Annotated in this window: 49 protein-coding genes; 33 read left to right on the top strand and 16 right to left on the bottom strand. The window is 46.6% G+C overall.

Annotated elements, in window-relative coordinates; translation table 11 throughout:
• The first annotated feature begins 61 nt into the window (after window positions 1-61).
• Window positions 62-1,630 carry a DEAD/DEAH box helicase gene (locus FR741_RS17250; RefSeq protein ID WP_085343252.1) on the top strand — a complete coding sequence of 523 codons (1,569 nt, stop codon included), beginning with the start codon at window positions 62-64 and terminating at the stop codon, window positions 1,628-1,630.
• A 105-nt stretch (window positions 1,631-1,735) separates the two neighbouring features.
• Here FR741_RS17250 and FR741_RS17245 read toward each other — a convergent pair whose 3' ends face one another.
• Complete coding sequence (locus tag FR741_RS17245) at window positions 1,736-4,615, bottom strand: MGH1-like glycoside hydrolase domain-containing protein (protein WP_167427294.1); 2,880 nt, start codon at window positions 4,613-4,615, stop codon at window positions 1,736-1,738.
• Window positions 4,616-4,835: 220 nt separating this feature from the next.
• Between FR741_RS17245 and FR741_RS17240 the strand changes: the two genes are divergently transcribed.
• Window positions 4,836-5,747, top strand: coding sequence for a LysR family transcriptional regulator (locus FR741_RS17240; RefSeq protein ID WP_005392753.1), 912 nt, complete (start codon window positions 4,836-4,838; stop codon window positions 5,745-5,747).
• On the opposite strand, the gene FR741_RS17235 is transcribed toward FR741_RS17240, so the two are convergent.
• Window positions 5,700-6,635 (bottom strand): LysR family transcriptional regulator, encoded by a 936-nt coding sequence (locus FR741_RS17235; RefSeq protein WP_085343254.1) that lies wholly within the window; start codon window positions 6,633-6,635, stop codon window positions 5,700-5,702. The two genes, FR741_RS17240 and FR741_RS17235, sit on opposite strands and share 48 nt — an antisense overlap.
• 198 nt (window positions 6,636-6,833) lie before the next feature.
• Between FR741_RS17235 and grxB the strand changes: the two genes are divergently transcribed.
• Together grxB and FR741_RS17225 are read left to right on the top strand one after the other, a co-directional pair.
• Window positions 6,834-7,463, top strand: coding sequence for a glutaredoxin 2 (grxB, locus tag FR741_RS17230; protein WP_085343255.1), 630 nt, complete (start codon window positions 6,834-6,836; stop codon window positions 7,461-7,463).
• A 10-nt stretch (window positions 7,464-7,473) separates the two neighbouring features.
• The gene (locus FR741_RS17225; RefSeq protein ID WP_167427293.1) at window positions 7,474-8,598 is read left to right on the top strand and encodes an alkene reductase; all 1,125 of its coding nucleotides are present in this window, start codon (window positions 7,474-7,476) and stop codon (window positions 8,596-8,598) included.
• 83 nt (window positions 8,599-8,681) lie between these two features.
• On the opposite strand, the gene FR741_RS17220 is transcribed toward FR741_RS17225, so the two are convergent.
• The 3 genes from FR741_RS17220 to FR741_RS17210 are packed head-to-tail and all read right to left on the bottom strand — an operon-like array spanning window position 8,682 to window position 11,068.
• Window positions 8,682-9,740 (bottom strand): zinc-binding dehydrogenase, encoded by a 1,059-nt coding sequence (locus FR741_RS17220; protein ID WP_085343256.1) that lies wholly within the window; start codon window positions 9,738-9,740, stop codon window positions 8,682-8,684.
• A gap of 4 nt (window positions 9,741-9,744) precedes the next feature.
• Window positions 9,745-10,257, bottom strand: coding sequence for a 2,4'-dihydroxyacetophenone dioxygenase family protein (locus FR741_RS17215; protein ID WP_085343257.1), 513 nt, complete (start codon window positions 10,255-10,257; stop codon window positions 9,745-9,747).
• 49 nt (window positions 10,258-10,306) lie between these two features.
• A complete protein-coding gene (locus FR741_RS17210) occupies window positions 10,307-11,068 on the bottom strand; it encodes an SDR family NAD(P)-dependent oxidoreductase (protein WP_047008061.1) in 762 nt (253 codons plus the stop codon).
• 131 nt (window positions 11,069-11,199) lie between these two features.
• Between FR741_RS17210 and FR741_RS17205 the strand changes: the two genes are divergently transcribed.
• Window positions 11,200-12,201, top strand: a complete 1,002-nt coding sequence (locus FR741_RS17205; RefSeq protein ID WP_167427292.1) for an AraC family transcriptional regulator — start codon at window positions 11,200-11,202, stop codon at window positions 12,199-12,201.
• 64 nt (window positions 12,202-12,265) lie between these two features.
• Here FR741_RS17205 and FR741_RS17200 read toward each other — a convergent pair whose 3' ends face one another.
• The 3 genes from FR741_RS17200 to ehuR form a co-directional block, all read right to left on the bottom strand.
• Window positions 12,266-13,543 (bottom strand): TRAP transporter large permease, encoded by a 1,278-nt coding sequence (locus tag FR741_RS17200; protein ID WP_005392736.1) that lies wholly within the window; start codon window positions 13,541-13,543, stop codon window positions 12,266-12,268.
• Window positions 13,540-14,097, bottom strand: a complete 558-nt coding sequence (locus tag FR741_RS17195; RefSeq protein ID WP_167427291.1) for a TRAP transporter small permease — start codon at window positions 14,095-14,097, stop codon at window positions 13,540-13,542. The genes FR741_RS17200 and FR741_RS17195 overlap by 4 nt, the downstream gene beginning before the upstream one ends.
• A gap of 132 nt (window positions 14,098-14,229) precedes the next feature.
• Window positions 14,230-15,663 carry a MocR-like ectoine utilization transcription factor EhuR gene (gene ehuR, locus FR741_RS17190; protein ID WP_085343259.1) on the bottom strand — a complete coding sequence of 478 codons (1,434 nt, stop codon included), beginning with the start codon at window positions 15,661-15,663 and terminating at the stop codon, window positions 14,230-14,232.
• Window positions 15,664-15,936: 273 nt separating this feature from the next.
• Between ehuR and doeA the strand changes: the two genes are divergently transcribed.
• The 10 genes from doeA to FR741_RS17140 all read left to right on the top strand — a co-directional run bounded on the left by doeA (window position 15,937) and on the right by FR741_RS17140 (window position 26,676).
• Window positions 15,937-17,124, top strand: a complete 1,188-nt coding sequence (gene doeA / locus FR741_RS17185) for an ectoine hydrolase DoeA (RefSeq protein ID WP_005392731.1) — start codon at window positions 15,937-15,939, stop codon at window positions 17,122-17,124.
• A 54-nt stretch (window positions 17,125-17,178) separates the two neighbouring features.
• On the top strand, window positions 17,179-18,186 hold the full coding sequence (gene doeB / locus FR741_RS17180; protein ID WP_167427290.1) for a N(2)-acetyl-L-2,4-diaminobutanoate deacetylase DoeB: 1,008 nt from the start codon (window positions 17,179-17,181) through the stop codon (window positions 18,184-18,186).
• A 332-nt stretch (window positions 18,187-18,518) separates the two neighbouring features.
• The gene (locus tag FR741_RS17175; RefSeq protein ID WP_005392727.1) at window positions 18,519-19,532 is read left to right on the top strand and encodes a TRAP transporter substrate-binding protein; all 1,014 of its coding nucleotides are present in this window, start codon (window positions 18,519-18,521) and stop codon (window positions 19,530-19,532) included.
• Between the two features lie 103 nt (window positions 19,533-19,635).
• On the top strand, window positions 19,636-20,115 hold the full coding sequence (locus tag FR741_RS17170) for an Lrp/AsnC family transcriptional regulator (RefSeq protein WP_006741393.1): 480 nt from the start codon (window positions 19,636-19,638) through the stop codon (window positions 20,113-20,115).
• A 155-nt stretch (window positions 20,116-20,270) separates the two neighbouring features.
• A complete protein-coding gene (locus FR741_RS17165) occupies window positions 20,271-21,791 on the top strand; it encodes an NAD-dependent succinate-semialdehyde dehydrogenase (RefSeq protein WP_167427289.1) in 1,521 nt (506 codons plus the stop codon).
• Between the two features lie 41 nt (window positions 21,792-21,832).
• A complete protein-coding gene (locus FR741_RS17160) occupies window positions 21,833-23,239 on the top strand; it encodes an aspartate aminotransferase family protein (protein ID WP_167427288.1) in 1,407 nt (468 codons plus the stop codon).
• 86 nt (window positions 23,240-23,325) lie between these two features.
• Entirely contained in the window at window positions 23,326-24,300 is a 975-nt protein-coding gene (gene eutB, locus FR741_RS17155) for a hydroxyectoine utilization dehydratase EutB (RefSeq protein WP_006741390.1), read from the top strand.
• A 14-nt stretch (window positions 24,301-24,314) separates the two neighbouring features.
• Entirely contained in the window at window positions 24,315-25,274 is a 960-nt protein-coding gene (locus FR741_RS17150; protein ID WP_006741389.1) for a cyclodeaminase, read from the top strand.
• Between the two features lie 56 nt (window positions 25,275-25,330).
• Complete coding sequence (locus FR741_RS17145) at window positions 25,331-26,107, top strand: maleate cis-trans isomerase family protein (RefSeq protein WP_167427287.1); 777 nt, start codon at window positions 25,331-25,333, stop codon at window positions 26,105-26,107.
• 47 nt (window positions 26,108-26,154) lie between these two features.
• Entirely contained in the window at window positions 26,155-26,676 is a 522-nt protein-coding gene (locus tag FR741_RS17140) for a DUF2058 domain-containing protein (RefSeq protein WP_006741387.1), read from the top strand.
• Window positions 26,677-26,769: 93 nt separating this feature from the next.
• Here FR741_RS17140 and FR741_RS17135 read toward each other — a convergent pair whose 3' ends face one another.
• The 3 genes from FR741_RS17135 to FR741_RS17125 form a co-directional block, all read right to left on the bottom strand.
• Entirely contained in the window at window positions 26,770-27,384 is a 615-nt protein-coding gene (locus FR741_RS17135) for a LysE family translocator (protein WP_167427286.1), read from the bottom strand.
• A gap of 79 nt (window positions 27,385-27,463) precedes the next feature.
• Window positions 27,464-27,856, bottom strand: coding sequence for a ribosome recycling factor family protein (locus FR741_RS17130; protein WP_167427285.1), 393 nt, complete (start codon window positions 27,854-27,856; stop codon window positions 27,464-27,466).
• A 3-nt stretch (window positions 27,857-27,859) separates the two neighbouring features.
• A complete protein-coding gene (locus FR741_RS17125) occupies window positions 27,860-28,729 on the bottom strand; it encodes a LysR family transcriptional regulator (RefSeq protein WP_006741384.1) in 870 nt (289 codons plus the stop codon).
• Between the two features lie 105 nt (window positions 28,730-28,834).
• Between FR741_RS17125 and FR741_RS17120 the strand changes: the two genes are divergently transcribed.
• Together FR741_RS17120 and ansB are read left to right on the top strand one after the other, a co-directional pair.
• Window positions 28,835-30,091: an adenylosuccinate synthase gene (locus FR741_RS17120; RefSeq protein ID WP_167427284.1), complete on the top strand. Its 1,257-nt coding sequence runs from the start codon at window positions 28,835-28,837 to the stop codon at window positions 30,089-30,091.
• 370 nt (window positions 30,092-30,461) lie between these two features.
• Entirely contained in the window at window positions 30,462-31,526 is a 1,065-nt protein-coding gene (gene ansB / locus FR741_RS17115) for an L-asparaginase 2 (protein ID WP_167427283.1), read from the top strand.
• 80 nt (window positions 31,527-31,606) lie between these two features.
• On the opposite strand, the gene ppsR is transcribed toward ansB, so the two are convergent.
• The gene (gene ppsR / locus FR741_RS17110; RefSeq protein ID WP_005392709.1) at window positions 31,607-32,443 is read right to left on the bottom strand and encodes a posphoenolpyruvate synthetase regulatory kinase/phosphorylase PpsR; all 837 of its coding nucleotides are present in this window, start codon (window positions 32,441-32,443) and stop codon (window positions 31,607-31,609) included.
• Window positions 32,444-32,694: 251 nt separating this feature from the next.
• Here ppsR and ppsA point away from each other — a divergent pair, with 251 nt between their 5' ends.
• From ppsA to tyrS, 4 genes are all read left to right on the top strand, one after another.
• On the top strand, window positions 32,695-35,067 hold the full coding sequence (gene ppsA / locus FR741_RS17105; RefSeq protein WP_006741382.1) for a phosphoenolpyruvate synthase: 2,373 nt from the start codon (window positions 32,695-32,697) through the stop codon (window positions 35,065-35,067).
• Between the two features lie 170 nt (window positions 35,068-35,237).
• On the top strand, window positions 35,238-36,017 hold the full coding sequence (locus tag FR741_RS17100; RefSeq protein WP_167427282.1) for a lipid-binding SYLF domain-containing protein: 780 nt from the start codon (window positions 35,238-35,240) through the stop codon (window positions 36,015-36,017).
• Window positions 36,018-36,210: 193 nt separating this feature from the next.
• Window positions 36,211-37,017, top strand: coding sequence for a response regulator transcription factor (locus FR741_RS17095; RefSeq protein WP_046876144.1), 807 nt, complete (start codon window positions 36,211-36,213; stop codon window positions 37,015-37,017).
• A gap of 82 nt (window positions 37,018-37,099) precedes the next feature.
• Window positions 37,100-38,359 (top strand): tyrosine--tRNA ligase, encoded by a 1,260-nt coding sequence (gene tyrS, locus FR741_RS17090; protein WP_167427281.1) that lies wholly within the window; start codon window positions 37,100-37,102, stop codon window positions 38,357-38,359.
• Window positions 38,360-38,437: 78 nt separating this feature from the next.
• On the opposite strand, the gene FR741_RS17085 is transcribed toward tyrS, so the two are convergent.
• The gene (locus tag FR741_RS17085) at window positions 38,438-38,797 is read right to left on the bottom strand and encodes a DUF6559 family protein (protein ID WP_012842376.1); all 360 of its coding nucleotides are present in this window, start codon (window positions 38,795-38,797) and stop codon (window positions 38,438-38,440) included.
• Between the two features lie 112 nt (window positions 38,798-38,909).
• Here FR741_RS17085 and FR741_RS17080 point away from each other — a divergent pair, with 112 nt between their 5' ends.
• The 5 genes from FR741_RS17080 (at window position 38,910) to FR741_RS17060 (ending at window position 45,990) form a co-directional block, all read left to right on the top strand.
• Window positions 38,910-39,791, top strand: a complete 882-nt coding sequence (locus tag FR741_RS17080) for a LysR family transcriptional regulator (RefSeq protein ID WP_167427280.1) — start codon at window positions 38,910-38,912, stop codon at window positions 39,789-39,791.
• Between the two features lie 104 nt (window positions 39,792-39,895).
• The gene (locus FR741_RS17075; RefSeq protein WP_167427279.1) at window positions 39,896-40,978 is read left to right on the top strand and encodes an efflux RND transporter periplasmic adaptor subunit; all 1,083 of its coding nucleotides are present in this window, start codon (window positions 39,896-39,898) and stop codon (window positions 40,976-40,978) included.
• A gap of 10 nt (window positions 40,979-40,988) precedes the next feature.
• Window positions 40,989-44,051, top strand: a complete 3,063-nt coding sequence (locus FR741_RS17070) for an efflux RND transporter permease subunit (RefSeq protein WP_167427278.1) — start codon at window positions 40,989-40,991, stop codon at window positions 44,049-44,051.
• A complete protein-coding gene (locus FR741_RS17065; RefSeq protein ID WP_134645439.1) occupies window positions 44,048-45,550 on the top strand; it encodes an efflux transporter outer membrane subunit in 1,503 nt (500 codons plus the stop codon). The genes FR741_RS17070 and FR741_RS17065 overlap by 4 nt, the downstream gene beginning before the upstream one ends.
• A 185-nt stretch (window positions 45,551-45,735) precedes the next feature.
• Entirely contained in the window at window positions 45,736-45,990 is a 255-nt protein-coding gene (locus tag FR741_RS17060; protein ID WP_046875806.1) for a hypothetical protein, read from the top strand.
• 101 nt (window positions 45,991-46,091) lie between these two features.
• On the opposite strand, the gene FR741_RS17055 is transcribed toward FR741_RS17060, so the two are convergent.
• Window positions 46,092-48,500, bottom strand: coding sequence for a beta-mannosidase (locus FR741_RS17055; protein ID WP_167427277.1), 2,409 nt, complete (start codon window positions 48,498-48,500; stop codon window positions 46,092-46,094).
• A gap of 304 nt (window positions 48,501-48,804) precedes the next feature.
• Here FR741_RS17055 and FR741_RS17050 point away from each other — a divergent pair, with 304 nt between their 5' ends.
• Window positions 48,805-50,391 carry a BCCT family transporter gene (locus FR741_RS17050; RefSeq protein WP_005392697.1) on the top strand — a complete coding sequence of 529 codons (1,587 nt, stop codon included), beginning with the start codon at window positions 48,805-48,807 and terminating at the stop codon, window positions 50,389-50,391.
• 62 nt (window positions 50,392-50,453) lie between these two features.
• On the opposite strand, the gene FR741_RS17045 is transcribed toward FR741_RS17050, so the two are convergent.
• Window positions 50,454-51,182 carry a UTRA domain-containing protein gene (locus FR741_RS17045; RefSeq protein ID WP_167427276.1) on the bottom strand — a complete coding sequence of 243 codons (729 nt, stop codon included), beginning with the start codon at window positions 51,180-51,182 and terminating at the stop codon, window positions 50,454-50,456.
• A 210-nt stretch (window positions 51,183-51,392) separates the two neighbouring features.
• Here FR741_RS17045 and FR741_RS17040 point away from each other — a divergent pair, with 210 nt between their 5' ends.
• From FR741_RS17040 to FR741_RS17015, 6 genes are read left to right on the top strand one after another with little or no spacing between them, the layout of a single operon-like run.
• Complete coding sequence (locus FR741_RS17040) at window positions 51,393-52,460, top strand: ABC transporter substrate-binding protein (protein ID WP_005392695.1); 1,068 nt, start codon at window positions 51,393-51,395, stop codon at window positions 52,458-52,460.
• A gap of 12 nt (window positions 52,461-52,472) precedes the next feature.
• Entirely contained in the window at window positions 52,473-53,297 is an 825-nt protein-coding gene (locus tag FR741_RS17035; protein ID WP_114323426.1) for an alkaline phosphatase family protein, read from the top strand.
• Window positions 53,294-54,184 (top strand): ABC transporter permease, encoded by an 891-nt coding sequence (locus tag FR741_RS17030; protein WP_114323427.1) that lies wholly within the window; start codon window positions 53,294-53,296, stop codon window positions 54,182-54,184. The genes FR741_RS17035 and FR741_RS17030 overlap by 4 nt, the downstream gene beginning before the upstream one ends.
• 2 nt (window positions 54,185-54,186) lie before the next feature.
• Complete coding sequence (locus tag FR741_RS17025) at window positions 54,187-54,975, top strand: ABC transporter permease (RefSeq protein ID WP_115386500.1); 789 nt, start codon at window positions 54,187-54,189, stop codon at window positions 54,973-54,975.
• Window positions 54,972-55,991, top strand: coding sequence for an ABC transporter ATP-binding protein (locus FR741_RS17020; protein ID WP_167427275.1), 1,020 nt, complete (start codon window positions 54,972-54,974; stop codon window positions 55,989-55,991). Before FR741_RS17025 ends, FR741_RS17020 begins: the two co-directional genes overlap by 4 nt.
• A 2-nt stretch (window positions 55,992-55,993) precedes the next feature.
• Window positions 55,994-56,653, top strand: coding sequence for an HAD family hydrolase (locus FR741_RS17015; RefSeq protein ID WP_167427274.1), 660 nt, complete (start codon window positions 55,994-55,996; stop codon window positions 56,651-56,653).
• A gap of 643 nt (window positions 56,654-57,296) precedes the next feature.
• On the opposite strand, the gene FR741_RS17010 is transcribed toward FR741_RS17015, so the two are convergent.
• A complete protein-coding gene (locus FR741_RS17010; protein WP_046873807.1) occupies window positions 57,297-57,563 on the bottom strand; it encodes a hypothetical protein in 267 nt (88 codons plus the stop codon).
• Window positions 57,564-57,671 lie beyond the last annotated feature (108 nt).

Here is a 57,671-nt window from a genome sequence, read left to right as displayed (position 1 = left end):
CTTTTCGTACCGATTTGTTTCGGCGCGTTGTTATCTAACTCTACAATTGAGAATCATACATATGGGTTTTACCTCTTTAGGTCTATCTGCTCCAATCCTTAAAGCTATTCAAGAAAAAGGCTACGACACCCCTTCGCCAATTCAGGCAAAAGCAATTCCTGCTATTTTGGAAGGGAAAGACGTAATGGCAGCAGCGCAGACTGGTACAGGTAAAACTGCAGGCTTTACGCTACCGATTCTTGAGCGTTTATCGAACGGCCCTCGCGTTCGTGCTAACCAAGTTCGTGCACTGATCCTAACGCCAACACGTGAGCTTGCAGCTCAGGTACAAGAAAACGTATTTATGTACGGCCGTCATCTTCCACTAAGCAGTGCGGTTGTTTTTGGTGGTGTGAAGATCAACCCGCAAATGCAGCGTCTTCGCAAAGGTGCGGATGTGTTGGTCGCGACACCAGGCCGCCTGATGGATTTGTACAACCAAAATGCAGTGAAGTTCGACCAACTGGAAGTGCTAGTACTGGACGAAGCAGACCGCATGCTGGATATGGGCTTTATCCGTGACATTCGTAAGATCCTAGCTCTGCTACCAAAACAGCGTCAGAACCTACTTTTCTCTGCAACTTTCTCGGATGAAATCCGCGACCTTGCGAAAGGCTTGGTGAACAACCCGGTTGAGATTTCCGTAAACCCGGCAAACTCGACGGCGAGAACGGTTGAGCAAAGCATCTACCCAGCAGACGTGAAGAAGAAAGCACCGATGTTGGTTAAATTGATCAAAGACGGTGATTGGAAGCAAGTGCTGGTGTTTACGAAAACGAAACACGGCGCAAACCGTCTGGCGAAGTTCCTTATCGAACAAAACCTACCGGCTGCTGCCATCCACGGCAACAAGAGCCAAGGCGCGCGTACCAAAGCACTGGCGGATTTTAAATCGGGTGAAATTCGTGTATTGGTCGCGACGGATATTGCTGCGCGCGGTATCGATATTCCTCAATTACCACAAGTGGTGAACTTTGAGCTACCTAAAGTGGCAGAAGACTACGTTCACCGTATTGGTCGTACTGGCCGCGCGGGCGAAGTAGGTAAAGCGATTTCACTTGTATGTGCGCTAGAAGCATCTGAGTTGTTTGCGATTGAACGTTTGATTCAAGAAGTGCTACCACGTAAAGAGTTGGAAGGTTTTGCGCCAACCAATGTGGTACCAGAATCTAAACTGGATACTCGTCCAATCAAACCGAAAAAACCTAAGAAGCCGAAGAAACCAAAAGCGCCAAATGCTGCGGGTGAAAACGCTCCAGCAACCGAAAAGAAAGCAGGCAATGGTGCAAACAAACCTAAACGTCGCTTCAACAGTGGTAACAACGGCAACAAAAACAGCACCAACCAAGGCGGTGAGGGCAAGCCTAAAGGCAACCGTGAAGGCCAAGGTCGTGCAAACAGTAAACCAGATGACCGTAAACCTAACGGCAACAAGCCAAATGGCAATAAACCGAATGGAAATAAACCAAACGGTAATAAGAGTGGCAACGCTGGTAAACCGTCTGGTAACCGCAAGCCAAACAATGCTAAGCCTGCAGGAAACAAACCATCAGGTCAGCGCCGTAAACCTCGTCCGCAGGCTGCAAACTAATCTGTAAACGGCCACTGATAGCAAATACAACAAAGCCGCTGATAATCTCAGCGGCTTTGTCTTTCTTAGAACACAATTTTTAGAACAAAGCTTTGTTAAAACAGCCTACATTAAAGGTGTGATTCGAATATCTGCGATTTGCGCTTCGTTCTTTTCACCCTCAATACCACCAGCGTAGATGTAGGTTTCATTCGATGTGAGGTAACTCATATTGAAGTGGTCCTTCAGCGCGATCTGATAGGTTTTCCCCTGCTCCAACGTCACTTCAATTGGCGTTGAGTAACGCATACCTTGGTTTTCACCAATATGGCCCATCTGCAAGTAACCTTGACCAACCACTTTACCTGCATCATCCAATACCTCTAACAGTTTCACGGTGTTCGTGATACCGGTATTAAGTTGTCCTAGGTTATTGTTGTACCAAGCATCGAACTGGTAAGTGCCCGTTACAGGAGCTGTAAACGACTCTACACCTTTTACGATGCCGCTGTCTTTGCTCACCGTAACCACTGAGACATTGTCTTTGAGTGGCTGATATTCGCCAGCAAGTTTGATGCGGCTCTCTTCACCGACACAAACTGGTTGGCTTGGGTTAGAACGGAAGCCTTTATCGTTAATGCTTTCAGCCAAATAACAAGCAAAACCTGTTGGCGTATCGGAATAAGATTGAGCAATCACGTTCTTTTGAATCAGCTCGCCATTGCGATACAAGTTCACGTTGTACTTGCTCGTCACGTCAATCGAAACCGAATTATCAACGCTTTTTACTACCAGTTTTGGCTCTTGCGGAGAATAAACGCGGCTGTCTTCACTCACATACGGTTTCACACCAGAAACTAAAGTAATGCTGCTATCTACATTCACAAGCGCGCCCAGTGTCACGTGGAAATGCCCCTCTTCGTCCATCGTGACATTTTCAACTGGGTAGTAGCCTGTTTCATCTTTGCTTACTTCAGGCAAGTCAATCGTTACCGAGTAGTTCTTTCCTTTGAAGGCAAAGTTTTCCAACGTGATTTGTTCAGACTTAGCCAACAAGTTATTGCGCACCCAACTTGTGATAAATGGCTTCACTTCCAACTTACCTGTTTCGGTATGGATGCCAAATAGGGTCTCTACCACCATGTTCAAGTAGCCACCCACAGACCAAAGCTGACGCTGAGAGTTAATCACTGGGCCATCCAAGCTCGGATCTTCGCCATGATCACTATGGATGATGAATGACTTACCAGAAAGCCACTCTAAGTTTTCCATGTTGGATAAATTGGTCGCTGTACCACGAACCAACGATTGAATGGCATTGTTCGCCGCAGCCACGTTTTGTGTTTGATGCGCGGCGCGCAAGCTGTACGCGGTAACAAATGGCCAAATTGCGCGGTTATGGTACACAGGCACATCCGGTTGTTGAGGGAAATAAACCGGCACGCCAAACTCACTGTGTGGGTAATTGGCCATGATTTGTTTCGCCTGCGCATCACTTGCCACGCCACTGATGATCGCAAGTGCTTCGCCCAACATGTCGTATTTGTCGACCGCGATGTCTTTGCCATTATCAAACAAATAGCTTACGTACATACCGCGTTCGGCATTCCAAAACTGCTCGTTGATAGCGGTTTTTAACTGCTCAGCCCAATCGGTGTATTTGACCGCGTTGGTTGAATCGTACTTCTCTGCCAACTTAGCCGCGAGCTGAATCGCGCGGTAGTGAACCACGTTTGTCGATAACGCTTTGCTGCTACCAATCGCATTGACATCGTTTGGCGTCCACGTTGAATACGTTTGCTCACGCCAATCGAGGAATGATTGCTCACCAGTGTATAAACCAGATTTCGCATCAAAAGCCGCCAGGCGATCGGCTTCAAGTGTATTACTGATGGCTTTATATGCGCGCTCAGCAAACTGGTTGTACTCTTCTCCATCCAATGCCGAAAGTAAGCGTTCTGCACCAAGCGCCCAAGTCGTGCGGTCGGTACTGATTGGCCAGCTGCCGCCAGTGCCCGTGTCTTGCACAATCTGCTCGCCATCATATTGCTGATCAGTCGTGTCGCGGAAACCAGACAATTTAAAGTTAAGACCATTTTGCACGCGAGTTGGATTCATCAAAGCAAGCGAAAGGTCTGCTGCGTACGCCAAATCACGCGTCCACACGTAATGCCATTTCGCGCCCGTCTCAAAAACTTCCGCTTTGATTGGGTTGTTGTAGTTGTAATTGCCATCTTTGATTTCAGAAACAGCAAGCTGGTCTAGCTCTTTCATCGTCAACGCAAACAACGCGTCAAACGCGACATCACCCGACACCACTCGCGGCCCTGTTTGTTCATTAATCACTAAGCCTTGGTCGAGCGCATCACGCAATTCTGTCGTCGTTGAAATACCAAATTCACGCTGCTTGGCTTTTGGGTCTTTCACCGAGAAAATCACGGTATCACTCGAGTCATCGTAATTGGCGAACAGTTTCACTTCTTTACTCTGATGCCCTTCATGCACCATTGCAGGGTCGAGAATCGCATCAGAGTAGTATTTTTCCGCTTCTTCTTGCGTTGCTTTTGTCACAGTCATTGTCGCGCGACTTTCATCGGCAAAGCTCACAGAAAACTTGTAATACCCTTTGTCTTCAAACGTGATCTCAGAGTTGCAATCATCGTTCATACACGCTTCATTTGTGTCTGGTTTTGGCAGGTACTCCTGAGCTTTATCGAACGCCGCGGGCTCCTCAAAATAGGTGTATTGGATCTGCCAACCCGGATCAGCAATCTTGAACTGATTGCTACCTCGAGCGACGCGCAGTACGGTTTCGTACTCGTTATTACCCAAATAGTTTAGCTTGGCATGCTCTGCCGTGCCCCAATCCCCATTTAAACCACGTAAATATAAGTCGGCTGAAATAATTGGTTTGTCGACCTGCACAGGCGCATCAGAGGAATCTGACCCACACCCAGCAAGACCAATACAAGACGCGACAGCAAGCGCAATAAAACTCGGTTTCATGTTCATCCCTTAGATTGTTGTTTTAGCGACAGTCTAAAGAACACCCTTTTGAGGGGAAAATAGGAAGTCAGGAGCGAGCTATAGATAACATCTATACGTCAAACCCCAACAGTGATGTAGATCTATGAAATGTGCATAATTTCAATCAAATGAGATTACAGATTTGTGATTTATAAATGAAATTGTGCAAAATACCCCTCGTTATTAGAGGGGAAAGAAAATGGACAAATCTCTGCAGCAATTTTTACTGGTTGCACGCTGCCAAAGCATCAGTGCTGCGGCAAGAATGGCAGGGTTAAGCCAGCCAACGGTAACAAGCAATTTAAAGAAGCTAGAAGAGAATCTCGGCGTGACGCTGTTTGAACGTCATCCTAATGGCATGGTGTTGACCGAATACGGACGCATCCTCTATCGCCATAGCAACGCGATGCAGCATGAATACAACCAAATGATGCAAAGCATTGATGAACGGAAACAGTACCAAGTCGGAAAAATTAAAATGGGTACTGGCGATGCGTGGTGGCCGCTGTTCGTCAAACAAGCTCTCAATGAACATCTGACCAAGCAGCCATCGGCATCTACGCACGTCGAATTTGGTAACCACTTAGGCTTGATGGATTCATTAATCAACGAACAGATTGAATTCTTCATCGGCCACGAGATTGTCGGCTTGTCGTCTAAATGCGATGTTACGTTTATTCCGCTATTTCAAACGGTTGATGCCTATTTTGTTTCCCCAAACCACCCACTTCTAGGGAAAACCGTCACCGAAGAGATGCTGCACGAATACCCCGCTCTTTCGGTCACTTATGACGCTAAGAAATTCGCTCACGTCATCGATAACCCAATCCCGAAACAAAATGAACGCGAAAGGCAGCAACTGGATGACAGACCGACTTACGAAGTGGATTCTCTGCTCGCCAGTATTGATGTACTGAAAGAAAGCGTCGCGGTGATGTCTTATACCGGCCACCTGAAACCATATTTGGAATCTTTTGGCTTACGATGCTTAACCATGGAAAACGAACCAAACCCTGGCACCGTCGGGATTTATCGCCACCGCCGAGAAACCTCGGAATCGCATCTAGATCTGATTGCTGGCATCACTCAGCGCGCTAAATTGCTCAACTAGAAAGTCCAAAAACAGGCGAACTCTTTTCGGTTGATATTGACGGCTTTGATAAATGACATGCAGATCCGCTTCAGCGCCTTGCGAAAAGGCGCTGAAGTTTTTCATATACCCATCCAAAACCGTTACTAAACGTTGTTGTTTTAGGTCTTGCTGAATATCTAAAATCGATTTCAACGCAATCCCCGCACCGTCCAACGCCCATTGTCGAATCACTTCACCATCATCAGAAAAGCGCTTTGGCGTGACCGTGATCGTTTGGTGAGACTCTTCATCTTTAAAGTGCCACGTTTTTAATTCTTCATTGCTGCGCACCATGGCTAAGCAGCGATGATCCGCGAGATCTTGAGGACAGTTGGGGATACCTTGCTTCAACAAATAATCAGGTGACGCGCACAGTACGCGTTGACTCGATGCCAGCTTGCGCGAAATGAGATTGCTGTCCGCTAACTCGCCGTAACGAATCACTAAATCGAGCCCCGATTCAGCCAAGTTCGACAAATTGTCATTAAGATAAAGATAAGGCGTCACATCCGGATATTGCTCAGAAAAAGCCGACACCATCGGCGAAATAATTTGTTTGCCAATATCTCGTGGAGCTGAAATTTTCAACGTTCCGCGCACTTCCGAAATACCCGTTTGCAGTAAGTTTTCCGTCTCTTTCACGCTATCAATGATGTTCAGACAAGCTTGATGGTACATTGCCCCTGCGTCCGTAAGTGATACGTGGCGTGTGCTTCGGTTGAGCAGCTTTACGCCATAGCGTTCTTCTATCGCTTGCAGCCTTGCCGTTACCGACGCCGGAGACAAACCTAACTCCCTTCCCGCCGCTGCCAGACCTTGATGTTTAACGATGCTGACAAACAACGTCATATCCGAAAACTTATCCATCTTCGCGCCCTTATTATTTGGAAAAACTGAATAATCAATTCAGATATTACCCAATTATCAAATTAAATCGAATCCATATACTGACCCTATCGACATTGTTTAGACCCAGAACGTTATGTGACAGGGCAAAGTTAAACGCCGTAACGCTGTTCAACGCACAACAACACGCCCTGCCCAGCCAAGAGATAGGAAACAAAAATGAAACTGTACATTTATGAACATTGCCCCTTTAGCGCCCGCGTCCGTTTTGTTGCAGGCATGCTGAATATTCAGCTCGACGTCATCAACATTGCTTATGACGACGAGAGCACCACCACAAACATCATCGGCGCAAAACAAGTTCCTCTTTTGATCAAAGACAATGGTGAAGCCATGGCGGAAAGCTTAGACATCATCAACTACTTCCTTGAATTGGCATCTTCCAACGAAAGCAGCCAACCCTCAACACCGGTTTTAGACTGGCAAAAACAAGCGTTTTTACCGCTACAAAAAGTCGGGTATCCGCGTTGGTCAAACATGACATTACCGGAATTTGCAACAGAAACCGCTAAACAAGCATGGCGTGAAAAAAAAGAAACCGAAGCGTTAAATTTTGAAGCTTTGATTAACGATACACCTGCGATTGCGAAAGAAGTCGCCGCTTTGATAGAACAAACCAAACCCTTGCTCAACCTAAGTTCAGAAAAGCAAACATCACTGGTTGATCAGGCCATTATGTTCTCCATTCTACGCGGTTTTTTCAGTGCGCCCGAAGTGCAATGGGATCCAGCCGTACTTCACTGGATGGCAACCGCTCGTAAAGCGACCAACGTGCCAGTACTTATCTGAGGAGCGCAACATGAAACAAAGAACAAGTAAGCTGTTTGAACCAGCTCAACTGAAAGCGTTGTCACTACAAAACCGTATTGTCATGGCACCAATGACTCGCGCACGCACCACTCAGCCGGGCAACATCCCGAATGAGATGATGGCAACGTATTATCAACAGCGCGCTTCTGCCGGGCTGATCATTTCCGAAGCCACACAAATTTCGGACGATTCTCAAGGTTATTCGTTCACCCCTGGCGTTTACACCGATGCGCAAGTGGCGGGCTGGCAGGGTGTGACCCAAGCGGTCAAATCACAAGGCGCAGCGATGTTTTGTCAGCTATGGCATGTGGGCAGAGTGTCTCATCCAACATTCCAAAATGGTGAACAGCCTATCGCGCCATCTGCGCTCGCTCCGGTAGAGACGCAAGTTTGGATTGCGGACGAACAAGGCAACGGCAATATGGTCGATTGTGTTGAGCCACGCGCAATGACACAAGCGGATATCAACCGAGTTGTCGGTGATTTCGCGAACGCAGCCAAACGCGCCATTGAATCGGGTTTTGATGGTGTAGAAATCCACGGCGGGAATGGGTATCTGATCGATCAGTTCTTAAGAACCAACTCAAACCATCGAACAGACAACTACGGCGGTTCACGAGAAAATCGTATTCGTTTTCTTATCGAAGTAGTGGATGCAGTTATCGCCGCTGTTGGTGCGCATCGAGTTGGAGTGAGATTGGCACCATTCATTACGTTTAAAGATATGGACTGCCCAGATATCGTGCCAACAATCTTAGAGGCATCAAAACAGCTACAGGAGCGCGACATTGCCTACTTGCACTTGTCCGAGGCCGATTGGGCCGATGCACCAACGATTCCCGAGACGTTTCGAATCGAACTTAGAAAGCGCTTTCGCAACGCTATTATTGTTGCAGGTCGCTACGATCCTCAACGAGCAAACGAAGTGTTAGAGAAAGGCTACGCGGATCTTGTCGCATTCGGACGGCCATTCGTAGCAAACCCAGACTTAGTCTCTCGCTTGCAACATCACCATCCGTTGGCAGAACTCGATGGCTCAACGTTGTTCGGTGGAAACGAACGAGGCTACACCGATTACCCTGCTCTGCAACAGGAATACGCAGAACAGGCCTAACAAAAAAAGCCCCAACCTAGCTGCTACGGTTGGGGCTGTCACCAAACTAGAATTGGTTTTAGCTAGCTTAATCTGGCTAAGAGTTAAATCACTTCTAACGCGCCGCTGCGCCAAGGTTCGATAACGACTTTGATGTGATCATTTGGCGTCATTAACTGTCTAAACGCATCTTCCACACCATCGATTCCCACTTTGGCGGTAAGCATTTTCTGCCAAGGCAACTTGTGTTCGGCAATCGCTTGTAGGCATTGCTCAAACTCGTGCGGTTGATAGTAGTAAGAGAATCTCAAATCGAGCTCTTTTACCGTCGCGTACGCGTAGTTAATGGTCGCTGGAGCCGTATGAATGCCTGATACAACGATTCGAGATCGGGCAGGAGCACGGCGCATGAAGTCATCAATTAAAGTATGTTTGCCCACACACTCATAAATGACCAGACGTGAGTTCATCGCGTACCGCTCAGCAACGGCGATCTCGTCTTCCTTGTTCGGGTTGATCAACCGATCTGCGCCAAACTCGCTGGCAAGTTGCAGCTTCTCTTCCTGAAGATCAACCGCAAGAATGTTACTCACGCCGCGTTGTTTGAGCGCTGCAATCACCGCCAGCCCTATAGGGCCACAACCGACAACCAGCGCTGTTTCTTCCGTTTCGATTTCACTGCGATTGACCGCATGCAAACCGACCGCCAGCGGCTCGGTTAACGCTGCCGCTTCAGACGGCATTTCGTCGGGCACTGGCAGTAGGAGCGCTTCATCAAGTAGGAAATACTCAGAGTAAGCGCCGTAAGTACCCGGAGTGACACCAACGCCTGCGCCATTTTGGCTGAGCAACATCGGCACAGAGGTGACTCGGCTACCGACAGGCAACGTTTGCTGCGTATCGGCACCGTATTCGACAATTTCCGCACAGAATTCATGTCCCAACATCACTTGAGCGTGCTCACCTACTTCATCAGGCATCAACCCGAGCTGGTGGAATACATCAAACACCTCATCCGCGTGTCGAGTAATGTGTAGGTCGGAGCCACAAATCCCACAGGCGAGACTACGAACCAAGACTTGTCCCGCTGCGGGTTTGGGGATTTCGACTTGCTTCAGGCGGACACTACCATCCTGCATTACGATACTGTTCATCTGTTGCATGGGGTTACTCCGCTAGCTCATCACTCAGGGCAGCAATCGCACCCGGTTTGATATAGCGCGCAGTGAAGCCTTGCGCTTTGGCAGCGGCAACCACCACTTGCTCAATCCAACCTGCATCCATGATGTTGATAAAGTTACCCTCTTCGTCAAAGTTAATGTTCGCACCTTGGATCACCATAAAGCCATCTGCGCCACCCGACTCTTCTGGACAGTGAAAGGTATGAATCGAACCGCCCGGCTCATATAAGTAGCTACCAGCGGTTTGGACTTGGTCTGGATACTCGATGTAGTGCCACGCGCCACTCAGTGTATAGAAATGCACCACACCAGTATGGAAGTGCTTAGGCAGAGTGATACCCGGTTTGAACTTGGCGCGAATCACCCACGTACCATTTTCTGGGTCAAGAAACAGCGGGTAAACATCAACGCCCGGTAGCGCGTCTTTGATGATCGACTCTTCATTCGTATTAAAAGTTAATAGGAAATCTTGATGCTGAATAACTTCTGGTAATGACATAACTTACATCCTCACTATTGCTGTAATTTGGCGTGCTCGCCTATTCCATCTACCCCATGAGTGGGTACTTAAAATTCTCGAAACCGTCAGATGCGCTAATGGTGCAGCCGTTGATACAGTTTGCTTTTTCGCTGACAAGAAACGCCACCACGTTGGCAATCTCTTCTGGTTGCGTGAAGTTTTGACGCATCTGTTCTTTGCGGATGTGGTTCCACAAGCCAATCTCTTCGTATTGCCTTAACATCGGAGTATCAACGCGTCCCGGAGCGACCGCGCACACACGAATATCCAGAGGCGCTAACTCTAAAGCGGCGCATTTGGTCATCATATCGACTGCGGCTTTACTGACGTTGTAGGTAAACGTCATCTCGGAGGCCATTTGGGCGTAAACGGAAGAGGTATTGAGGATCACGCCCGGTGTCCCTTGCGCTTGGAATTGTCGTCCAGCGGCGAGAATGCCATAGTAAACGCCGTTTTGGTTGACTTTAGAGATAGGCTCAAAGTCGGCGATAGGATCATGTTCAAGCAGAGGTTTCGGTGCGCCGATACCTGCATTGTTGACCATGATGTCAAGTGAGCCAAATTGTTCGACCGCGTACCTCACCATGGCTTCGACTTGTTGGTAATCGGTGACGTCCGCAACAAAGGTTTCCAACTGCTTAGAGCCAAAACTTGCGTACATTTGCAGTGATTGCTCTGAAATATCGACAGCAAGCACTTTGGCTCCTTGCTCTCTTAGCTTTGCAATAATAGCTTGCCCAATTCCACCCGCAGCGCCAGTCACGATGGCAGTTTTATTGATAAGTTCCATACAGCTTCTCATCCATGCGTTGTTGTTATCGAAATGTAACTTAGATCAACTCACTGGCACTCACTTGACCTTTTACGAAGTAAATTTGATATATTACGATTTACAACCTGTTAACATTTTAAAATCGAGACATGTATATCGTACGAAGTGGCGCTGCCGATAAATTTGATAGCTTGGTTTCAGAATTAGGTCAGAATCCGCAAAAGATAATGGCCGCTGTTGGCCTGTCTGCCGCGCAGTTTCGCGATCCCGATACCTATCTCGCCTACCCTAGGTTGGCTGAATTACTGGAAGAAGCGGCTGCTCGTTGTAAGCAACCGTTGTTTGGTGCGTTACTCGCCGAGCGCCAAAACCTGCAAAGTTTAGGCGATTTGCCGATGCTGGTTTCTCGTGCTGAAACGGTCGGTGATGCATTGGCGCGGGTGAATGATTATCTCTATCTGCATTCGTCAGGCGTTACTCTCAACATGACGCCACAAGATGATTGGGTACGATTGTCGCTCAATATTGATGTGAATAGTGACCGCGGTATTGCGCAGTTGATGCAGCTCAGTGTGTCACACTTAGCCATGTTTATCGCCAGTTTGCTCGATATTGAAGCAAGCCACTTCGCGCTACATTTGACTCAACACGCAACATTGGAAGTAGAGCAAAGCAAGTTTGCCCAACAGAACAAACTGCGTTTTGGTGATAAGTTTGACGGTGTATTGCTCAAAGCCAACCTGCTCAACGCTAAGAATCACCAAGACGAAGACGCACTGGATCGCCACTTTCAACAGCACCTCAAGTATTTGCAAACCCGCTATCCTAACAATCTCAGTGACCAAGCGGCCAATATGATTGGTCGTTTGCTATCGACTGGAGAATGCAGCGTTGAGCGCGTTGCAAGAGCATTGGACCTGCATCCGAGAATGCTGCAAAACAAGCTGAAACAACAGGGCACAAATTATCGGCAGCTTTTACAACAAGTGCGTCAGGATTTCGCCGAACAGCGATTGCATGAGAATATCCAGAGTATTACCGATATCGCGTTGCAACTGGGCTATGCAGAAACTGCGGTCTTCAGCCGCCACTTTCGCAGTTGGACAGGAAAGTCGCCCAGCCAATGGAGACTGGAGAACAGAATAAGTTGAACCAGTTTGAGAGCATAGATTAAAAAGCCGCCGATATTCAGCGGCTTTGAGCGTTTAGTCGATACTATCGAAACGCTAAATCACGTAAGAAAAGTGAAATCGAAGGGAAGAAAATCAGCATCACAGAGACCAAAAGCAAGATGAACACAAACGGTGGTGTCCCGCGAATCACTTCCACATAAGGACGTTTAAACACGGCAATCGCGGTAAAAATATCACAACCGAATGGCGGTGTTGCAGAACCTATCGCAGCTTGCAATGTCACGATGGTGCCGACCAGTACTGGGTCAATGCCAGAGGACTTAATCACAGGTGCAAAGATAGGGATCAAAATCAGCATCACTACGATTGGATCAACGAACATACAACCAATAAAGAACGCAATTGAAATAACGACCAGTAACTCGGTCTGCGAAAGATCATTAATCCCGATCATACCCAACAATTCTTGCGGGATCTGGGCAAATGAAATTACCCAAGAAAAAGCAGCCCCTGCTGCGACTAAGATAAATACCACCGCGGTAACCATGCCCGTAGAAAGCGCGATTTCGCCAAGCTCCTTCCATTTCACTTTCCGGAAGATAACCATTTCTAATAACACAGCGTACAACACCGAAACCGACGCCGCTTCGGTAGGGCTAAATACTCCAGCATAAATACCGCCAACAGTAATGATCGGAAAACCAAATGGTAAAACCGCTTTACGTATTGTGGTCCAACGCTCTTTCCAGCTGGCTCGCGGGGCATTTTCTACAGAGCTTTTACCTGCATAAAAATAACAGTAGGCTGAAAACATCAATAAAATCACGATCGCCGGTCCAATACCAGCAATAAACAGCTCCGCAACCGATGTTCCAGACACCACACCATAGATGATCATACCGATACTCGGTGGAATAAGGAGCGCTAAGTCAGAGGCGTTAATAATCAAAGCCAGAGCAAAACTGTCTTTGTAACCATACTCCAACATTTTCGGTCGCATAATAGAGCCAACAGAAACAACGGTGGCTTGTGTAGACCCAGATACCGCACCAAACATCGCACAGCTAAGCGATGAGGTGATCGCCAGACCGCCACGAACGTGCCCAACAAACGCCATTGCGACATCTAGCAAGCGCGTTGCTGCCACGCCTCGGGTTATAATTTCTGCCGCGAGAATAAACATAGGCACAGCGATCAACGCAGCGGGTTTGATGCCAGCAAGCATTTGCTGGATCATAAAATCTGGCCCCAAGCCAAGAAAAACAATAAATCCCAACATGGTCGCCGCTAATAGCGGTACCAGCATCGGAAAGCCAAAAGCCAACAACGTGATCATCGTTGCAACAAGAGCGGTCGTCATAGCGCTTTCTCCTGCTTAGTGGCAGAGCCGACTCTATCTGGTCGAGATGAGCGTGAAAGCTTTGTCAGCGTTATGAAACGTTTGATATGGCGACCACCCACACGCGCGAACTGAACCGTGCTAAAGAAAAGGCCAATCGGTGCGATTAAGTACACCCAACTCAAAGGTACTTGCATTGCAGGAGAAAGACGCCCCATTTGGCTCACCTTGCCAATGTATTGCCACGAATACCAAGTTAGCACCGCCACCAATGCTGCGGTGAGTAAATAAATAATGCCGTTGGCTAAAGTTTGTATACGCTTTGGAAGCATATCGGTAAATGCCGTCATACGGATATGGCGAGATTGGCGGGCAGCATAACTGCAACCAATAAACGTGACGGCGATAATGAGGAAATAATTGAGTTCTTCTGAAAAGTAGATGCTTTGGCTAAAGAGGTAGCGCCCTAACACGTTAGCAATTGAGTTCAACGCAATAAGAAGCACCGAGCCAATGAGCAGTGCCGCCTCCGCTTTCTGTATATATTTATCTAGCCACTGAAAAATCCCTTTCATCCGCGCTGCTCCTGATCAACAAAAATGTTAATGAAACGTTATCTTCTTCATGACAATCAAGTCAATCAGGTGAATAAGAAAGATTTTCTGAACTTGGCGCTTTCGCAGAAAAAATTGGTCAGAGCATACTGCTCAGACCAAAAAGTGAGAGGTTGGAGGGTTTGTATCGAGAATTTCTGCAATCACAGATAACCCATGCTTGATGTAGCCTCGATTAGTCTCTGCTCCCAAACTGATTCGCACGTAAGGCATTGGCTGATTAGTATCGAGAACAAAAGGTTTATACCCCGTGATCTGCACCCCAGAACGCTTAGCCGAAGCGACCAGATCATCACTGCTCCACTGCTCGGGTAACCTCAACCAAATGTGCTGACCATTCGGGTGTGAGCTATAAACATGCCCTTCTAAGGTGGCTTTTGCTATTCGCTGGCGCTTGGCAAATTCATTGACTTGAAATCGAATAAGTCGATTTAATGTACCGTTTTCGATCCACAAATGAGCGACTTCAAACGGTAACGGGGTCGCAGACCAACTCGTCGCAGCTAAACGGCCAATCGCATGCTGCAAAAAATGACGTGGGACCGTTAAATAGCCCGTACGCATACCTGGCGCTACGACTTTGGTTAAACTGGTAACATAGAAAGCCTGCTCGGGTAACAGTGCGGCGAGAGGTGGGACACGATTGGGCTCTAGTGCCCCATACACGTCATCTTCAATCACGTAGATCTCATACTGCTTCGCAATATTTGCTATCGCCTCTCGCCGCGAAATATCCATATGCGCACTATTCGGATTGGCCATGCTCGGTGTGCAACACAGCGCCTTGATTGGTTTGTGTTTACATGCCCATTCAAATGCATCCGGCGTGATACCAAACTCATCCATCTCAAGCGGCTGTAACTTAAATCCAAGCATTCTCGAGCGAGAGATCAAGCCATGATCGACTAAGTGACCACAAGCGACTAAATCACCGTGTTCAACAACGGTGCTTAAAGCCAAGGTCAAGCCATGGCATGCACCATTTGTGAGTAATATTTGATCGGTACCAACGTCTAACCCTTGGCTACTGAGAAATCGCGCTCCGGACTCAATATGATGAGGCTGACCTGTTACTGGCTTTGCTTTACTGATCAAACTGCGATTGTTTGTTTGCCCAGCAATGTCCATTAACGCCTGATTAAAAAGCGTAATGTGGCGATCGGTTACTACCGGATGAGCGATCGACATATCAATTTCATCCGGCGTTTCTTTCATCTCTTGCGTCAGCATGAACTCCGTGTCCGTGCTTTCATCCACAAAGCCTGATTTTACAAACGTACCGTTTCCCACCCAAGACTCGAGCGCACCTTTTTTCTCTGCATAACCATATGCATGGCTGACGGTTTGTACGCTCACGCCAATTTGCTCCGCAAACTCACGATGTGTGGGTAGTCGAGTACCGGGTTTTAGGTAACCACTGCGGACACATTCGACAAGATAATTGCCAATGGAGATGTACTTAGCGGTGCCTGGGCGAATGATCGGGTTCAAAGAAATTGTCATGACACAATATTTTAATTGATTCATTTTTAATGCTCATTGTAACTTCAATTTAACAAATGGCGAGTTTTTAGCCATCAAATGCGGTGTAATGCACAAAAATGAGCCACAATTGTAATGATTGACATGAGAAATATAGATTCAACAAACATGTTAAATGGCATCGTTTGATCCAAACCCAGCCGCAGTGGTGAGTTGCAATAGTTTTTAAACGCAGGTCTGGCTGACCTGGTGGAAGGTAGAAATACCTCAACGTCTCCGAAGGCCCATAAGGCGTCGGATTTTTAACAAGGAGAAAATATGAGAGGCGTTGCTTTGCATTTTACACTGGATGAATTCCAGGACCGATTAACAAAAGTTCGGCAGTCGATGGAAGAACGAGAGTTGGATGTCCTTATCATTCACGATCCTTCTAACATGGCATGGCTGACAGGTTATGACGGTTGGTCTTTTTATGTCCCACAATGTGTCGTTGTAGGATCATCTGGCGAGCCTGTTTGGTTTGGGCGCTGCCAAGATGCCAATGGGGCATACAGAACTGCGTATATGTCGGCAGAAAATATCACCTACTACCCAGACCATTATGTAATGAACCCACCATTGCACCCAATGGACTTTCTGGTAGAAGCGGTACTCGCCCCGCGTCTTTGGGATCGCGGCCGTATCGGTGTGGAAAAAGATAACTATTACTTTAGTGCCACCGCTTACGAGTCACTCACCACGCACTTACCGAATGCTCAACTTCTCGATGCAACCGGGCTAGTCAATTGGTGTCGCGCCGTTAAATCTGATCAAGAACTGGCTTATATGTACCGCGCAGCTCGCATTGTTGAAAACATGCATCGCGTCGCGTTCGATATGATCGAGCCAGGATTACCGAAACATCACCTTGTCGCCGAGATTAACCGCCAAGCAGTACTTGGGCATGAAGATCACTTTGGCGATTACACCGCGATCGTACCGCTTTTGCCATCTGGTTCTGATGCTTCTGCACCTCACCTAACGTGGGACGATAGACCTTTCAAAAAAGGCGAAGGTACTTTTTTCGAAATCGCTGGGGCGCATCGCCGTTACCATTGCCCACTCTCTCGCACTATTTTTCTTGGAGAACCGGACGACAAATTCAAACGTGCAGATGAAGCATTAACTTTAGGTCTCGAAGCAGGCTTAGAAGTCGCAAGACCAGGCAATACTTGCGCCGACATCGCCAACGCATTGAACCAAGTCCTCGATAAAGCAGGATTCTCACGTGAAGGCGCCCGATGTGGTTACCCAATTGGTCTGAGCTACCCTCCTGACTGGGGCGAACGAACCATGAGCTTGCGAGACACCGATAAAACCGTATTAAAAGAAGGCATGACATTCCACTTTATGCCGGGGCTATGGTTTGAAGATTGGGGGTTAGAAACCACCGAAAGCATTGTGATCACCCGTGATGGTGCAAAAACACTGTGTGATTTCCCACGCCACTTATTTGTTAAACACTAACTTTTCAAACCGTAAGTTCTGTTGAACTAGGCTTAAGAACAAAAAGGACTCGATATGCAAAAGAGCTCGATCACAGCCACCGTAGACTTTGACCGAGAAGGCGTGCAGCACGGCTTTTTAGCGCTGCCCTATTCCCATGATGACTCCGCTTGGGGAAGCATCATGATACCTATCACCGTGATAAAAAATGGTCACGGGCCAACGGCGCTGCTTACTGGCGGTAATCACGGTGATGAATACGAAGGCATCACCAGCCTGCTAAAATTGGCAAACTCGCTGCAAGCAGAGCAAATACAAGGTCGCGTCATTATTGTGCCAATGATGAACTTACCTGCGGTACAAAATGCCTCGCGCACATCGTCTATCGATAAAGGGAATTTAAATCGCAGCTTTCCCGGAAACCCTGTAGGCTCAGTGACCGAAAAAATCGCGGATTACTTTACTCGTTACTTAGTACCCATGTGCGATTTTGCGTTAGACATTCATTCAGGTGGTAAAACGTTAGACATCGTGCCTTTCGCCGCAGCCCATCGCCTCGACAACCTCGATCAAGAAGAAGCATGCATCTTAGGTGCAAAGCTGTTTGGCGCACCTTACACCATGATCTTGCTCGAAATGGACGCCACCAGCCTTTACGACACCGCAGTTGAATCTCAAGGCAAAATTTTCGTCACCACAGAGCTCAGAGGTGGCGGAACCAGCACTCCAGAAACCATCGCTTATGCCGACCGTGGTATTCGTAACTTCTTGCGTTTTTCGGGCAACTTATCAGGTGATTACGAAAAACCAACCCTGCCAACTAGGTTGCTTGATATGCCCGATGCAAGTTGCTACGTGCAAAGCCTGCACAACGGTATCACCGAATACTTATTTGAGCTTGGCGATACCATCAAACAAGACGATGTACTGGCAAGAATCTATTCAACCGAGCGTACAGGGAGCGACCCAATCGAATACAAAGCGCAGCGCAGTGGGATTTTTGCTGCACGTCGTTTCCCTGCCATGGTCAACATTGGTGACACGGTCGCCGTAATTGCCGAAGACTGTGGCGAATTAAACTAACTCTTACTAGGGCGTATTGACCTTTCGCGGTTAAATTTTGTTCGAGGTAAAATCGTTTTAGGCGCGGCGAAGACTATGCAGCCTAGTCATTCTAAGCAAATGGTCTTCAACAAAGCATAAAACGATTTTTGCGGGGGCGCCTAGCTCGAACCCTTCGGGCAGCCTTTGTGGTTCATTTCTACTGCGTTATCGGCTTTTTATGCAGGCCACCCACAAATCGCTGCAAAAATCAGCTCGAAAGGTCAACACGCCCTAAACACGACACAACATCGGGTCTGGTGTATCACCTGCCGTTGGTGAATTGACTCACAAACTGATTAAGGAAGAAATGGATGAATCCGATGAAACACAGCTACCTAACGAGTGCCGTACTGATCGCTGCCAGCTTTGCCACCAGCAATGTTTATGCAGAGACGTGGAAATTCGCTCTAGAAGAAGTCAAAGGCTCGGTGCAAGATGCTTATGCGCAAGAGTTTAAAAAGCGCATCGAAAATGCAACCGATGGCGACGTCACAGTGGAAGTCTATCCATACGGTACATTGGGTCAGTCAGAAGATCTTACCGAGCTTACTGCGAACGGTATTATCCAATTTACCAACGCATCGCCAGGTATTTTTGGTTCATTCGTGCCCGAAATGCAGGTTTTCTCCATCCCTTACCTTTTGTCGCAAGACAATGATGTGAATAAAAAAGTGCTGAGTTCAAGCCCTACTATCTATGACACACTCGGCGGAAAGCTAGAACAGAAAAACCTCAAACTTCTCACTATGTATCCAGAAGGTGAAATGGTGTGGACGACCAACCGTGAGATTCGTTCTCCAAAAGATTTTGATAACTTCAAAATGCGCGTGATGGCATCGCCAATGCTGGTTGAGGCTTATAAATCGTTTGGAGCCGACCCTACGCCTTTACCCTACTCAGAAGTCTATGGTGCTCTGCAACTTAAAATGATCGATGGTCAAGTAAACCCCGTTTTTGCTATCGAAGAAATGAAGTTCTACGAAGTGAACGACTACATGATCTGGGCAGGACAGCAACAATTTACTACGACTGTCATTACCAACAACAGTTGGTTCGAAACCCTCCCACAAGCCCGCCAAGATCAGGTCAATAAAGTCATCGCTGGTATGACTGACTTTATATTTGAAAAACAGGATGAGTTTAACCAAAAACGTCTTGATCAAATTAAGCAAGCCAAACCAGATATGCAGATGATCAAACTCGACAGTGACGAACGTGCAGCATTTAAACAAGCCTCTATGCCAATGCGGGACAAATACATCGAGCTTACAGGCGACAGCGGTAAAGCGGTGCTGAGCTCACTGGAACAAGAGTTCAATCAATAACAGAATCAATAACAGAAAAAGGAGTGGCCTTCGGGCCACCTTATAGCGGTTGACCAGTCATCAACTATTCTGAACTGATTGGTATTTTACAGGGAGACCAATTATGCGCCTCGATCGCTACGACGTAAAAATTCTACAAATACTTCATGACAATGGCCGTATTACCAAATCTCACCTTGCCGAGGCCATTAACCTATCCGTGAGCCCTTGCTGGGAGCGTGTCAAAAAACTGGAAGAAGCAGGCATCATTGAAGGCTACGGGGCAAAAGTAAATACCGATGTTTTGTTCAAACGAACGTCGGTCATGGTTGAAGTTACGCTCAAAGAGCACAGCGCCCAAGCGTTCAAACGTTTCGAGCAACTGGTTCAACACTCACCAGAAGTCACTGATTGTTATGCCACAGGCGGCGGTGTCGATTACATCCTCAAAATTCAGTCGGAAGATATTGATCAATATCAGCGGCTTATCGACAACTGGTTAGAGTCAGAAGTGGGCATTGAGCGCTACTTTACTTACATCGTGACGAAAACAATCAAACGTGATGCAGGCACATTAGAAGTGAACCAAAACGCCTTGTTCTAAAAGGGAAAACACGCTTAAAAGACGACCAGAAAAATCACAATATCTAACGGTGTGGAAAAGAAATTTTTGATGGTTTAAACCTCGGCATCAGAAATTATTTCGGTCACTTCTCCATTACAGTTTAACTATGGACAACGACGCTGGGAGAAGGACTCATGACAGCACTGCACAGCTTACATGCTGAGGAATTAAAAGCCTCGCACGACATGATGGCGATAATGAAAGACGTACGTTTGGTGAGAGGTTTAGCGTACATAAATGGCAAATGGGTAAGTGGTGACCAATTTCATCCGGTGGATAATCCAGCGGATGGTACGGTCATCGGCTACATCACCAAGCTATCTCAGCAACAACTCTATCAAGCGATTGATGAAGCCGACCAAGCCTTTCGTCAATGGCGAAAAATGCAAGCAGAAGAGCGCGCTGAAATTCTCATGCGTTGGCACGATCTGATTTTAGAATCAAAACAAGATCTTGCTCGTTTGATGGTTATGGAGCAAGGCAAAGCATTAGGTGATGCTTTGGGTGAAATCGACTACGGCGCATCTTTTGTTCGTTGGTTTGCAGAGGAAGCACGCCGCAGCTATGGCGAAACCATCCCAAGTCATATTCCGAATGCGCAACTATCGACGGTACGCGAACCGATTGGTGTCGCTGCACTGATTACACCATGGAATTTTCCTAATGCAATGGTCACCCGTAAAGCCGCCGCAGCATTAGCGATAGGCTGTCCGGTGCTCATCAAACCTGCCAGTGAAACGCCTTTCTCCGCATTGGCCTTGGCAGAATTAGCAGACCGAGCTGGCTTTCCACCTGGTGTATTTAACGTGATCACTGGCGATGCGGTGATGGTGTCACAAACCTTGTGTCACTCCGATAAAGTCAAAGCGCTCTCGTTCACAGGTTCAACTCGAGTGGGTAAGTTGCTGCTGCGCGACGCGGCACAAACCGTGAAGAAATGCAGTATGGAGCTCGGTGGTAATGCCCCTTTCATCGTGCTGCCAGATATGGATGTCGAGCAAGCAGCCAAAGCCGCCGTCGATGCCAAGTTTCAAACTGCAGGACAAGACTGCTTGGCTGCAAACCGTATCTTCGTCCCTGACGATAAGTACGAAGCGTTTTTGGAAGCGTTTGCCAAAGAAATGAACCACATTGTTTTGGGCAATGGTTTAGATGAAAAAACCACCATGGGGCCGATGATCAATCGCGCTGCGGTGGATAAAGCGCATGATTTGGTGCGTGACGCACTCGACAAAGGCGCGCGATTGGTAGCGGGATACCACCAGCCCGTACCAGGCGAAAACTTCTTCGCGCCGACATTGCTGGCCGATGTCACCCCTGATATGGCGGTGTATCGCGAAGAGAATTTTTGTCCTGTGGCAGGCGTGTTGCCTTACCAAGACTTAGATACCGTGATTGAAATGAGCAACGACACTGAGTACGGCTTAGCTGCCTATGTTTATGGCCACGATATTCACCAAATTTGGCGCTGCATGCGTGGTTTGGAATTTGGCATGGTGAGCGTGAACTCCGTCAAGATGACTGGCCACCCTATCCCATTCGGCGGCGTGAAACAGTCAGGGCTTGGACGAGAAGGCAGTCGCCACGGCTTTGAAGAATACAGTGAAATCAAATACTGCTGCTTAGGCGCTTTACCAACCGTCAGTGGCAGTTAAGGCACGAAATATGGATATCCAATTATTCGAGGAGAAGGATCATGAGCAACAAAACCCAACAACTTTTAGAGATCGACCGTCAGAGAGTATTTCATGCCTCAACCCACCTGAAGCAGTATGCGGCTGGGGAGCTTTCGGGAAGAATTATCTCGAGCGGAAGCGGAATACGCATCATCGATTCAGAAGGCATCGAGCTGATAGACGGCTTTGCCGGGTTGTATTGTGTGAACATTGGCTATGGTAGGACTGAAATGGCCGATGCCATTTATGAACAAGCCAAAGAGCTGGCGTACTACCATACTTACGTCGGTCATACCAACGAAGCACTAGTGACACTGTCAGATCGCATCATCAAAATGGCGCCTGAAGGCATGAGTAAAGTCTACTACGGCATGTCAGGCAGTGATGCGAACGAAACTCAACTTAAGTTGGTCTGGTATTACAACAATGCTCGTGGTCTACCAGAGAAGAAAAAAATTATCTCCCGTGATCGCGGCTACCATGGTTCAAGTATCGCTTCGGGTTCAATGACAGGGTTGCCTCTGTTCCACGCACATTTTGATTTACCGCTTGAGCGCATCAAGCACACCATGGCGCCGTATTACTATCGCCGTGAAGACGAGAGCATGTCTGAGCTTGAATTCTCTCAATATTGTGCGGATCAACTCGAAGCGATGATCTTGGAAGAAGGCCCTGAAACGGTGGCAGCGATGATTGCAGAACCAGTGCTCGGTACTGGTGGTATTGTGCCACCACCAGAAGGATACTGGCAGGCGATTCGCAAAGTACTCGACAAATACGATGTACTCTTGATTGCGGATGAAGTGGTCTGTGGCTTTGGCCGCCTCGGCTCCGATTTTGGTTCGCTGCACTACGACATGAAACCGGATCTCATCACGGTAGCGAAAGGGTTAACCTCTGCGTATCAACCGCTGTCTGGCGTGATCGTCGGTGAACGAGTTTGGAGTGTGCTAGAAAACGGCACCGACCAATGGGGTGCTATCGGACACGGTTATACCTACTCCGGTCACCCAATGGGAGCGGCAGCCGCGAACTGCAACCTCGATATCATTGAACGTGAAGGCCTGGTGCAAAACGCAGCCGAAGTCGGCGCTTACTTGCAGCAACGTATGGCGGAGACGTTTAACGATCATCCATTGGTCGGTGATACTCGTGGCGTTGGCTTGTTGCATGCGTTGGAGTTTTCTTCAGACAAACTCCGCCGAGCACACTTTGATCCAAACTTGAAAGTGGGTCCGCAAATCGCGGCAGCCTGTTTAGAGCAAGGCTTAATCGCTCGCGCCATGCCACATGGTGACATCCTCGGCTTTGCCCCACCGCTTATCGCAAATCGTAATGACATCGACACTATTGTCGACAAAGCGCACCAAGCGGTCAATAAAGTGATGGATAACCTCGTCACGTCTAAACAGTGGCAGCCAAAATAGCAGCGAATTAACCAACTCACAAACCTACCAACGATTACCGCCCCCTCTGACCAAATTAGAGGGGGCGGTCCTAAGAGACGTACTACATGGAAACACAAGCAATCTTTGCCGCAAAGAAAGCGATTAACGGATTAGTCAGTCGCACCCCATTACTTCACTCACCACTGTTATCGCAACAATATCAATGTGAAATTTGGTTAAAACTGGAAACACTACAACCTATTGGTGCTTTTAAATTGCGTGGAGCGACTCATGCCATGAACAAACTGAGTGAGGAACAAAAACAACATGGCGTCGTCACTTGCTCTACTGGTAATCACGGCCGTGCCGTGGCTTATGCTGGGCAACGACTAGGAGTCCGCACCGTGATTTGTATGTCCAATTTAGTGCCACAAAACAAAGTCGACGCAATTAAAGCTTTAGGCGCAGAAGTTCGAATTGTTGGGCAAGCTCAAGACGACGCGGAGCGAGAAGCATTGAGGCTAACAGAAGAAGAGTCGATGACCTATCTCTCACCATTCGAACACCCAGACATCATCGCCGGACAAGGGACCATTGGGCTAGAAATCATTGAAGATCTTCCTGATGTCGACGTCATTTTCGCCGGGCTATCTGGCGGCGGATTGATTGGTGGTATTGGCTTAGCCGCAAAATCAAACAGCAGCAAAGTGAACGTGTATGGCGTTTCCATGGACAAAGGCGCAGCGATGGTAGAAAGCATTAAAGCAGGAAAACCAGTACAAGTTGAAGAGCACGAATCGTTTGCTGACAGCTTAGGTGGCGGCATAGGTTTAGACAATCGCTATACCTTCAAACTCGTGCAAGAAGTCATGGATAAAGCGTTTTTAGTCAGTGAACACAACATCGCCAAAGGCATGGCAGATATTTTCGATGCAGAAAAATTTGCCGTAGAAGGCGCGGCCGCAGTGGGGCTTGCCGCCATTCACCAGCATCAACTGGACTTACGCGGTAAGAAAGTCGTTTTGGTGCTCAGTGGAAAAAACGTCTCTTCAGACACTTTTGAGACGGCATTAAAAATTGGCCGCCAAGTCAAAGAATAACCGAGGTCGTGCGAATGAAAATCTATAATAAATCTCAGATAGAGCAAGTGACTCAGTTAGATCTTAATGCGTTAGCGGCCGTGGAAAATGGCTTCAAAGCGCTTGGGCAAGGCAACGTCACCATGCCTCCGATTCTTAGCATGGCAATTGAAGAGCATAACGGCGAAGTGGATGTAAAAACGGCGCATATCAAAGGTAATGAGCGCTTCGCGATAAAAATCAGCCCAGGATTTTTTGATAACCCAAAACTAGGACTACCCAGCCTAAATGGTTTGATGGTGCTCTTTAGCGCGAAAACAGGGCTGGTTGATAGCGTATTGTTTGACGAAGGGTATCTAACCGACATTCGTACTGCTCTCGCTGGCGCTATCTCCGCGAAATACCTGTCGAACTCAGAAGCATCCAAAATTACGGTTATTGGCAGTGGGCTTCAAGCAGAACTCCAAGTCGCTGCGATAAAATTAGTTAGGCCAATCTCCCAAGTGAACATCTGGGCAAGAGACAACACAAAATCGCAGGCTTACAAACAACGCATGGAGCAACGATACGATCTATCCGTATCCGTGCATTCCTCTATCCAGCAAGCATGCCAAGAAGCCGACATTATTGTCACGACAACACCATCAAAAGAACCTTTGCTGAATTGGGAAGATATCCCATCAGGAGCACACGTGATCGCTATGGGTTCAGACAGCCCTCATAAACGTGAGCTTGCCACCTCAGTCATCCTAAACGCTGAGCATCTGGTGGTTGATCGAATCAGTCAGTCAGAATCACTTGGCGAATTACGTGGTGTAGACAAACCGCTCACCCGTAGCCTAGTCGAACTTGGCGACATCATTTGCGGCAAGCACCCCTACTCAAGGCGTGTTGACGATGTTTCGGTATGTGATTTAACAGGGACTGGCGTTCAAGACACCGCAATCGCTGACTATACCGCTCAACAACTCACCAGCATTCAATCCACGATGTAACTTATTCCCTGTGACTTTGGCGGTGGGCAACCACCGCACTTTTTGAGGGCCGTAACATGCCAGAGCTCTGTACGTTTCAATCTTTAACCACTCAGTTTGAGTTTTCGGCGGATGTATCCGCTTATCAACGTTCAATCGGACTCATTCAACTCGCGACCGACTATGTGCTAGAAAACGAATGGCGCGAGCATTTACCCGCAGATGTTCGCTTATACACTTCACGCTTTCTCACTACAGGTACTGTCGATCCTCTGCACTTAACAGACATGCAAAACAGTATCCGCGAGTGTGTACTCACCATCGTGCCAATGTGGCCAATCAACGTCATGGCGTTTGGCTGTACGTCAGCTAGTGTGCTCATTGGCTCCGATCAAATCACTGATTTAATTCGTCAAGAGAGACCCGAAGCCATAACAACTAACCCTTGGCAAGCCGCACTGAGAGCGCTTGAACACCATCAAGCTCAAAGAATCGTTATGCTGACGCCGTATACCAATGACGTCAATCACCCACTTTATGAGTCCATGACCGAACATGGCATTGACGTTCTGGCCTTTGGGTATTTCAATCTCGACTACGATCCCCATATCCCAACCATTGGAGGACAAGACGTAGAGAATGCCTTAGCGCAGCTGCTTGAGTCGATTGATTGCACTGTGGACGCGGTATTTATTTCATGCACGAACATGCGAGTCATGCATCTACTGCCTTATTTCTCAAGCCGCTTTGGTATTCCTGTACTAAGCTCCAACCAAGTGATGCTTTGGGACGCATTGCGTTTGCTTGAGTCTGATAATTTCTCCGACGTGTCATCATCGCCCTTTCCTTGCTGATAAGGACTCGCTAAAATGCACAAAATTGCGCACTAACTGGATGAAACATGGCAAAACTTACCCTTCAAGAACAAATGCTGAAAGCTGGCTTAGTTAATGAAAAGAAACTAAAGAAAGCGAAGAAAGGCTCTAAAAAATCACGCGTTCAAGCACGCGAAGTAAAAGCGGCGGTTGAAGAGAATAAACGCCAACAGTTAGAGCGTGATAAACAATTGAGCGAACAGCAAAATGCCGAGCGTTTGAATAAAGAGATCAAAGCGCAAATCAATCAATTGATTGAGATGAACAAGATCGACTTAAAAGATGGCGATATTAAGTACAACTTCACCCATGGCACCTTGGTTAAGTCACTGTATGTTGATGCTCTCATCCGTGAACAGTTGATTAAAGGCATTCTAGCCATTGCTATTGTCGGTGAAAGCTACGTTGTCATTCCACGCGGAGTAGCAAATAAAATTGCTCAACGTGATGAATCCGTCATCATCGAACAGAAAGAACCAGAATCGGACATTCCAGCAGAAGACGACCCATACGCAGATTTCGTCGTGCCAGATGACTTGATGTGGTAACAACAAACAATAGATGCATCAACGAAAAGAGCCGCTGATATAACATCAGCGGCTCTTTTTTAATAGAAAAATACGCTACAGAAATGATATGCGTTATTGCTTACTTAATAGCAAATTCACACCAGATGCTGCTAAAAACAGCGAACATCCGCGATTAAAACGTTTCGCCATTTTTGGATTTGAAAACCAGTGTCTCAAGTACAAACCAAAGATGGCATAGATTGAAATGGCGACCATTTCTAAAATCAAAAACGTGGAGCCAAGGGCAAAAAACTGCTCTTGAACCTTGGCGTTCACGTCAACAAACTGCGGCAAAAATGCAGTAAAAATAAGAATCGCCTTCGGGTTACCGGCGGCAAGCGTAAACTCTTGTTTCGCAAGCCCTGCATAGTTGCGTGAGTTAGTTAACTCAGAGATCGGGCTCGAGTCAGAACGCCAAAGGTTGAATGCAATCCACAATAGATACAACGCACCCACCAGCTTTAACGCTAAAAACAGCATTTCTGATGTGTACAAAATCACGGCGAGCCCAGAGGCAGACAGCGCGATCATGCCAGAAAATGCCGTAATACGCCCTAAACTAGCGACAAACGCGGCACGAAAACCGTAACAACGCGCATTATTCATTGCCAATAAGTTGTTTGGGCCTGGAGTCATATTCAGAGCAAAGCAAGCGGGAATAAAAAGGAGGAGCTTCCAAATATCCATGATAAAAAATGGCCTTAATTTTTAGTAATAGCCCGCACCGTAACATTGGCTGCTAGAATGAGTAAATAAAAATTCTACGCTAGAGCATTTCCGCTTCAAACCGAGCTGCTCTGGCTTGCGCAATCGTACAGTGCGTTTCTGTCATCAACTCCGCCAAGGTGATATTTGGGTTTTGCACCACCAACCGAATCAGTTTTTCTTCCAACGGCTCCAGTTTGTCCTGATGAACGGATAACCCTTTCTCCAACTTATTCATCACAAACCTTAGCTCTTCACACTGTCCTGCTTTTAGCTGATCAAGTAACGCTTTTAAGTTCAAAGCTTCTCCAGAAACTTGCCAATGACGAGAGCGCCTAACTCGCTTAACGTCACACCCGCAATCCGCCGCAATGGCTTTAATGCGTTTAGCATTCTCACCGCCAATGCGATGAATCAGAGAGGGCAGCGAAACAATAATGTCGTCATCTTTCATCCGTTACTCTCCCACCACTGACACATTCTCTCCAACCCAAGTGAGTAGCTGTTTGGCGGCTTTGGAGAGCACCTGATTTTGGCGCACAATGTAGCCGAAATCGGTGTTTGGAAAACTAGGCAAAGGCGTGACTTCTCGGGAAAGCATTAACCTCGGATCAAGAGAGAAATCCGGCACAATGGCGGTCCCAAATCCTGCTTCTGCCCAGTCGATTTGTGCTTCCACACTGCCCACTTCCATCACGCGATGCTTAGGCAGATTTAACTCAGGTAAAGATGCATCTATCAGCTCACGGGTTCGCGTGTCGTGCCCTAGCAGAATCAACGTCTGGCTCTCTTTTCGATTGTCCTGCCACTCAAAAATGTTATCGCCAAACGCACACCAGTGAATTTGCGTGAGAGGCGTAAAATGCAGCGGTTGACTCTCTTTTTGTGCGATAACAAAGCCGATATCGGCACGCGCACTTTTCACCAAATCCACCGCTTGAGAAGACGTGGTATTGAACAATGCCAAGTCGATACCCGGGTATTCACTTTTGAATTGCTGAAATGGTTTGATAAGCAGTAAACGCGAAACGATATCACTTGCCGCGATAGAGAGCGTCCCTTGCGTGAGATCATTGATGGCATTGAGATCCGACTGGCAAATTTGCAGCTCATTGAGCATTCGCTGAGCCGTATCTAACAAACGCTTCCCCGCCTGCGTCAGCTGTACAGGATTTCGCTCAATCAATTTCGTGCGCGTGGCCTGCTCCAACTGCTTGATATGCAAACTTACGTTCGGCTGCGTCATGTGCAGTTCCGTCGCTGTTTTGCCGAAATGTTTTACCTCTGCAAGAGTTACGAAGGTTCGCAGCCAGTTCAAATCTAACATTGCCAATTCCGATATGGGATTCTTATCAAGTTAATGAGTATAATTAATTTCTCTTATTATGGCGAACGCCTTAAGATTTTTGCATCTGTTTTTGGAGATTAAATTATGTCGTCTATCGTTGTTGTGGGTGCAAACTGGGGTGATGAAGGCAAAGGCCGCATCGTTGACTTTTTGGCAGAGCAAGCTTCTGCGAGCATTCGTTTCCAAGGTGGTAACAACGCGGGTCACACCGTGGTTAACGACCTAGGTACGTTCAAGCTGCACCAGCTACCAAGTGGCGTTTTCAACCCAGACTGTTTGGCAGTATTAGGTCCGGGTATGGTTATCAGCCCTGCGTTGCTGTCTCAGGAAATTGCGGAAGTTGAAGAAGCGGGCGTAACAGTGAATATGTGCATCTCTGATCGCGCAACACTGTGTCTACCTCTACACGCACTAGAAGATACGCTGGAAGAACAACGTTTAGGCGACAAAGCATACGGTTCAACTCGTCAAGGTATTGCACCTGCGTACGGTGACCGCGTAATGAAGAAAGGCATCCTTGTTGGTTGGTTGAAGCAACCAGAAGTATTGGTTGAACGCCTTCAATTCATGATGGATTGGAAACTGCCACAACTGCGTGCGCTTTACCCGACGTTCGAGTTTGAACAAACCGCTGAAGAAATGGCGAACTGGTTGCTAGAGGTGTCTGCACCTTGGCGCGATTCAATTTGCAACGTAACGCTTCCTTTAAAAGAGCTACAAGCAAAAGACAAAACATTATTGTTCGAAGCGCAGCTTGGCGCGGGTCGTGACCTTGTTTACGGTGAGTACCCTTGGACAACATCTTCTAACGTTGTATCAATGTATGCGGGTATCGGCAGTGGTCTTCCAGCACTTCGTCCTGAACGCGTGATTGCGGTTGCAAAAGCATTCAGCTCATCAGTAGGTACTGGTACGTTGATCACGGCAATGGAAGAGCAAGAAGCTTTCCGTGAACTTGCAGGCGAGTTCGGTGCAACTACAGGTCGTCCGCGCGATATGGGCTACTTCGACGCAGTCGCTACGAAGAACGGTGTTGAACTGCAAGCAGCAACTGAAATTGCGCTAACTAAAGTAGACTGTTTGACTGGTCTTAACGATCTGAAAATCTGTGTTGGCTACGAAGGCGACCACAGCGAAAACCCAATCTGGCCTCAAACTGCATCTCTTGCGCCAATCTACGAGAAGATGGAAAGCTGGAGCGAGGACATCACAGGTTGTCGTAAGTTTGAAGAGCTTCCAGTAGCAGCACAGAAATACGTTCTACGCATTGAGGAACTGATGGGCGTACCAGTAAAAATGGTGTCTGTGGGTCCTGGTCGTGAACAAATGATTATGCGATAAGATGTGAATTAACACATCATTGGCAAGCGGCTTTTATCTGTTCCGGGGTAAAGCCGCTTTTTTTTACACTGTAAACTTTGAAGAAATTGCACTTCTCAATTCGTGTTTAGTAACCTAATCGCGCCTCCCTTCCCTCTTTATTTCCCAATCAATAGATTAGAGCATATAACGCATTATGCACGTTATTAGTACATCTCACTTGTTAAAGAAGCACGTTATTTAAGTTAATTGTTTGAATTAATGTTCTTTAACTGATTGCTTGATCACGATCTTCATCTGCAATTTGTTGAACTAGTGCTCAAAAAATCTAACCCGCTGTTTTTAGGATAGATGAGTTCCCCAACATCCAACCTAATAGCAGGTGATTCCTATGACGAAAAATCTTTTCCGCCTCAGTACGATAACTCTCGGTTTATGCATCAGTTCGTTCTCTTTTGCGCAATCCGATCTTCCGAACATTAAAATCCTTGCCACTGGTGGCACCATAGCAGGCGCAGGTCAATCTGCGACAGAGTCAAACTACACAGCAGGTAAAGTCGGCGTTGAATCATTGATTTCTGCGGTGCCGAGTATGACCAACATTGCCGATATTTCCGGAGAGCAAGTGGTCAGTATTGGTTCACAAGATATGAATGATGAGGTATGGCTTAAATTAGCCAAACGAGTCAACGAACTGCTCGCTCAAGATGATGTTGACGGTATCGTCATTACTCATGGTACCGATACATTAGAGGAAACCGCTTACTTCCTTGATCTGACCGTCAAGAGCAAAAAGCCAGTCGTGATTGTCGGTGCAATGCGTCCTTCCACCGCAATGAGTGCTGATGGCCCAGTTAATTTATACAACGCCGTCGTGACAGCAACCGATGAAGATTCTGAAGGACGTGGCGTGCTGGTCGCAATGAATGACACGATTTTCGATGCGCGAGATGTGACAAAAACCAATACAACCTCCGTCAGCACTTTCCAGTCACCTAACTTTGGTGCTATCGGCTACATTCATAATAGCGATGCCAAATATCAACGAAGCCCAGAGCGTAAACACACCACAGAAACACCATTCGATGTATCAAAACTCAACACACTACCTAAAGTAGGCATTGTTTATAACTATGCAAATGCGTCGAGCTTACCAGTCAAAGCCTTTGTTGATGCCAAGTTTGACGGTATTGTAAGTGCTGGTGTGGGTAATGGTAACTTGTACCACACGGTCTTTGATGAGCTAGAAAAAGCGAGCAAAGATGGCGTTGTTGTTGTAAGGAGCTCTCGCACACCAACCGGCTCAACCACTTTGGATGCTGAAATTGATGACGACAAATATGGCTTTGTTGCCTCAGGCACACTAAACCCACAAAAAGCACGTATCTTACTGATGCTGTCACTGACTCAAACCAAAAACTATCAAGACATCCAAAAGATGTTCCAATACTATTAATTCTGTGTAAGGCATCTTTAGATGCACAAGAGGAGGTGTTACTCGCCTCCTCTTGCACAAGACAATGTTGGCGCCCCGTATTAACCAAACAAACGGCGCTTCATCCCTGCTTTTTCAAGAATACGCGTGGTGATCTCTTCCACAGAGAGAGAGGACGTATTGATATATGGGATCGCCTCTCTTCTAAACAACGCCTCTACGGTGTCTAGCTCCAGCTTACACTGCTCAGTACTGGCGTAATCACTTCCAGACAAACGATTCTCACGGATTTCAGTCAAACGTTCAGGGTCGATAGTAAGCCCGAATAATTTATGACGATGGATCTCAAACTCAGGCAACAAACGCATCATCTTCACATCTTCCGCAATGAACGGATAGTTCACGACACGTAAACCAAACTGCATCGCCATATATAGGCTGGTGGGGGTTTTCCCGCTGCGCGATACTCCAAGTAAGATGATATCGGCTTGTTCCAGCCCTTTTAGCGTGATGCCATCATCATGCGCCAATGTATATTCAATGGCCGCGATACGATCGAAATAGGTATCGGAATCTTTCCCCACACTGCGAGAACGTTGCAACTTGGGTTTTGGCGCCATCTGAATGTCGTCTTGCACTTTCTGTACAATGCTTTCCAACACATCGTAGCTGTATGCAGGTGCTTCCAGCAGCATTTCACGTACGTCTGGCACCACGATAGAGAAAAACACCAGAGGTTTGACGCCATTGCGTTGGTAGGAAGTTTCAATTTCTTTTACAACGTCAGCAACTTTGTCCTGGCTTTCTACGAACGGAAAGGTTTTTTCGTTAGGAATGAACGGAAATTGACCGAGAACAACATGTCCTAATGTCTCACATGTTATCGCCGTACCGTCAGAAACATAGAACACATCACGACTTTGGTTATTTATTTGCATTTCTGTTTAATTTTTCAAAATCTTTTGAGTAGGATGGTAAACATAATATTAATAAATCAGTTTGGCTTTCAGTTAGGTTCACCACAGCTTTAAAAATTCTTTTGAATTTTTTTCAGCCAGAACGTAATCGTTTGCCTTTGATATCAATCTAAATGAAGCAATGTATGGTCAACGTGTAATAACAGCCAACATGCGATTGTTTAGAGCGATTTAAGTCCCCCTACTAAGCTGCAATGTTTCTGGAGAAAGACATGCAAAAGAACACCCTCTGGTTCAATGGCCTATCCATGGATGATGTCGACAAAGTCGGCGGTAAGAATGCTTCACTTGGCGAAATGGTTTCTAACCTAGCGAACGCAGGCGTTTCTGTACCAAATGGTTTTGCGACAACCTCATACGCGTTTAACCAATTCCTTGACCACGAAGGTTTGGATGAGCGTATTCACCAATTACTTGATGAACTAGACGTTGAGGATGTGGAAGCTCTGCGTAAGACAGGTGCAACCATCCGTCAATGGGTATTAGAGGCCCCTTTCCCTGCGGACCTTGAACAAGAAATCCGTGAAAACTACCAAGAACTGATTGAAGGCAACCCTGAGCTTTCAGTCGCAGTTCGTTCATCTGCTACGGCAGAAGACCTGCCTGATGCTTCTTTTGCTGGTCAGCAAGAAACGTTTTTGAACGTGAAAGGCATCGACGCAGTACTAGAAGCAACTAAGCACGTTTACGCTTCTCTATTTAACGACCGTGCGATCTCTTACCGTGTACACCAAGGTTTCGACCACCGTGGTATCTCGCTATCGGCGGGTATCCAACGTATGGTGCGTTCAGACAAAGCTTCTTCGGGTGTAATGTTTACGCTTGATACTGAGTCTGGTTTCGACCAAGTTGTCTTCATCACCTCTTCATGGGGCCTAGGTGAAATGGTCGTTCAAGGCGCAGTAAACCCTGATGAATTCTACGTTCATAAGCCAATGCTTGAAGCAGGTGAGCACCCGATCGTTAAGAAAACATTTGGTTCTAAGTTGATCAAAATGATCTACTCAGACAACCAAGAGATCGGCAAACAAGTTGATATCGTTGATACTTCTGATGAAGAGCGCAACACGTTCTCACTGAACGACGAAGAGATCAAAGAGCTCGCCAAACAAGCGATGATCATCGAGAAGCACTACCAGCGTCCAATGGACATTGAGTGGGCAAAAGATGGCATCGACGGCAAGCTGTACATTGTTCAAGCGCGTCCTGAAACCGTATGCTCACAAACGGAACAAAACGTGATTGAGCGCTACGAACTACAGAACAAAGCAGATGTTTTGATTGAAGGTCGTGCAATCGGTCAACGTATCGGTAAAGGTGCAGTACGTTTGGTTGATTCTCTGGACCAAATGTCATTGGTTCAGGAAGGTGATGTGTTGGTTACAGACATGACTGATCCAGACTGGGAACCAGTGATGAAGAAAGCTTCTGCTATTGTTACCAACCGTGGCGGACGTACTTGTCACGCAGCAATCATTGCTCGTGAACTTGGTATTCCTGCAATCGTTGGCTGTGGCGATGCGACAAGCAAACTGACTGATGGCGCAACAGTGACCGTATCTTGTGCAGAAGGCGAAACAGGTTACGTTTACCAAGGTGAACTTGAGTTTGATGTAAAACGCTCTTCTGTTGATGAACTGCCACTACTGCCGACTAAAGTGATGATGAATGTGGGCAACCCAGATCGCGCATTCGACTTTGCTCAGATTCCAAACGAAGGTGTTGGTCTTGCTCGTCTAGAGTTCATCATCAACAAGATGATCGGTATTCACCCGAAAGCATTACTTAACTTTGATGCGCAAAGCGATGAGCTAAAAGCAGAAATTAAACAGCGCATTCGTGGTTACAAAGATCCTATCGATTTCTACGTGAGCAAGCTGACTGAAGGCATCGCGACTATCGCTTCTGCTTTCTGGCCAAAACGCGTCATCGTTCGTATGTCTGACTTTAAGTCTAACGAATACAGCAACTTGGTTGGTGGTAAAGCCTACGAACCGCATGAAGAAAACCCAATGCTCGGCTTCCGTGGTGCGTCTCGTTACATTTCTCCAGTGTTTGAAGATTGCTTCGAGTTAGAAACTCAAGCTATCAAGCGCGTTCGTAACGAAATGGGTCTGAAGAACGTTGAAATCATGATCCCATTCGTGCGTACACCAAGCGAAGCTGCATCAGTGATAGATTTGCTAGCGAAGTTTGATCTGCGCCGTGGCGACCAAGGTCTGAAAGTCATCATGATGTGTGAGCTGCCATCCAACGCCGTGCTTGCTGACGAGTTCTTGAAGTACTTCGATGGTTTCTCTATCGGTTCAAACGACATGACTCAGCTAACGCTTGGTCTGGACCGTGATTCTGGCGACGTGGCACATCTGTTTGATGAGCGTAACGCAGCAGTGAAAATCATGCTGAAAATGGCAATAGACGCAGCAACCAAAGCTGGTAAGTACGTGGGTATTTGTGGTCAGGGCCCATCAGATCATGAAGATTTGGCGGAATGGTTGATGGAGCAAGGCATCAGCTCTGTTTCACTAAACCCAGACACCGTTATCGATACTTGGTTACAGCTCGGTAAAGTTAGCAGCAAGTAACGCGCTAAAAACTCAAGCCCTCACACTCCCCTTGTGAGGGCTTTGTTATTCATACGTCATTTCGCAATCAGTTCGTGATTCCTCTCTCAAGATCGCCATTTAGTCAATTTCATTATCAAAGTCTGATGACCTAGAATGAATGATGTATCGACAACTCCAGAGAGAATTTGATGAAAAAGTCTATCGCACTCATTACCACATTGATGCTCCTAGCATCTCCCGCTTACGCAGATTGGGATGATATTTCCAACAAAATGTCTGAGCTAGGCGAAGCGGTTTCTGATACTGCGCAAGATGCTTGGGACGATACCAAAGCCTTTTCAAAACAAGCGTGGCAAGATTTCACGAACTGGTCCGAGGAAGCAATCAATACCGCGGGCGAGTGGACAGAAGCTAGTATCGAGAAAAGCAAAGAATGGATAGATGCAGCCGACAAGAAAATTGATGAACTGATGGAAGGCGACACGCCAGAAGAAGCTCGCCAAGCCGTAGACTTAATGGCGGATAGTGCTTTGCTCAAGTTGTTTAATGAAAAGCCGGAGGCCAAAGCCATTTACGACAACGCTTACGGCTACGCGGTCTTTGATTCTCGTAAATTGTCTTTATTGTTTCACACCAACTCAGGGTCAGGTGTCGCAGTCAATAAGGAAACAGAAAAACGCACTTATATGAATATGTTTGGTTTGGGCGTCGCACTTGGGGCTGGCGGCAAGTTTTACCAACAAGTGATTCTGTTTGAAAGCAAAGAAGACTTTGATACGTTCGTCAACGAAGGATGGGAAGCGACCAGTGAAGCCTCTGCTGTAGCTGGCGAAGATTCTGAGCAACTTTCAAAGCAATTTAACAGTGGCGTCGCCGTTTATCAGTTGAATGCAAAAGGCTTGCTCATCGATGCCAACGTGTCTGGTTCTAAATATTGGATTAACGAAGAGCTCACCAACTCGCAGTAACGCATAGCAACTAATTGCTTAAACAGAACGGTTGTTATGCACCCTTATCAATAAGTTAACGCAGCTATGACTCCTCAAAACTGAGTACTTGTGCAACTTTCTCATGGGAAGTCAACAGAAGATGGTGACTTCCCTTTCTCGTTGGATGGCTTTTCGTTATGCTTGCCCAAAACCATCTGCGATTCGGTATCCCATGCCTGACAATAACTTTAATAATCTGCTGGCAGAAGCAATTTCTGCTCTTAATACGCCTAACTTTACTCCTAAGCTTATGCGTGTCATTCGCACTCTTTTTCATTTTGATTGCGCGGTTATTTTAGGTTATCGAGAAGGTAAACATCCTATTTATCTCTACGACTCGATTGAGAACGAGCGAGAGTTACTTTTTCAACGCTACCTTACTGACTCATTTCAAAATGACCCTTTTTTTCTCAAACTAAACGAGACAAAGCAACAAGGCGTATTTACGCTCAAAGACGTGGCGCGTAAAGGCGTTGACTTCACCTCATACTGCGAGCAGTTCTACCATCAGACAGGGTGGAAAGACGAACTGAGCATGCTAGTCGAAGTCGAACCTGGCCGTTGGGTCATGCTGTACTTCGGGTATATGAATGATGGAAAATACTTTTCTCAACAGCAAATCAATAAATTAAAGCCCTACTTCCCGATAATTCAATCGCTTTGTCAGCAGCACTGGAAACAAACGGAGTTTACCTTTTCTGAGCCTGTTTTTGCCCAGAGTGCTTATTCTGGCAGTATGCGATTAGCCATTGAGCAAGCTTTAGCAACATTTGGCGTAGAATCACTCACTCGTCGCGAGCAAGAGGTGGCTTCACTTCTCGCTCAAGGGTTTGACACCAAAGAAATTGCCGCGCGGTTACACTTAGTTCAAGGCACGGTCAAAAATCATCGAAAACGCATTTACTCGCAGTTAAATGTGTCTTCATTGAGTGAGTTATTCCAGCTTTTCCTCAATCACCTTATTCTCCATTCAAGATAAAAAACTGTCCCTTAAGGGATATATCGACAAAAGGTGTCGCGTTTTAGTCTGAATACAACAACCACTAAGACAGACAAAAAGAATGACGACACCATTACTGCAAGATTTACAAGATCGTGGCTTGATCGCACAAGCCAGCGATTTGGAAGAAATTCAGACACTTCTCTCACAGCCACAAACCGTTTACTGCGGCTTCGATCCTACAGCAGGCAGCTTGCACATCGGCCACCTCGTGCCTTTGATTATGCTTAAGCGCTTTCAAGATGCCGGACACCAGGCTATAGCCTTGATTGGCGGCGCAACGGGCATGATTGGCGACCCAAGCTTTAAAGCGACCGAGCGCAGTCTGAATTCTTCAGAAATCGTCTCAGGTTGGGTTAACGATCTTTCTAATCAAATTCAGCAGTTGATGAATCACCAACTGACCAAGCCAATGATCATGGTGAACAATGCTGACTGGATGAAAGCGATCAACGTCATCGACTTCTTCCGTGATGTAGGTAAGCACTTCTCGATCAATACCATGATCAACCGGGAGTCGGTAAAACAACGTCTGCAACGCCCTGACCAAGGTATCTCCTTCACCGAATTTAGCTACGCTCTGCTGCAATCGTACGATTTTGCCGAGCTAAACCGTCAATACGGTTGCCGTCTGCAAATCGGTGGCAATGACCAATGGGGAAACATCGTCAGCGGGATCGATTTAACTCGTCGTCAAAATGGTGAGCAAGTATTTGGCTTAACTCTGCCGCTGATCACCAAATCCGATGGTACCAAGTTTGGCAAAACCGAAGGCGGCGCAGTGTGGCTAGATCCTAGCAAAACCTCTCCTTACGCCTTCTACCAGTTCTGGCTTGGCGCAGAAGACGCTGACGTTTACCACTTCTTGCGTTACTACACGTTCTTGAGCTGCGAAGAAATTGCCAGCATCGAAGCGCAAGACCAAGCAAGCCAAGGCAAGCCACAAGCACAACGTATTCTCGCTGAAGAAATGACGCGATTTGTTCATGGCGAAGACGGCCTATCTAGTGCCGAGCGCATCACTCAAGCACTGTTCAGCGGTAATGTGCAACAACTCTGTTTGGGTGAATTAAAACAGTTGGAGTTAGATGGTTTACCAAGCATTGAGAGCACACAACAAGATTTGGTTGAGCTATTGATTGAGTCGGGCTTAGCAAGCTCGAAACGTGTTGCGCGCGAACACATCAGCAACAACGCCATCAGTGTAAACGGTGAAAAAGTGTCGGCTGATAACCCGAGTTTAAGCTTCCCACTGTTTGACCAATACTGGTTACTGCAACGCGGTAAAAAGCACTTCTGCCTCGTAAAGCGTACCGCTTAACAAAGCATCGTAGTTACACCTCACAAGGCAAAGTGATATAGCGAGTTAACTGACAAGACTTTATAAGGTTAGCTCGCTCTAGTATCGGCTGTGCATACCAAAATGATGAGACATTCCATCTTCCATTCGGCCGCCTTTCCAGCCACCAGCACCGAATAAATTAAGCACATCTTGAGCGGTATAATCGGCACCAGCAAAGAAGTCATGCGCCACATCAGAGCGGATGGCTTGCAACTCTGGTTGGTTTTCCAAATCAAGTTCTTGCGGATTCGCGTACAACGCCAACGCAATTTTTTGTTGGCACGTGCTTAACTCACTGGTGCTCGTCTTTACCTGACCGACGGAAAAGTACTCACGACTGCCGTATCCCACCACCAATCTGGTACTCATTAGCTTAATCACTTTCTTAATGCGGCGACGTTGTATAAATCTCAACATGTTGAAGCCCTTATTTATATTTCGATAATTAATAATAAGTTTTGTATACCACACATCAATACTCTAGAGTGTCAGGGTTTAGCACGGCGCTCAAAGAGTATGGAGTTCAAGAGTGAAAATTGACGATCTAAAACTGTTCACCAAAGTCGTCCAACTTGGTAGCTTTACAGCGGCAGCCAATGCTTTGGACTTGCCACGAGCGAATGTTAGCCGACGCATTGGAGAACTGGAACGTTACCTCGGAACGCAACTTTTTCACCGCACCACTCGCAGCCTTTCGCTGACAAACAAAGGCGATGCCTACTACCAAGATCTGCAAAAAGTGCTCACCTTACTTGATTCGGCAAACCAGCAAGCCAGTAACGAAAGCATCGAGGTCAGAGGCAAAATCAAACTTGGCCTTCTGCCAGAAACCTATGAACCTCTTCAACCCATTTTGTTTGAATTTCAGGATCAATACCCGCAGGTTGAGCTCGACATTCGCAATATCAACAATGGCTTTATTGATATGTTTCAGCAGGGGTTGGACATCGCGCTGCACGGCGGCATACTGTTTGATTCAGACATTGTCGCGAGAAAGATCTTAACGCTAGACCGATGTGTCGTTGCCTCACCGAACTATCTTCAAACTCACGGCACACCCGCCACATTAGAAGAGTTGAGCGATCATCAGTGCATTTGTTTTCGTTGGCCAAATGGCAATGTCGACAACCTTTGGCATTTTCAGGAACAAAACGTAGCGCTCAAACCGAAACTCATTTCCAACAACATCGGCTTTATCAAAAGCTCCACAGTGCTTGACCGCGGCATTAGTTATATCCCAAAACTGTTGGTAAAAAATGAGCTCGAATCCGGTGCATTGGTGCAAGTATTGTCTCAATATGCCGTCACAGAAGAAACGGGGTGGTTGCTCTACCCTAAGCCGAAAACGCTGAACCAAGCTAGTCGATTACTTATTGAACACTTGTGCAATAAAATACCAAAACTTTTGTAGTTTACATTTATTGTCATAAATTTTGTGACATTGAATCATGCGTACGCATGATTATCTGAACATCTGTGAATTATAAGATGGCGCCGAAATTATGGAGCCATCTTATGAATCATCAAATCAAAACCGCTGCGCTGAGCACTATCGCGCTCTCTCTACTCGGCTGTAATCAAGCTCAACCCCAGGTTGAGGAGCCAAGCTCATCCAGACCCGTTCAAGTAATTGAAGTCAACGAAAGGAATGAAGAACTCAACAAATCATTCAGCGGGATCGTAAAAGCAAAAGAAACCGCCTCACTCTCTTTTCGTGTACCTGGCACCGTGGAAAGCGTGTTCGTAAATAAAGGCAGCTTGGTAGAAAAAGGCCAAGTCATTGCCACGCTGGACAAGCACGATTACCAAGTCTCACTAGAAGAATTACAAGCACGTATGTTAGAAGCACAATCAGCACACAAACTCGCGAAAGCCGAGTTAAAGCGCGTAAAACAAGCGACTTCTGATGATGCCATTGCCAGCGTAAACTTAGACCGAGCCATCAGCAGCTACGAGCGTAGCCTCTCTGCTGTCAAAGTGGTTGAGAAAAACATCCAACGTGCAAAAGATGCCCTACGTTACACCACTCTACGTGCGCCATTCACTGGCATTGTTGCCGACGTTTCTGTTGATCCACATGAGCAAACCTTGCCGGGCGGCAGTGTTGTGTCAATTCAGCAAGAAGGCAGCTGGGAAGTCGACATCGACGTGCCGGAAAATATGATTGCGCAATTCGCACTAGGTCAGCCAGCATCGTTGACTTGGTATGATTCGGAGCAATCCTACCGAGCAACCGTGGCAGAAATCGCGCCGAAAAAGCACCTGCTCAAACAAACCTATACCGTCACGCTAGACATCGATTCGATTTCCAGCGCGCTATTCAACGGTAAAGCAGTCACGGTAAATACCGCGCTCAACACCAGCAACTCAAGCCATTGCTTCCCTTATTCTGCAATTTTGGGGGAGAAACAAACTCTGCACGTGAATGTGGTTCGTGATGCGGTTATTCATTCAGAGCCGGTCAATCTTGACTCTATCGACGCATACCAAGCGTGTGTGACCGGAAGTTTTGAGCAAGGCGATTATGTGGTGATCAGCGGTAGCCATTATCTGAGCGAAGGCGATGCCGCCCCAAACCTGACTATCAAGACGTTGTAGGTGCGAATCCATGATCAATTTAGCTGAATTCGCGATTCGCCAACGTAAGTTCGTTCTGTTCTTTATCGTATTGAGCGTGATCGCTGGCATCTATTCTTACTTCGACTTAGGCAAGTTAGAAGACCCAAGCTTTACGGTAAAAACTGCGGTAGTCGTGACCCTTTATCCGGGTGCATCTGCCGAAGAAGTCGAACACCAAGTCACCGATACCGTTGAAACCAAATTGCAGGAAATGGCGGAGTTGGATCGCTTGCGTTCATTGTCTCGCCCAGGTTTGTCTATGGTCTTTGTTGACCTCAAAGAGAGCCTTAATTCCAAAGCACTTCCGCAGGAATGGGACTTATTGAGACGCAAAGTGGACGATGTAAAACTGCAGCTGCCTTCCAGCGCGCAGATCAGCGTAGTGCAAGACGAGTTCTCTGAAGTCTACGGTATGCTTTTCTCTATCCACAGCACAGATGCTGCGCCAGAAGAGTTGCGTCGCTACGCCGAAGAGCTGCAACGCCAAATCAAAGCCGTCGACGGCATCAAAAAGATCGAGTTACACGGCGTTCAACCTCGCGTTGTACATATCGATATGCCAGACGAGCGCTTGGCTCAATATGGTTTGTCGATCGCACAAGTTTGGAACCAACTGAGCACACAAAACAGCACGTTCGAAGCGGGAAAATTCGATGCAGGTACAGAGCGTATTCGTATTGCGCAAACCAGTGAGTTTCAGTCTCTAGAAGACATTCGCAATTTAATCATCAATGGTGGCACCGCAGAGTTTGGCTCGGGGTTGATTCGTCTTGGTGACATCGCCGATATCACCATGGGTTATCAAACACCAGCATTGGCAGAAAACCGCTACAACGGAGAGCCCGCTGTCACCTTGGCGGTGAGCCCAGTTCAAGGCATCAACGTGGTGTCACTTGGCAATACGATTCAAGACATCATCGCTAACTACCAAGCAACACTGCCGCTGGGTGTCGACATCTCGACCGTTGCTTATCAACCTGAAGAAGTACAAAAGTCTATCGACGACTTTGTTGGCAACCTGCTTGAAAGTGTCGCGATTGTTTTTGTTGTGTTGTTGGTTTTCATGGGCTTTAAGAGTGCAACCATCGTTGGTGCAAGCTTGCTCCTGACGATTTTGCTCACGCTTGTATACATGAACATCGCCAGCATCGATTTGCACCGTGTCTCGCTAGGTACGTTTATTCTCGCACTGGGCATGTTGGTGGATAACGCCATTGTGATCACCGATATGATGATCGCCAAGCTCAACAAAGGTATCGAGCGAACTCGCGCCGCGATTGATTCCGTCAAAGAAACCGCTGTGCCACTTTTAGGCGCAACTGTCATCGCGATTATGGGCGCAAGCCCAGTGTTGTTCTCCAAAACCGACTCCGCCGAGTTTGCGAGCTCTGTGTTCTACATTGTGGCATCGTCACTGTTGCTTTCATGGATCGTCGCGATGACGTTTACGGTATTAATGGCGTGGATGTTCATCAAGCCAAAAGCTAACAGCGAAGAGACCAAACCGAGCCGTTATAAACAGTTGGTATTCTGGACGGTGGACAACCCGCGTAAAGCATTAGCCGCTTTGGTTCCGCTGATTTTAGTCACCGCCGTGGCAATCCCGTATGTGGCCGTGAACTTTATTCCTCAGTCGGATCGCTCAATTGTGTTTCTCGATTACTGGCTACCCAATGGTGCCAAGATTGAACAAACCTCGGCAGACATGCGTAAAGTTGAAGAATGGTTGGTCGCACAACCAGAAGTGGAAAGTATCTCTAGCTATGTCGGCACCAGTGCACCTCGCTTCTCGGTAACGGTAGAGCCTGAACCGCTCGATCCTGCCTACGGCCAGATTCTGATCAACACCAAAGACTACGAGAGCATCAGCCACTTGGTGACGCGTGGTGATGATTGGCTGAAAAAGGCGTTTCCAGATGCCGAACCTCGCTTCCGAGCGCTGAAGCTGGCAACCAAAGATAAGTTCGCGGTTGAGGTGCGTTTTTCTGGTCCGGATGAAACCGTACTACATCAACTAGCGGCGGAAGCGAAAACGATTTTTGCTTCAAACCCTGATGCAAAATATATTCGCGATGATTGGCGCCAAGAAAGCAAAGTGCTCAAGCCGATTCTAAACCAAGACAAAATGCGTCAAGCAGGCATTAACCGCGCCGATGTCGCTTTCGCGCTAAAACGTGCATCAGATGGCATGCCGCTCGGACAAATGAACCTGAATGATGAGCTGATTCCAATTCAGTTACGTGGCACATCGCAAAACATGGCGTCACTAGAAACGCTACCTGTGCGCTCGCTACTTGGCTTTAACAGCGTTCCACTTGGTCAAGTGGTGGATGGATTCGAACTGGTCACCGAAGAGAGCATGATTTGGCGACGAGACCGCGTGAAAACCATCACGGTTCAAGCGGGTGTGAGCCGAGACTCCACACCAGCGAATGTAAGAAATGCCATTAAAGATCAGGTTGAAGCTATCCAACTTCCGGCGGGTTACAGCATGGAATGGGGAGGCGAATATTACGATGAAGACAAAGCGGTCACCGACATCATGAAGCAGCAACCAAAAGCAATGCTGATCATGGTGATCATTTTAGTCGCGATGTTCAACGGCTTTAAGCAACCAATCATCATCCTCGCAACGCTACCACTGGCAGCATCAGGGGCTGTGTTTGCTCTGCTTGGATTCGATAAACCATTTGGCTTTATGGCGCTGATCGGAGCTATCACACTAACCGGGATGATCATCAAAAATGGCATCGTACTAATGGATCAAATTGAGCTCGAACGCACAAATGGCAAGAGCTTGTCTGACGCGATCAAAGAAGCCACGGTCAACCGTACTATGGCCATTTCTATGGGGGCGTTAACGACCGCGCTCGGCATGATCCCGCTGCTGTCAGATCTGCTGTTTGACCAAATGGCGGCAACCATCATCGGAGGCTTGGCAGCCGCAACCATATTGTCACTGTTTGTCATGCCTGCGCTGTATCGCCTTGCTTACAAAGAAAAAGCACCATCCACACAAACCAACGCTGAGCTAGAGGAGGCGTCATCGTGAAAAAATTCATTCTAACGCCTGTCGTTCTAGCCCTAAGTTTAGCGGGCTGTGCAGTGGGGCCAGACTACCAAGCACCGACCACCAGCATGGCAGAAACCTACTTGAACGCCGAAAATGCAGGGTTGAGTACCGATTCACAACACGTTGAGTTTTGGTGGACTAAGTTTCACGATCCGGTGTTGAATCAAATGGTTCAAGACATGCAGAGCCAAAACATTCCGCTGAAAGTGGCGGCCGAGCGGGTGAAAATGGCCAACAACTATAAAACCATGGTGGAGTCATTCAAGGTGCCGACAATTAGTCTCGGTGCGGGTTACATGAACTATCAGTTCAGTAAAAATGACTCTTCACTCGGTCCGATATTGAATCCACTCAGTGATTCCGTGTCGGGTCTGCCACCTCAAATTGGTAACGTCACCCTAATGGATAATCAGCACGATGGTGTATTTGCAGGCGCGAGTATCGCTTGGGAAGTTGATCTGTTTGGGCGCATTGACCGCCAAGCGAACGCGGCGCATATTCGTCTCGAACAAGCTCAGATTTATCAAAGCGGCTTGAACACAGTGATCACGGCGGATTTGATTCACAACTACTTGCAATACCAAGGTGCAAGCGAGCGCCTTGAGTTGGCAAAGTCGAACTTAGAAGATCAACGACTTACACTCGACCTCGTCGAGAAAGTCGTGCGTAGCGGCTACGGTTCTGATCTCGATTTAGCCCAAGCAAAGGCCACGCTTGCGGCGATGGAATCGCTCGTTCCGCAGTTAGAAATTGCACAACAAGCGCACAAACATCGTTTAGCAGTATTGCTTGGTGAGCCGCTAACGCAAGTCGAAATCCGTCTGTCTAAGCAGCATAGTGTACCTGTCATGCAAGACATGGTGCCGGTCGGTTTACCTTCCGATCTGTTGAAACGTCGTACCGATATCCGCTTAGCAGAGCGCGAAATGGCCGCGCTCAATGAAGAGTTAGCAGCAAGTGTTGCTGATCAATATCCGAAGTTCTTTTTGACAGGCGCTCCGGGGTTGTCGGCGTCAAGCTTTGACGATCTTTTCAGTAGCGATTCTTTCGGTTGGATGGGCGCGGCAGGCGTAAGCTGGAACTTGTTCGATGGGGGGCGTGGGGAGGCGATTGAAGCCATCAACCAAGCGCGTTTTGATTCGGCGACATTGTCTTATCAACATACGGTCGAGGCAGCTTTGGCAGAAACCGAATCCTCGCTGTTTGCTTATGGTCGCAGCCAAGAAAATCAGCGCCGAATCGGTGATGCATTGAAAGCCACCAATAACGCCGTCAACAAAGCCAAGTCACTGTACCGAGCAGGCTTGATTGATCACTTATCGGTTTTAGATGCGCAACGTCAGCAACGCATGATGCAAGATCAGCGAGTCGCAGCAAAGTTACAAACCGCACACGCTACGATTGCGCTCTACAAATCGCTTGGTGGTGATTGGACGCTACAACCAGAAGCACAACCCGACACGAATGCCAAAGGTTAGGTTTCTTACAAGCCTCACACCTTTGCGTCATAACGGATGCCGTTAAATCGGTTAAAAAGAGGCCACTTAGATGGCCTCTTAGTTTGTGAGGCAAATATTTCTACCACCTATACCCTCTCTCGGTTGTATAATATCGGGTCTGAAATATTTTGTTACGTTACCTCGGTAACACCTGAGATTACAACATGAACAACAGCAGATGGGTCGGCTTTATAGGCGGCACGATTGTCTTACTTAGTACCTTTATCCTCTTCGGATCTTCCGTCCATGCTGCTTGGTACCGAATCCCTGCGGAAGCCATTCATGGTATCGCCTTCACTCTGGCTTTTGGTTTAGGGTTAAACAGCCTACTGGCGTACGCGACGGCAATGCTTACTCTCGCAGCGCTATTCTACATAGGTTTTGTTGTTGGCTACCGTATTCATCAGAAACTTAAATAAACTTCTGTCTCAACCTGAGCTTAATAACGGATACTTAATAACTAAAAAGGGAGCAAAGGCCCCCTTCTCAGATATCAGCATATAGATTTTCTATGCCCGTTTTAATCACTAAGGTGGTATACCCTCAACGACTGTTGCATGCCGAAAACATCATCACCTAAATACTCAACCGTCATTGGAACGTTGGTCAGCAGAGTAAAACTGGAGTCACTGAACCTGCCATCAACATCACTTTCCAAATGAACAAAAAACGTAGGCTTGTCAGAAATCAATGTAATTTGGCTTCCTTCAATAGAGACATCAATATTGGCTTTTGCCATAGGCAAAGTTTTCAGCTCATGAGTGCAAAACCATGTGTTGCTTATTCTGTCTTCACCGATTTGCGCTTCAACATAGAAGAAGCCTGACGTAAGTTCATCCTTCTCAACCGATTCATTCAATTGCCACAAAATCGTATTGCTGTCTGCTATGACCGCTTGTTCTAAGCTCCAACATTGCTTTTCTTCCCCTTGCCAATCTACCCACTTGAGCAGTGCGTTGACGCTTGCGGGCTCTTTGGCATCATTGAGCAAATGCAGGCTCAACTTGCCTGTATGCTCGGAAAATACCAAATACTGCGGCGCAAAAAAGCGTTTTGCATGGTAGTGCAACTGCTTCCAACGACCACTGTATTCCAAGCTAGACCAAGAACTGACAGGCCAGTTGTCGTTGAGTTGCCAATACAGCATACCGCGACAAACTGGAGAAATGGCACGCCAATGATCGCACGCAGTTTTGATCGCGATTGCCTGCTGAACTTGGCTTAAATACAGCATGTTCTCGAATCCAGAGGGAAAACGGAAATAACGCGTGAACATCTCTGTGATAATACTGTTACCACGAGGATTCTTCTGATGTTGTTCAAAGGTTAGGGACGTGATATTCCAATCTTGCTCCGGGACAAACTGCTTAACTTCTGCAAAAGACGGCCAAGATTGAAAACCAAACTCAGAGCAAAAACGAGGATTCACGTCAAGGTAGGCATTGAATGATTTTCCTGAGTGCCAAACGTCCCAAAAGTGCATATCGCCTTTACTATCATCATGCCACGCGTCACCGAAATCCAGTTCACCATTACACGGGGAACTTGGCCAGAAACGACGAACGCTATCTTGTTCGGTAATCACCTGCTCAATCATGCGGTTGAGGCGATCGTAGTTAACCGTGTATTTGACTTTATTGTGCTTAGATTCTTCGTACCACCCAATAGCTCCAATCACTTCGTTGTCACCACACCAAAGCGCTATTGATGGGTGCTCTTTAAGCCTAGGAATTTGGTATCGAAGCTCATCTTCGACCTCTTTTAAAAACTCGTCGTTTGATGGGTACAGTGAACATGCGAACATCATGTCTTGCCACACTAACAAGCCGAGCTCATCACACAGATTGTAAAAGATCTCGCTCTCGTACTGACCTCCGCCCCACACACGTATCATATTCATGTTGGCGTCAACCGCACTTTGCAAAAGGTTGCGATAACGTGTTTCGCACTCTCGCCCCGGCATTGCGTCAATAGGGATCCAGTTGGCGCCTTTGGCATTAATTGGTACGCCATTGACGATAAATTCCATCGCAGAGCCATGTTCATCAGCTTGGTTATTTAGGGTTAACTGACGCAAACCAACGTTGCGCGTTAACTTTTGCTCTCTGCAAGAAATGGTAATGGGGTAAAGATAAGCTTCGCCATAACCCGATGGCCACCAGCGTTTAGGCTCCGAAATGTGGAACTGGCAATGATAGTGACCACTTCCTTTTGTTTGAATACATTGACGCTCACCATTAAATTCAACAATCAGTTCATGGCGTTGACTGTCCGTTTCCACTTCAACTACTACATCAAGAAACACACTCTCATCGGCTTGCCATTGCTGCTCTGTCGAGAAGCCTTTGAGCCAAAGCTCATTCACAATGTCGATTTGAATGGGGTCGTAAATACCCGATACCATCAAGCAAATGCCCCAGTCCCATCCGGAATGACATTGCGTTTTTCGGATCAAATTCATGTGCGGAATTTGATTATTTCCCATTGCGGAAGGGATTGGGAAAGGCAATTTTTTAGCACGTTCCACACCTTCTATATCGACTCTTGCGAATTGAACAAGAACAGTATTTATGCCCTGTTTTAAATAAGGTTTGATATCAACTCGTTGTTGAGTAAACATGTTGCTGCAAGTTAGTGCTAACTCACCATTAATATAGAAGGTTGCCAAGGTATCGACACGAGTTAGCGTCATCCAAACTTGCTTGGCAGACAACGTAAACGCGTCGACTTCAAACTCACGCGAGATATGCCACTCACACTCTTCAATCCAACGAACTTTGTTTTCATTATCGGCAAAATAAGGATCCGGAATGCGCTCTGCTTGTAAAAGCGCCGAAAGATTATCGCCCGGAATAGACATTGGAATTTCAATATCGGGACGCTGTGGCGAGGTAAGTAACCACTGTCCATTAAGTTCGAAGTGAGCCATTGAGTAAACCTCAGTTTGGAGAAGAAACATGTTTGCTCAATGTAATCCTGAGTAATCCATGCAAAAACAAGGGAAATGTTATTTACATACGAAATGCGGTGCACTTCACGTAAAAACACTTTCCTTTGATCTCTACCCAAAAATCAGCAACTTGGCTAACCTGTTAAAAATTAATCGAAATCTAAGGTTATATTTGCAACTTCGACATGTTAACATCATCGGCTTTTTGAACATCCTCACACTTTTCGTCGAAACGATGTGAGGGGAAATGCACGGCTTCATAGCCCTAAAAAGCGAAGTAATTATGTCAAATATGACGAATGCCGCCTCCCACACAGCGCCTATTCAGGATGCTGACTATTCTGCTATTCATCCCCCATCTCTGCTCAAGCGCCTCGAACTCACCAATCCTGTCTTTTGGTTAAGTGGTAGCTTCCTCACTCTATTCGTTTTACTTGCCCTAACGAATACCGACTCTCTAACCGCAATGGTTAACACCGGCTTCGGCTTTGCTACTAAATATTTCGGAGCTTACTGGCAAGTACTGCTTCTTCTGAATTTCCTTATTGGTTTGGCTCTTGCGTTTGGTCGCACTGGTTATGTGCGTCTAGGTGGTCTAGCGAAACCTGATATTGATAACTTTAAGTGGTTGTCAATTGTACTCTGTACCCTACTTGCAGGTGGTGGTGTGTTCTGGGCCGCTGCTGAGCCTATCGCGCACTTTGTGACTGCCCCACCTTTATACGGTGAAGCTTCACCGAAAACTGCCGCAATCAATGCTCTATCTCAGTCTTTTATGCACTGGGGCTTCTTAGCTTGGGCGATCCTTGGTGGTCTATCTTCCATTGTCTTAATGCACTTGCATTACGATAAAGGCCTGCCTCTTAAGCCGCGTACTCTGCTTTACCCTGTGTTTGGCGATAAAGCCATTAAAGGCTGGATTGGTGATGTTGCTGACGCATGTAGCATTATTGCCGTAGCAGCAGGAACCATCGGCCCTATAGGCTTCTTAGGTTTACAAATTAGCTACGCGCTAAACTCATTGTTTGGCCTGCCAGATACGTTCGTAACGCAAAGCATGGTTATCATGGCAGCGATCCTGATGTATACCCTTTCCGCACTAAGCGGTTTAAGCAAAGGTATTCAAATCGTCAGTCGTTACAACATTATTTTGTCTGTGCTGTTAATTGGTTACATCCTGTTCTTTGGACCGACAAGCTTTATTGTTGATGGCTATGTACAAGGCGTTGGTCGCATGGTAGATAACTTCTTCCCAATGGCGCTTTACCGTGGTGATACGGGCTGGCTAAGCTGGTGGACAGTATTCTTCTGGGGTTGGTTTATCGGTTATGGCCCAATGATGGCGATCTTTATTGCTCGTATCTCTCGTGGTCGTACAATTCGCCAGCTGATCATGTCTATTAGCATCGCAGCACCGCTGATTACTTGCTTCTGGTTTAGTATTGTTGGCGGCAGTGGCCTTGCGTTTGAGCTTGATAACCCTGGCTTGATTTCATCTGCGTTTGAAGGCTTTAACTTGCCTGCAGCACTGCTAGCGATTACCGGTGAATTACCTTACCCAATGATCATTTCGGTTCTGTTCCTGATCTTAACGACAACATTTATCGTGACGACAGGTGACTCGATGACTTACACAATCAGTGTGGTAATGACGGGCTCTACGGAACCAAACGCAGTGATTCGCTCATTCTGGGGCTTGATGATGGGTATTGTCGCTATTGCGCTTATCTCAATGGGCTCTGGTGGTATTTCTGCATTGCAGTCTTTCATTGTAATTACCGCCGTACCTGTGTCTTTCATTTTGCTGCCAAGCATTTGGAAAGCGCCTGGCATAGCAAGTAAAATGGCAAAAGAGCAAGGCCTCGTTTAAACCGCCTCTCTAACCAATATGCGAAAAAGAGCCCTTCATTGGGCTCTTTTTAATTCTGCGCTTTATCCTACGCTATCAATGCGAATCATCACTGCATCTGGACGCCAATACTCGAATTCGCAGTCCATTAATTTGCCATCTTGTTTGTAGTTTACTCGACGAATTTTCAGGACGGGTTGTCCTTCAGCTAGGTTCAACGCCTTAGCGACATGAGCAGGCGCTGACGTTGGAATCACATCAAAACGAGAGCGCTTTGTCTCGTAGCCATACTTCTCACGATAAATACCTGTCAGTGACATGGTGAGGTTCTCGGACAATATACCTTCAAACAGTGCTGCTTTGAGTATATTTTCAACAAACAATACCGCTCGCCCATCAATAAAACGTAACCGTTCAATCACATAAATTGGGGTAATTCGCTCAACCTCTAACGATTTTGCATACTCACCTGCGGCCATTTCACTTCGTACGTTGAGTAATTTGGTTTCCGCAATACGATGCTGCTCTCGAATCATTTGATGGAAGTGAGAACGAGACAACGGGTTGTAACAGATACGCCCCGGAGATACGTACCAGCCACGACGCTCTTCTCGGTAAATCAGGCCTTCGGTTTCCAAAGACACCAACGCATCTTTGATAGTGATTCGAGTCGTAGAAAATAGTTCACTGAGCTCTCTTTCTGATGGCAATTTTTGTCCTTCCGACATGATGCCGGAAAGAATCTGCTGCTTTAAGCTGCTTCTAATTTTTCCTAATTGGGTACCAAATTGGCTGGTGCCTGTCGCTCTCATTCTGATCTAGTCCAACGATAATTTGATGAACAACATAAGGCGTGTACGTAACAAAAATATGACATTAATCAACAGAACACATATTGAGCGTATGAAATATAAGTGCCATAGAAATTCATAAAAACTGTCAAATTACTTGCGCTAAATCGTCACATTCCATCCATAGCATACAAAGCGAACTTACTGACCTAGTCCAGAAGGATGGAGACAATGAAAACTTTGCTAAGTCGTTCAATTACCGCACCAGCGGCAATCATCGCGGTAACGCTTGCAGCACCAACAGTAGCGAAAGAAGCCGATATTGAGTCATTGGTTACCGCAGCACAAAAAGAAGGGGCGGTTTACAGTGTAGGTATGCCCGATAGTTGGGCGAACTGGAAAGACACTTGGGCTGATTTAAAGTCAAACTACAACCTTAAGCACCAAGACACGGATATGAGCTCGGCTCAAGAAATCGCAAAATTCGAAGCTGAGAAGAAAAACGCGACCGCAGACATTGGTGACGTAGGCTTTGCCTTCGCACGTGTAGCGGTTAAAAAAGGCGTCACTCAGCCATACAAACCAACAACTTGGAATGACATTCCAGATTGGGCAAAAGACGAAGATGGTCATTGGGCACTTGCTTACACTGGCACTATTTCTTTTATCTCCAACAATAACCTCGTAAAAGACGCGCCAAAAACGTGGGATGACCTATTAAAAGGCGACTACAAAGTGACCGTAGGTGACGTCGGCGTAGCAGCACAGGCAAACAACGCGGTTCTCGCCGCAGCGTTCGCCAATGGTGGGGACGAATCCAACCTCAAGCCTGCGCTCAAATTCTTTTCTGAACTCGCGAAGCAAGGTCGTCTTTCATTTACCGATCCGAACATCGCCAACTTAGAAAAAGGCGAAGTTGAAGTGGCGATCATGTGGGACTTCAATGCGTTGAACTACCGCGACAAAATTGACCGCGACCGCTTTACAGTAAGCATTCCTCAAGATGGCTCTGTGATATCTGGTTATACAACCATAATCAATAAATACGCGAAGAACCCTAATGCAGCAAAGCTTGCTCGTGAGTACATCTTCAGCGATCAAGGGCAAATCAACTTAGCAGAAGGTTATGCGCGTCCAATTCGAACTAACATCACACTGCCTCAAGCAGTGCAAGACAAGCTAATTGCTAATGACCAATACAGCAATGTTCACCCAGTGACTGACTTCTCAGCTTGGGAAAAGTCCGCACGTAAGCTGCCACGTCAATGGCAAGAAAGTGTCTTAATCCACCAGCAATAAGAGTAAGTAGTTATGAGCAATAAGGTCATCCTTGTTGTTCTAGATGGACTGAACTATCAGGTAGCCCGTGATTGCATGGGCTACCTCAATGGTCTTCTAGAACAAAGTCGTTCCCAACAAGAAACTCGCGCAACGCTTTATCCTGTGCAGTGTGAGCTGCCCTCTATGTCTCGCCCACTTTATGAGTGCATTTTAACTGGCGTTCGCCCTGTAGAAAGCGGCATCGTAAACAACAATATCGTTCGTCTATCCAAACACGATTCCATTTTCAGTCTGGCAAAAGCCCAAGGAAAAGTGACCGCTGCGGCTGCCTACCACTGGGTAAGTGAGCTTTATAATCGCACACCATTTGAACCTGTTCGCGATCGTTTCACGCATGATGAAACCCTGAATATCCAGCACGGCTGCTTTTACCATTGGGATCATTATCCTGATGAAGCCTTGTTCCTGGACGCAGAGTATTTACGTCGCAACTATCAACCTGATTTCTTATTGATCCATCCGATGAATATCGACGATACAGGACATAAGTTTGGCCTAGACTCTCGCCAATACCGCAATTGTGCGCGAGGTGCAGACATTATTCTTTCCAACTATATCGATCAATGGCTTGCTGATGGGTATCAAATCATTGTGACCAGCGATCATGGCATGAACAACGATCTTTCTCACGGTGGGATTTTACCTGAAGAGCGAGAAGTTCCCCTGTTTGTCATTGGTGATAAGTTTACCCATCAAGATTGTCATATTAAGCAAACTGATATTTGTGGCACCGTTTGTCAATTGCTAAACCTTGACCACACGAAGCCATACACTCAGGAATTGTTAGCACTATGAGCAGTTCTGTCCTCTCCCCAAGCTCCAACGAATCACGCTCAAATTTGGCAAGTACTTGGTTAAAGCGCTTTAAGCCAGCCATTTGGTTGGTGCCTTTCGCGCTGTTTTTCTACCTATTTCAACTCGCACCGATGATTTGGGTACTGTTAAACAGCTTTATCTACGATGGCGAGTTTGCCTTCGATAACTACATTGAAGTGCTCGACTCCGCCTTTATGATGCAGGCGTTTGGCAACAGTTTGTGGTTAGCTGTATGGTCGAGCATTTTTGGCTTAGCCATTGCGACTCTGTTGGTCTCTTCTCTACGCAGAGTCGATTCTAAAGTCCGCGACGGTGTGATTGCGTTTACGAACATGAGCAGCAACTTTGCAGGCGTACCTCTGTCATTCGCTTTTATTATTATTTTGGGCACCAATGGGGCGATTACCCTTTTGCTCAAGCAGTATGGCTTACTCGGTGATTTCGACCTTTATGGTAAATGGGGCCTGCTGGCCATTTACATCTACTTCCAAATCCCACTGGCGGTGTTGTTGCTCTACCCTGCGTTCGACGCGTTGAGTGATGATTGGCAAGCAGCTGCTGCGCTACTGGGAGCCAAAACATCACAGTATTGGGCGAAAATCGCGCTGCCAGTGCTCTCACCGGCCTTATTCGGTACCTTTATTATCTTAATAGCCAACGCAATCGGCGCATATGCGAGTGTTTATGCGTTGACCTCCGGTAACTATAACGTCATCACAATTCGAATTGCGAGTCTGGTATCGGGGGACCTGTTCCTTGAACCTAATCTCGCCGCTGCAATTTCGGTGATTCTAATGGCGTTACTTGCCTTTATCACAGTGATTAACCAATGGCTCATTTCGAAAAGCTATGCAGGTAGGAAGTAGTCATGCACAACGTTAATACTCGATTCCATAAAACGGTGGTTTATTCCATTGTTGGGATCATGCTCATCCCGATTTTAGCGACCTTTGTCTATTCGCTTTCATCACGCTGGGGCGCAACGGTGCTTCCGGATGGCTTCACTTTTGATTGGTACGTTAAATTGCTGACCGACCCACGCTTTTTGCAAGCATTTGGGCGTTCGCTGTTTATTTGTATTGCTTCGCTAACCCTCAGTGTGATTCTGGTTCTGCCAGCGATATTCGTGGTGTTTTACTACTTTCCGAAGCTCGATAAGCTCATGAACGTATTGATTTTGCTTCCATTCGCTGTACCACCAGTGGTGTCATCCGTCGGCTTGCTTCAACTTTATGCTGACAGTGAAATCTCCCTTATCGGTACCCCTTGGATTCTAGTAGGTACTTACTTCACCATCGCGTTACCGTTCATGTATCGTGCGATTTCTAATAGCTTCGAAGCAATTAACCTTAATGATTTAATGGACGCTGCACATTTGCTAGGGGCAAGCACAACCAAAGCGTTCTTGATGGTCATTTTACCTAACCTCAAAAAAGGACTGATGGCATCGCTTTTCCTTTCATTTTCATTTCTATTGGGAGAGTTTGTGTTCGCCAATATTTTAGTCGGCACACGTTATGAAACCCTGCAAATCTACTTGTATAACATGCGTCAGACGAGCGGCCACTTTACGTCTGCCTTAGTGATGACCTACTTCCTATTTATTTTTTTACTGACTTGGTTGGCAAGTCGTTTCAGCCGAGGAGTCAAACAATGAGCTACGTAACAGCGAAAAATCTGACTAAACGTTTTGGTGATAACACCGTATTTGAGGACATTCACTTTAACATCGAGCAAGGTGAATTCATTACGCTTTTGGGCCCTAGCGGTTGTGGTAAATCGACACTACTTCGCAGCCTTGCTGGGCTTAACCCTGTCGATGGAGGCGAGATTTGGGTAAACGGAGAAGATATCACGCATCAAGTCCCGCAAGAGCGTGGTATTGGGATGGTCTTTCAATCGTATGCGCTGTTTCCCAATATGACCGTCGAAGGCAACATTGCATTTGGCTTAAAAATGAAAAAGCTTGCGAATGATGATATTCGACGTGAAGTGGCTAAAGTCATCAAACTGGTGGATCTGGCAGGTAAAGAAAAACACTATCCGCATCAACTTTCTGGCGGTCAGCGCCAGCGTGTCGCACTCGCTCGAGCGTTGGTGGTGAAACCTCGCATATTATTGCTTGATGAGCCACTTTCTGCGCTTGATGCCAAAATCCGCAAACACCTTCGTCAGCAAATCCGAGACATTCAGAAAGAGATGAATCTCACCACTATCTTCGTAACTCATGACCAAGAAGAGGCGATGATTATGTCTGATCGTATCTTCCTAATGAGTAAAGGGGAAATTGTTCAAGCAGGAACACCTGAAGAAATTTATACTCACCCTGCTAACGAGTTTGTGGCCGGTTTCATGGGACACTACAACCTTGTAGAAGCCAATAAAGCCAAGCAACTCTTCAACATTGATACCGAATGGAAAGTAGCGATTCGCCCAGAGTCTATATATGTAAAAGAGCAAGATCGTCAATATGATAGCTACATCTCAGCGCCACAAGTAGGTACGATCACCAACCACCAGCTTCTCGGTAACGTTATTCGCTATCAAGTGAACGTTGAAGAGTGTGAGCTCACTGTTGACTTGCTTAACCGCTCTTCAGAACGCTTACTAGCGAATGGCAGCCAACTAGAGCTACTCTTTAACCTAAACGAAATTCAACCAGTGAGAGCCTAAACATGTCCAAACCTTTGTATGTTTTTGATATGGATGAAACCCTAATAAACGCTGACTGCGCAATGATTTGGAACGAGTTTATGGTTGAGAGAGGCATCGCGACTGATCCTTTATTTATTAAGGAAGATCAGCGTCTAATGGCCTTGTACTCTGAAGGTAAAATGGACATGGAAGACTATCTAGCGTTCTCCATGAAGCCGCTAGAAAACATGCCGATTGAAGAAGTAAACGCCTTGGTTGAAGAATGTGTTGAAAGCCATATTTTGCCTAAACAGTTTCCTCAAGCCAAAACTCTGATTGAGCGACTGTCTCGTGATGGTATAGAGATGGTTATCATCTCTGCCAGCGTCACTTTTTTGGTGGAAGCCGTTGGTCGCCGTCTTAATATTCCAACCGCACTTGGCATTGATTTAATCGAGAAAAACAACAGTTATACTGCTGAAATCGACGGTGTCCCTAGTTATCGTGAAGGTAAAGTCACACGCTTAAAACAGTGGCTAGAAAATCAGGCTGAGCCTTATTCAGAAATCCACTTCTATACCGATTCAATCAACGATTTGCCGCTCTGTGAGTACGCGGACTACGCTTACCTGGTAAATCCATGCCCACGCCTAAAAGAACACGCGAATCGATCACATTGGACGCTATTACGTTGGAATTAGCCTTCGGTCTTTATAGCAATAAAGGGCAGCGAACTGCTGCTCTTTTCCTTTAATTGCCTGGTTATACGTGAACTCAAATTTGAGACTATCGAAAAACAAACACACCAGTAACAAAATGGCGCAAGCCATGTCGAATTATTAAAAATAATGAAGATTTAGCAGTGTGATATGACAAGATTTATATAACCAAAATGGATAAAGGAAGGGTCATCTATATCTCATGATGTATTCAAATTCGACAGTCAAGCATTCCAGGAACAATAGAACAACATATTCACAATCCAGACTAACGATAATGAAAACATTGATTGAAGAATTAACATTTTAACAATCATTGCAACAATGTTAACTTTAGCTCCGTTGGTCGCGCTGGTGGTAAGCCTCTCACCAAGCCTATTGTCAGTTTTATATGGACGTTCGACCACCTCCAAAATGAATAGACACCCAATTTGGTGCCCTTTATTACGCCCGCAGAGGAAATTCTTTGCGGGCTTTTTTCTTCCAGCTTTATTGGTCTGGTAGTAAAAACAAAAAAGCCAGCCTTAAAAGGCTGGCAAGTAGAGCAACAAGGTCAGTGCTTACTGCTAACTAGCACTGAACTCGTATTGGATTCATTTTCGTCTGTTAGTCTCTTTATCGGCGGTTATGACTTGCTTGCTTTCTCTTTGTGGCACGTTACCTTTACTAACTGTTCTTGCTCATCTTTAATGTTTTTCACGATACGCTCATCGCGTGCGTGGATGGCATCCATATTCATTTGCTGAATATCTGCTACAGCTTCATGCTTCATTTCAGAAAAGTCCTGACGTAAATCTGAGCTCCACTCCTCTTTGTCTAAAGTGTTAGCAGCAGCGATTGGTGATGACATTACAACAATAAGACTTAGAGTAGATAGAAATACGCTTTTCATAATAAGCTCCTTGAGGATTAGCAGTTCGTTTTAGTTACAATTTATATATTGCACATACGATGCCAACTTTTATTTTGTTATTTTTCAATAGCTTAACCAAACCCATAT

The organism is Vibrio diabolicus (assembly GCF_011801455.1).
GTDB lineage: Bacteria > Pseudomonadota > Gammaproteobacteria > Enterobacterales > Vibrionaceae > Vibrio > Vibrio diabolicus.
This window is presented reverse-complemented; position numbering and strand designations above follow the sequence as displayed.

Coding starts and splice junctions, on each gene's coding strand:
- FR741_RS17050 (WP_005392697.1), top strand. CDS start 48,805: ATGTCAAATATGACGAATGCCGCCTCCCACACAGCGCCTATTCAGGAT.
- FR741_RS17200 (WP_005392736.1), bottom strand. CDS start 13,543: ATGACGACCGCTCTTGTTGCAACGATGATCACGTTGTTGGCTTTTGGC.
- FR741_RS17220 (WP_085343256.1), bottom strand. CDS start 9,740: ATGCAACAGATGAACAGTATCGTAATGCAGGATGGTAGTGTCCGCCTG.
- FR741_RS17055 (WP_167427277.1), bottom strand. CDS start 48,500: ATGGCTCACTTCGAACTTAATGGACAGTGGTTACTTACCTCGCCACAG.
- FR741_RS17140 (WP_006741387.1), top strand. CDS start 26,155: ATGGCAAAACTTACCCTTCAAGAACAAATGCTGAAAGCTGGCTTAGTT.
- FR741_RS17125 (WP_006741384.1), bottom strand. CDS start 28,729: ATGTTAGATTTGAACTGGCTGCGAACCTTCGTAACTCTTGCAGAGGTA.
- FR741_RS17120 (WP_167427284.1), top strand. CDS start 28,835: ATGTCGTCTATCGTTGTTGTGGGTGCAAACTGGGGTGATGAAGGCAAA.
- FR741_RS17035 (WP_114323426.1), top strand. CDS start 52,473: ATGAGCAATAAGGTCATCCTTGTTGTTCTAGATGGACTGAACTATCAG.
- FR741_RS17135 (WP_167427286.1), bottom strand. CDS start 27,384: ATGGATATTTGGAAGCTCCTCCTTTTTATTCCCGCTTGCTTTGCTCTG.
- FR741_RS17040 (WP_005392695.1), top strand. CDS start 51,393: ATGAAAACTTTGCTAAGTCGTTCAATTACCGCACCAGCGGCAATCATC.
- FR741_RS17240 (WP_005392753.1), top strand. CDS start 4,836: ATGGACAAATCTCTGCAGCAATTTTTACTGGTTGCACGCTGCCAAAGC.
- FR741_RS17150 (WP_006741389.1), top strand. CDS start 24,315: ATGAAAATCTATAATAAATCTCAGATAGAGCAAGTGACTCAGTTAGAT.
- FR741_RS17170 (WP_006741393.1), top strand. CDS start 19,636: ATGCGCCTCGATCGCTACGACGTAAAAATTCTACAAATACTTCATGAC.
- FR741_RS17195 (WP_167427291.1), bottom strand. CDS start 14,097: ATGAAAGGGATTTTTCAGTGGCTAGATAAATATATACAGAAAGCGGAG.
- FR741_RS17025 (WP_115386500.1), top strand. CDS start 54,187: ATGCACAACGTTAATACTCGATTCCATAAAACGGTGGTTTATTCCATT.
- ehuR (WP_085343259.1), bottom strand. CDS start 15,663: ATGAATCAATTAAAATATTGTGTCATGACAATTTCTTTGAACCCGATC.
- FR741_RS17010 (WP_046873807.1), bottom strand. CDS start 57,563: ATGAAAAGCGTATTTCTATCTACTCTAAGTCTTATTGTTGTAATGTCA.
- FR741_RS17100 (WP_167427282.1), top strand. CDS start 35,238: ATGAAAAAGTCTATCGCACTCATTACCACATTGATGCTCCTAGCATCT.
- FR741_RS17060 (WP_046875806.1), top strand. CDS start 45,736: ATGAACAACAGCAGATGGGTCGGCTTTATAGGCGGCACGATTGTCTTA.
- eutB (WP_006741390.1), top strand. CDS start 23,326: ATGGAAACACAAGCAATCTTTGCCGCAAAGAAAGCGATTAACGGATTA.
- ppsR (WP_005392709.1), bottom strand. CDS start 32,443: ATGCAAATAAATAACCAAAGTCGTGATGTGTTCTATGTTTCTGACGGT.
- FR741_RS17020 (WP_167427275.1), top strand. CDS start 54,972: ATGAGCTACGTAACAGCGAAAAATCTGACTAAACGTTTTGGTGATAAC.
- grxB (WP_085343255.1), top strand. CDS start 6,834: ATGAAACTGTACATTTATGAACATTGCCCCTTTAGCGCCCGCGTCCGT.
- FR741_RS17205 (WP_167427292.1), top strand. CDS start 11,200: ATGTATATCGTACGAAGTGGCGCTGCCGATAAATTTGATAGCTTGGTT.
- FR741_RS17165 (WP_167427289.1), top strand. CDS start 20,271: ATGACAGCACTGCACAGCTTACATGCTGAGGAATTAAAAGCCTCGCAC.
- FR741_RS17215 (WP_085343257.1), bottom strand. CDS start 10,257: ATGTCATTACCAGAAGTTATTCAGCATCAAGATTTCCTATTAACTTTT.
- FR741_RS17250 (WP_085343252.1), top strand. CDS start 62: ATGGGTTTTACCTCTTTAGGTCTATCTGCTCCAATCCTTAAAGCTATT.
- tyrS (WP_167427281.1), top strand. CDS start 37,100: ATGACGACACCATTACTGCAAGATTTACAAGATCGTGGCTTGATCGCA.
- FR741_RS17015 (WP_167427274.1), top strand. CDS start 55,994: ATGTCCAAACCTTTGTATGTTTTTGATATGGATGAAACCCTAATAAAC.
- FR741_RS17085 (WP_012842376.1), bottom strand. CDS start 38,797: ATGTTGAGATTTATACAACGTCGCCGCATTAAGAAAGTGATTAAGCTA.
- ansB (WP_167427283.1), top strand. CDS start 30,462: ATGACGAAAAATCTTTTCCGCCTCAGTACGATAACTCTCGGTTTATGC.
- FR741_RS17145 (WP_167427287.1), top strand. CDS start 25,331: ATGCCAGAGCTCTGTACGTTTCAATCTTTAACCACTCAGTTTGAGTTT.
- FR741_RS17225 (WP_167427293.1), top strand. CDS start 7,474: ATGAAACAAAGAACAAGTAAGCTGTTTGAACCAGCTCAACTGAAAGCG.
- FR741_RS17235 (WP_085343254.1), bottom strand. CDS start 6,635: ATGGATAAGTTTTCGGATATGACGTTGTTTGTCAGCATCGTTAAACAT.
- FR741_RS17095 (WP_046876144.1), top strand. CDS start 36,211: ATGCCTGACAATAACTTTAATAATCTGCTGGCAGAAGCAATTTCTGCT.
- FR741_RS17070 (WP_167427278.1), top strand. CDS start 40,989: ATGATCAATTTAGCTGAATTCGCGATTCGCCAACGTAAGTTCGTTCTG.
- ppsA (WP_006741382.1), top strand. CDS start 32,695: ATGCAAAAGAACACCCTCTGGTTCAATGGCCTATCCATGGATGATGTC.
- FR741_RS17045 (WP_167427276.1), bottom strand. CDS start 51,182: ATGAGAGCGACAGGCACCAGCCAATTTGGTACCCAATTAGGAAAAATT.
- FR741_RS17160 (WP_167427288.1), top strand. CDS start 21,833: ATGAGCAACAAAACCCAACAACTTTTAGAGATCGACCGTCAGAGAGTA.
- doeB (WP_167427290.1), top strand. CDS start 17,179: ATGCAAAAGAGCTCGATCACAGCCACCGTAGACTTTGACCGAGAAGGC.
- FR741_RS17175 (WP_005392727.1), top strand. CDS start 18,519: ATGAATCCGATGAAACACAGCTACCTAACGAGTGCCGTACTGATCGCT.
- FR741_RS17210 (WP_047008061.1), bottom strand. CDS start 11,068: ATGGAACTTATCAATAAAACTGCCATCGTGACTGGCGCTGCGGGTGGA.
- FR741_RS17245 (WP_167427294.1), bottom strand. CDS start 4,615: ATGAAACCGAGTTTTATTGCGCTTGCTGTCGCGTCTTGTATTGGTCTT.
- FR741_RS17130 (WP_167427285.1), bottom strand. CDS start 27,856: ATGAAAGATGACGACATTATTGTTTCGCTGCCCTCTCTGATTCATCGC.
- FR741_RS17075 (WP_167427279.1), top strand. CDS start 39,896: ATGAATCATCAAATCAAAACCGCTGCGCTGAGCACTATCGCGCTCTCT.
- doeA (WP_005392731.1), top strand. CDS start 15,937: ATGAGAGGCGTTGCTTTGCATTTTACACTGGATGAATTCCAGGACCGA.
- FR741_RS17030 (WP_114323427.1), top strand. CDS start 53,294: ATGAGCAGTTCTGTCCTCTCCCCAAGCTCCAACGAATCACGCTCAAAT.